Here is a 57,003-nt window from a genome sequence, read left to right on the forward strand (position 1 = left end):
TCCGGCTGCGGCGCCAGCCGCTGCACCGGCTGCAGCCCAGCCGGCCAAGGCTGAGGGCGGCGCCCGTGTCTTCTCTTCGCCGCTCGCTCGTCGTCTGGCCAAGGACGCCGGTATCGACCTTTCGGCGATCGCCGGTTCGGGTCCGCATGGCCGCGTCATCAAGAAGGACGTCGAAGCTGCCGTCTCCGGTGGCACCGCCAAGCCCGCCGCCGCACCGGCCGCCGGCGCTGCTGCTCCTGCAGCCGCTCCGCTCGCCAAGGGCCCGTCGGACGAAGCCGTTCTCAAGCTGTTCGAGCCGGGTTCCTACGAGCTCGTGCCGCATGACGGCATGCGCAAGACGATCGCCAAGCGTCTCGTCGAATCCAAGCAGACGATCCCGCACTTCTACGTGTCTGTCGATTGCGAACTCGACGCGCTGCTGGCGCTGCGTGCACAGCTCAATGCCGCTGCTCCCGAGCAGGGCGGCAAGCCGGTCTACAAGCTCTCCGTCAACGACATGGTCATCAAGGCCCTGGCGCTGGCACTGCGCGACGTTCCGAACGCGAACGTTTCCTGGACCGAAAGCAACATGGTCAAGCACAAGCACGCTGACGTCGGTGTTGCCGTGTCGATCCCCGGCGGCCTGATCACCCCGATCGTGCGCCAGGCGGACCTGAAGAGCCTGTCGGCCATCTCCAACGAGATGAAGGACCTCGGCCAGCGCGCCAAGGACCGCAAGCTGAAGCCCGAGGAATACCAGGGCGGCACCACTGCCGTCTCGAACATGGGCATGATGGGCGTCAAGAACTTCGCCGCCGTCGTCAACCCGCCGCACGCCACGATCCTCGCGATCGGCGCCGGCGAGGAGCGCGTCGTCGTCAAGAACAAGCAGATGGTCGTCGCCAATGTCATGACCGTCACGCTCTCGACCGACCATCGCGCCGTCGATGGCGCGCTCGGTGCCGAACTGCTCGGTGCCTTCAAGCGCTACATCGAAAACCCGATGGGCATGCTGGTCTGAGTTGGATAAGGACCGGCCTTCGGGCCGGTCCGTTCCTTTTCGCGCAGTCGAAGGCGGGCCCGGACGATGAAAACAGTTCTCTGCTATGGCGACAGTCTGACCTGGGGCTATGATGCTACGGATGGCGGGCGTCATGCGCTTGCCGATCGCTGGCCGAGTGTTCTGCAAAAGGCCTTGGGGCCGGACGTCCAGGTCATTGCCGAAGGGCTGAACGGCCGCACCACCGCCTATGACGATCATCTCGCCGATTGCGACCGCAACGGCGCCAAGGTGCTGCCGACGGTGTTGCACAGCCACGCCCCGCTCGATCTCGTCATTCTGCTGCTCGGCGCCAACGACATGAAGCCGATCATTCACGGGACCGCTTTCGGTGCCGTGCAAGGGATCGAGCGTCTCGTCAGCCTGGTGCGTCGGCATGATTGGCCCGTCGCTGGCGAAGAAGGCCCGGACATCCTGATCGTATCGCCGCCGCAGCTCTGCGAAACGGCCAATGCCGGGTTTGCCGCCATGTTTGCCGGCGGCATCGAACAGTCGGCGATGCTGGCGCCGCTTTACCGTGACCTCGCCGACGAACTCGATTGCGGCTTCTTCGACGCTGGCTCGGTGGCGGAGACCACGCCGCTCGATGGCGTACATCTCGATGCGGAAAATACGCGAGCGATCGGCCGCGGCCTGGAACCGGTCGTGCGGATGATGCTCGGGGTCTGAGCATGGTTGGGGGCGTCACCATACGTCCGGCGGAAAGACGTGAGGCGGCTGAACTCGCCATCCTCGTCGACATCGCGGCGCATGGCTTTGCCTCCTGGCTTTGGTACGGCGCGGTTCAGCATGGGGTGACGGATACGGCGTTCGAGCGCGGCCGTAACAAGCTGCGCGAGGAGCCTGGGCCGGGGAATTGGCGCGATGCGCTGGTTGCCGAGATCGATGACGAAGTTGCCGGACTGTCGGTCGGCTATGGGATTGGGCCGGAAGCGGCCGAGATTGTCGCCAGGCACCCGGTTCTCGAGCCCCTGCTGGCGCTGCAACGGCAGATCGTCGGGCACTGGTTCATCGAGAGCCTCGGCGTCTATCGCCATCAGCGCGGTCGCGGGATCGGCAAGGCGCTCTTGGCAGAGGAATTCGAACGCGCCGGATCGGCGCCGGTGAGCCTGATCACCGAAAGCCACAATGTGAGGGCGCAGGCACTATACAGGGCAAACGGCTTCGGCGAGGCAGCGCGCGTCGAAGCGGTTCCGCTCTTTGAGGAAAGCAAGAAACACGACTGGGTGCTCTTCACCCGCAAAGTCGCTTGAGACAAAGGCAGGAAACACATGGCTGAGAATTACGACGTCATCGTCATCGGTTCGGGTCCGGGGGGCTACATCGCCGCCATTCGTGCGGCGCAGTTGGGTCTCAAGACCGCGGTCGTCGAGCGCGAGCATCTGGCCGGCATCTGCTCCAACTGGGGCTGTATCCCGACCAAGGCACTGCTGCGCTCCGCTGAGGTTCTTCATTATGCCCAGCATCCGGGCGCCTATGGCATCAAGATCGAAGGCACGGTGACGCCGGATCTGAAGGCGATCGTCGCCCGCTCGCGTGGCATTGCCGAGCGCATGAACGGCGGTGTCGGCTTCCTTATGAAGAAGAACAAGGTCGACGTGATCTGGGGCGAGGCCAAGCTGACGAAGCCGGGCGAGATCGTCGTCGGCAAATCGACGAAGCCCGTCGTCCAGCCGCAGGCGCCGCTGCCGAAGAACACCAAGGGCGAGGGCACCTACACCGCCAAGCACATCATTATCGCGACCGGCGCTCGTCCGCGCGCGCTTCCGGGCATCGAGCCTGATGGCAAGCTGATCTGGACCTATTTCGAGGCGATGAAGCCCGAGGAAATGCCGAAGTCGCTGCTGGTCATGGGCTCGGGCGCGATCGGCATCGAATTCGCCTCGTTCTACCGCACCATGGGTGTCGACGTGACGGTCGTTGAAGTCATGCCGAACGTCATGCCGGTCGAAGACGCCGAAATCTCGAACATTGCCAAGAAGCAGTTCGAGAAGCAGGGCATGAAGATCCATCTTCAGGCCAAGGTGACGAAGGTCGAGAAGGCTGCCAACTCGATCACCGCCCATGTCGAGATGAAGGATGGCAAGGTCGAAAAGATCACCGCCGATCGCATGATTTCGGCTGTCGGCGTCCAGGGCAACATCGAGAACCTCGGTCTTGAGACGCTCGGCGTCAAGACCGACCGCGGCTGCATCGTCATCGACGGCTATGGAAAGACCAACGTTCCCGGCGTCTACGCGATCGGCGACGTTGCCGGCCCGCCGATGCTCGCCCACAAGGCCGAGCACGAAGCCGTCATCTGCGTCGAAAAGATCGCCGGCCTGCCGAACGTCCACCCGATGGACAAGCTGAAGATCCCGGGCTGCACCTATTGCCACCCGCAGGTCGCTTCGGTCGGTCTGACGGAAGCCAAGGCCAAGGAACTCGGCCGCGACATCCGCGTCGGCCGCTTCCCCTTCGTTGCCAACGGCAAGGCGATTGCGCTTGGCGAAGACCAGGGCCTGGTCAAGACGATCTTCGACAAGAAGACCGGCGAACTGCTTGGCGCCCACATGGTCGGTGCCGAAGTCACCGAACTGATCCAGGGCTTCGTCGTCGCGATGAACCTCGAGACGACCGAGGAAGACCTGATGCACACGATCTTCCCGCATCCGACGATCTCGGAGACGATGAAGGAAAGCGTGCTCGACGCCTACGGCCGCGCCCTCAACGCCTAAAGGGTGTAGCGACGGAACTTTTCACGCAGCTTCGGCATTGATTACTGCCTCGTTTTCAATGCACGGAGATAACAATGAGCGTGAACGGCGTCGGTATTCTGGCTGCGATCATCATCGGCGGTTTGGCCGGGTGGCTCGCGGAGAGGTTCATGAACAGCGACATGGGGCTGTTCATGAACATACTGCTCGGCATCATCGGCGCGGTGGTGCTGAACTTCATCCTGGCGGCCTTCGGCATGACCTTTGCCGGCTGGGTTGCCTATCTGGTCATCGGCTTCATCGGCGCCTGCCTGCTGATCGCCGTTGGTCGCGCCGTCAAACGATAGCCTGCCGGGCCATCTGCGCTTCCGTCGGGCGTGATATGAAGACGGCCTGACATTTGCCATCGGGCCGTCTATATAGAGCGAAAATGGGTCACCCGGCCTGATGCCGGCCCCGCCGCGACGAGGAAGACAGTATGGTAACGGTATTCGATGCCGTCTCTGATCGGGCGCAACGCGTCCGCCATCCGGAAAAGGCGCACAAGCCCGACACGGAAGTGATGCGCAAGCCGGAGTGGATCCGCGTCAAGGCGCCGATGTCCAAGGGCTATCAGGAGACCCGCGAGCTGGTGCGGTCGCATAAGCTCGTGACCGTGTGCGAAGAAGCCGGCTGCCCGAACATCGGCGAGTGCTGGGACAAGAAGCACGCCACCTTCATGATCATGGGCGAGATCTGTACCCGCGCCTGCGCCTTCTGCAACGTCGCGACCGGCAAGCCGAATGCGCTCGACATGGAAGAGCCGGCCAACATCGCCAAGGCCGTCAAGCAGATGGGCCTCAGCCACGTGGTCATCACCTCGGTCGATCGCGACGACCTGGAAGATGGTGGCGCCGAGCATTTCGAGAAGGTCATCTGGGCGATCCGCGAAGCGTCGCCGTCGACGACCATCGAGATCCTGACGCCGGACTTCCTGAAGAAGCCGGGCGCGCTTGAGCGTGTCGTTGCCGCCAAGCCCGACGTCTTCAACCACAACATGGAAACCGTACCGGGCAACTACCTGACGGTCCGTCCGGGTGCACGCTACTTCCACTCCGTCCGCCTGCTGCAGCGGGTGAAGGAACTGGACCCGACCATGTTCACCAAATCCGGCATCATGGTTGGCCTCGGTGAAGAGCGCAACGAAGTGCTGCAGCTGATGGATGATCTTCGAACCGCTGACGTCGACTTCCTGACGATCGGCCAGTACCTGCAGCCGACCCGCAAGCACCACAAGGTCGAAGCGTTCGTGACGCCTGAGGAGTTCAAGTCCTACGAGACCGTCGCCTACACCAAGGGCTTCCTGATGGTGTCGTCGAGCCCGCTGACGCGCTCCTCGCACCACGCCGGCGACGACTTTGCGCGGCTGCGTGCAGCCCGCGAGAAGAAGCTGGCGGCCGTGGCAGGCTGACAGCCTGGCTGATCAAAAGAAACTCCGGCCCCGCGCCGGAGTTTCACATTGGGTTTCATTCTTCCCGAATTTCGCGGGAGTTCCATGAACCAGCCGTCAAAACCGGCAATCGTCAACTATGTCGATGATGCCGTTGCCGCCGACCGTATTCGCAGTGCCAGGCGTATCCTCGTTGTCGGGTGCTCCGGCGGCGGCAAGTCGACGCTTTCACTGAAGCTCGCCCGTCAGTTCCAGCTAACTTATATTTCGATCGATCGGGATATCCGCTGGTTGCCGGGTTGGGCTGAACGTGACCGGGCGGAGCAGCGCCAGCGCATTGTCGAGAAGATCGCCGCCGATCGCTGGGTCATGGATGGCACCAGTCCGTCTTCATTCGATATCCGGGTGCCAAGAAGCGACATCGTGATCTGGGTGCGCATGCCGCGGCTTGTCTGCATACGCGGCGTCGTTACCCGCTGGCTGAAACACTTCGGCCGCACCCGTCCTGAGATGGCGCCGGGGTGCATCGAAAAGGTCGATTGGGATTTCCTTCAGTTCATCTGGACGTTCGAGCAGAAATTTACGCCGCACATCGTCGCAGGTCTGGCAAAGCACGGCCCCGACGTGCCGGTTCTGCAGTTGAAATCGCGGCGCCAGATGCGCAGGCTCCTTGATCTTCTCGGTTCTCCCGCTTAACTCCCCTTTATGCCGCATTTCGAAACCAACCACGTCGTCAAGCACACCGCAGACCAGATGTTCGATCTCGTTGCCGACGTCGAACAGTATCCGCAGTTTCTGCCGCTCTGCGAGGCGCTGAAAGTACGTTCCCGCAAGGAGCGCGACGGCAAGGTGCTGCTGCTTGCCGACATGACCGTCGGTTACAAGGCAATCCGCGAGACCTTCACGACGCAGGTGCTCTTGAACAAGGCCGAGCGCACCATCGATGTGAAGTACATCGATGGGCCGTTCAAATATCTCGACAACCGCTGGCGCTTCGAGCCTTCGGGCGAGGGGCAGTCGGTCGTGCACTTCGATATCGACTACGAGTTCAAGAGCCGCATTCTCGGCGCCCTGATGGGCACTATGTTCGATCGCGCTTTCCGCATGTTCTCCGACGCCTTCGAAAAGCGCGCCGACAGCATCTATTCGGCCTGAGCGATTTCCGTCAGCATGTCGAGCGCGGTGCGCACGGTTGCGAGCCGGATCTTGCTGCGGCCGATATCGCCGTAACGCATTTCCCGATGCAGCAACGCGCCGTTTCGTCCGGATGCCGCGAGGTGCACCAGGCCGACGGGCTTGTCGGCAGAGCCGCCGCCCGGGCCGGCAATGCCGGTGACGGCGACGGCGAAATCGGCTGCCGAATGCGCGACGGCACCCTGCGCCATCTCGATTGCCGTCTGCCGCGAAACCGCGCCGTGGGCGATAAGTATCGCCGCCTCGACGCCGAGCATCGCCACTTTCGCCTCGTTGGAATAGGTGACGAAACCGCGATCGACGACCACCGACGAGCCGGGAATCTCGGTCAAGGCGCCGGCGATCAGGCCGCCGGTGCAGGATTCGGCGGTCGCGACCTTGAGGCCGCGCGCCGTAAACGCGGCGATGATTTCACCGGCCTTCACTTCGATATCGGCGGGCCACATCACGAAAGGCTCCCATAGACGACGGTCGCCGTGGCGATGGCGGCGATACCTTCGTCGCGACCGACGAAACCGAGGCGTTCGTTGGTCGTTGCCTTGACCGAGCAGCGCTCGAGCGAAATGCCGAGCATGTCTGCGAGGTTCTCGCGCATCGTCAGCCGATGCGGCCCGACTTTTGGCGCTTCGGCGATCAGCGAAACGTCCGCGTTGGTGATGATGCCGCCGCGCTCGCGCACGATCTTGGCCGCATGCTCCAGGAAAATGCGCGACGCCGCGCCCTTCCATTGCGGGTCGGACGGCGGGAAATGATCGCCGATGTCGCCGGCGCCACAGGTGGCGAGCAGCGCATCGGTGAGCGCGTGCAGCGCCACGTCGGCATCGGAATGGCCGGAGAGTTTCTTGGTGTGCGCAATGAAGACGCCGCAGAGCGTGACGCCGTCGCCCTCGACCAGCTGGTGCACGTCGTAGCCGTTGCCCGTGCGCACATCGGGCAGGGCAATGCGCTTGAGTTTCTCGTCGGCCATGGCGATATCCCTTTTCAGCGTAAGCTTGACATTGTCGACAGCGCCTTCGACGAGCACGACCTTGAGGCCGGCCCATTCGGCGATCGACGCGTCGTCGGTGAAATCCGTACGGCCGCTTCTTGCCGCATCCCGGTGGGCGGCAAGAATGGCCTGGAGATCGAAGGTCTGCGGCGTCTGCGCACCATAAAGGCCGTCGCGGGGCACGGTTTCCGTGACCATGCCATCCTTGCCGGCGCGCTTCAGCGTGTCTGCAACGGCGACTGCCGGCAGCACGGCCTTGACGTCTTCACCCAATGCCGCAGCGCAGCGCGACAGCAGTGCGTGATCGGCAAAGGGGCGCACCGCGTCGTGGATCATCACGCGGCGCGCGCCGATGTCGGCCAGGGCCTCAAGGCCGGCGAGCACCGATATCTGCCGGGTGGCGCCGCCATGGACGATGATCACATCGCTGGCCGCAGAGCGCTTGCGTGCGGCGTCGAACAGCGCTTCGTCATCCGGATGAATGACGACGACGATCGGGCCGGCGTCCGGCCATGTCGCGAAAGTGTCAAGCGTATGGGCGATAACGGGGCGGTCGCCGATGGTTCGGTACTGCTTCGGACCCTCGGCCGATTGTCCGGCGCGTTCGCCGCGTCCTGCCGCAACGATAACGACGCCGCACTTGAGCTGTTCTTGAGGCTGCATTTTCTGTATGAGGTCCCGCATTCGCCGATCTTCGCCGTGATGTACCGCGAAGGGTCGTGCTTTGCCAGCCGAGCTGGGAATTTTGCGCGCCGCGCCGAAATCGCTTGGCAAGTCCGAGAACAATGTCTAAAAATAGTGCAGGAACAACATGTGCCTGAAAGATATGCATTTGCCAATTCCGGCTCTTTCGTCTTCGCTCCGCATCGGATCCATCGAATTCCGCAACCGGGTTGCGCTCGCGCCGATGTCCGGCGTCACCGACCTTCCATTCCGGCGGCTTGCCTGGCGCTTCGGCGCGGGTTTCGTCGTGACCGAAATGGTGGCGAGCCGTGAACTGGTCGGTAATGCCCAGGAATCCTGGGCGCGGCTGAAGAACTCCGGGATCAAGCCGCATATCGTCCAGCTCGCGGGCCGCGAGGCCCATTGGATGGCGGAGGCAGCGAAGATCGCCGCCGACAACGGCGCCGACATCATCGACATCAACATGGGCTGCCCGGCAAAGAAAGTGACGGGCGGCTATTCCGGATCGGCGCTGATGCGCGACCCCGATCACGCTTTGTCGCTGGTCGAGGCGACCGTCAACGCCGTCGATGTGCCGGTGACGTTGAAGATGCGGCTCGGCTGGGACGAAAACTCGATCAACGCGCCGCTGATTGCCAGGCGGGCGCAAGAGGCGGGCGTGAAGGCGATCACCGTGCACGGTCGCACGCGCATGCAGTTCTACAACGGCAAGGCGGATTGGGATGCGATCCGGCTGGTTCGCGAGGTCGTCACCGTGCCACTGGTCGCCAATGGTGACGTGGAGACGGTCGCCGACGCCGAGGAGATCCTTCGCCGATCGGGCGCGGACGCCGTCATGGCCGGCCGTTCCTCCCAGGGGCGCCCGTGGCACGTCGGCCTCCTTGCCGGCGCCGTGAAGCATCCATCGCCGGCGGAGGTCGCCGATATCTTTGCGGAGCACTACGAAATGATGCTCGAATTCTATGGCGTCGAGGTTGGTTTGCGGCACGCCCGCAAGCATGTCGCCTGGTACCTCGATCGCGCCGCCCCCGACATGGCGGGAGCAGAGAAGGCGGCAATCCTGACATCGACCGATGCCCGTTTCGTCCGCGACAGGGCCTGCGCGGCGATGCTCGACGCCGCCCCGGGCAAGCCGGAAGGCGAGGCGGTCGCAGAAGGAATTGCCGCATGACCGAGAAACCGAGCATGCCGGATGCCGTCGCCAACGGTCTGTCGATGGCGGTTCTGAACGCCATCCAGAACCCGGTGATCATGGTCGATGCCAAGGGCCTCGTCGCCTTTGCCAACTGGGAGGCCGAATCGTTTTTCGGCGCCAGCGCCAACCACCTGGCGCGCCATGACATCAGCGCCTTCATTCCCTTTGGTAGCCCGCTGCTGACGCTGATCGAGCAGGTGCGCGAGCGCAAGGCGCCGGTCAACGAGTATCGCGTCGACCTGAGTTCGCCGCGCCTTGGCGCCGACAAGCTGGTCGACCTCTATGTCGCCCCTGTACTGTCTGAGCCGGGTGCGGTCGTCGTCGTCTTCCAGGAGCGCTCGATGGCCGACAAGATCGACCGGCAGCTGACGCATCGCGGCGCTGCCCGTTCGGTGACCGGTCTTGCCTCGATGCTGGCGCATGAGATCAAGAACCCGCTTTCGGGCATCCGCGGTGCGGCGCAACTGCTGGAGACTTCGGCGAACGACGAGGATCGCGCGCTGACGCGGTTGATCTGCGACGAGACCGACCGCATCGTTTCGCTGGTCGATCGCATGGAGGTGTTTTCCGACGAGCGCCCCGTCGATCGCGTGCCGCTCAACATCCATTCAGTACTCGACCATGTGAAGGCGATCGCAAAGGCGGGGTTTGCCCGTCACATCAAGTTCGCCGAGCACTACGATCCGTCGCTGCCGCCGGTCTATGCCAACCGCGACCAGCTGGTTCAGGTGTTCCTGAACCTGATCAAGAACGCGGCCGAAGCGATCGGCGAACGCCACGACGGCGAAATCCTGCTGACGACGGCCTACCGGCCGGGCATTCGCCTATCGGTTGCCGGAACGCGCGAGAAGATCTCGCTGCCGCTGGAATTCTGTGTGCACGACAACGGGCCGGGCGTCCCTCAGGACCTGCTGCCGCTCTTGTTTGATCCCTTCATCACCACCAAGACCAACGGTTCCGGCCTGGGTCTCGCTCTGGTTGCCAAGATCATCGGCGGCCACGGCGGGATCGTCGAATGCGACAGCCAGCAGAACCGTACCACCTTCCGCGTGCTGATGCCGGCCTCCAAGGGCCAGGCCGCGGATGACGACGACATGCCGATGACAAAAGGAAACCTTGCATGACCGGTGCCACGATCCTCGTCGCGGATGACGACGCCGCCATTCGCACCGTCCTGAACCAGGCGCTGAGCCGCGCCGGCTACGATGTCCGCATCACCTCCAACGCGGCGACGCTGTGGCGCTGGATTGCGGCGGGCGATGGCGATCTGGTCGTGACCGACGTGGTGATGCCGGACGAAAACGCCTTCGATCTTCTCCCGCGGATCAAGAAGGCGCGCCCCGACCTGCCGGTGCTGGTCATGAGCGCTCAAAACACGTTCATGACGGCGATCAAGGCGTCGGAGAAGGGGGCCTACGACTATCTGCCGAAGCCTTTCGACCTGACCGAACTGATCGGCATCATCGGCCGGGCACTGTCGGAGCCGAAGCGCCGGCCGGCAAAGCTCGACGATGACACTCAGGACGGCATGCCGCTGGTCGGCCGCTCGGCTGCGATGCAGGAAATCTACCGCGTGCTTGCGCGCCTGATGCAGACCGACCTGACGCTGATGATCACCGGCGAGTCCGGTACCGGCAAGGAGCTGGTCGCCCGCGCGCTGCATGATTATGGCAAGCGCCGCAACGGCCCGTTCGTCGCGATCAACATGGCGGCGATCCCGCGCGACCTGATCGAATCGGAGCTCTTCGGCCACGAGAAGGGTGCCTTCACCGGCGCGCAGATGCGCTCGACCGGTCGCTTCGAACAGGCCGAGGGCGGCACGCTCTTCCTCGACGAGATCGGCGACATGCCGATGGATGCGCAGACGCGTCTCCTGCGCGTGTTGCAGCAGGGGGAGTATACGACCGTTGGTGGCCGCACGCCGATCCGCTCCGATGTGCGCATCGTTGCTGCGACCAACAAGGACCTGAAGCAGTCGATCAATCAGGGCCTGTTCCGCGAAGACCTCTATTACCGCCTGAACGTCGTGCCGCTGCGGCTGCCGCCGCTGCGCGACCGGGCAGAAGACATTCCAGACCTCGTGCGCCACTTCGTCCAGCAGGCGGAGAAGGAAGGGCTTGACGTCAAGCGCTTCGACCATGAGGCGTTGGAACTGATGAAGGCACATCCCTGGCCGGGCAATGTGCGCGAACTGGAAAACCTCGTTCGACGCCTGACCGCACTTTATCCACAGGATGTGATCAGCCGCGAAATCATCGAAAACGAGCTTCGCTCCGAGATTCCGGACAGCCCGATCGAGAAGGCGGCGGCGCGCCCCGGCTCGCTGACGATTTCGCAGGCGGTCGAAGAAAACATGCGCCAGTATTTCGCAAGCTTTGGCGAGGCCTTGCCTCCGGCGGGCCTTTACGACCGGGTGCTTGCGGAAATGGAGTATCCGCTGATCCTCGCGGCGCTGACCGCCACCCGCGGCAACCAGATCAAGGCGGCCGATCTGCTCGGCCTCAACCGCAACACGCTGCGCAAGAAGATCCGCGAGCTCGGCGTTTCGGTCTATCGCAGCTCACGCAGCGCTTGACTTGGTCACAGCCACCGTTGCATTTTCGCCACAATGCGTTGCTTGAACGGATAACGGCCGCCGAATCGCGCGTCGTTGCCGTCCTGTTCAATCGATTTGACCCAATCGATCGACGGGGGTGCAGCGCGGCAGCCCAGCTGGGCGGTGAGGTCAACCTTTGACCCGAGAATGCAAGCAAGAGATGCCGCCGCCGGCCGGCGACGGTTGGGGGAACGCTTTTCATGGTGGACGCAATGGCCTTGCCGCTGGGCACAGATGAGGGACTGGCGGCGCAGGATCGCCGTGGGTCCTTTGCCCTGCCGGGCCTGATGTTGGCAACCGGCGCGCTGATCTGCGCGACCGTCTCCCTGCTCGTGCTTCTCGGTCTGACGCCCATCAAGCTCGAACGAAATGTCGTCATCGCCTGCGCGGCGATCAACAGCCTCTTCGTCGTCGGCCTCATCTATCTGATTGCCCGTGAAATCCTGCGTCTCCTGCGCGCCCGCCACAAGGGGCGCGCGGCTGCACGCCTGCACGTGCGCATCGTCGCGCTGTTTTCGATCGTCGCGATCACGCCGGCGGTGCTCGTCGCGATCTTTGCCAGCATCACGCTCGATGTCGGCCTCGACCGCTGGTTCTCGCTCCGAACCCAGGCGATCGTCCGCTCCTCGATCAACGTCGCGCAGGCCTATGTGCTCGAAAATGCGAGCTATCTGCAGGGCCAGACCGTGTCGATGGCCAACGACCTCGAACGCAATCGCCAGCTCTACAGCCTCGACCGTACGGGCTTTGCCGAGCTGATGACCCGACAGGCGCGGGGACGCGGCATGCTGGGCGCCTTTCTTGTGCGCGCCGACGGCAGCCCCATCGTGCAGGCCAGCATCTCGACCGACCGCCCGCTACCGGCCATCCCCCCGGATGCATTGAAGAGCTCCGTCTCCGGCCAGCCGACCCTGATCCCGCCGGGCATCACCAACCTTGTCGGTGCGGTCATCCCGCTTGACGACATTCCCGGCACCTTCCTCTACACGGTTCGCAACGTCGACCCGGAGGTGATGCGCTCGCTCCGGCTGATGGAGGAGAACACCGCCGAGTACAAGATGCTCGAAGCCGGGCGGACCTTCACCCAGATCGCCTTCGGCGTACTCTATATCGGCTTTGCCCTCATCGTTTTGCTGGCCGCGATCTGGACCGCGATCGCGGTCGCCGACCGGATTGTCCGGCCCATCCGCCAGCTCATCGGTGCCGCCGACAGCGTTGCCTCCGGTAATCTCGACGTCGTCGTGCCGGTGCGCGCCGTCGATGGCGACGTCGGTAATCTGTCGCGAACCTTCAACAAGATGGTTTCGGAGATCCGCAGCCAGCAGGAGCAGATCCTGGAGGCCAAGGACGAAGTCGACCACCGCCGCCGCTTCATCGAGGCGGTTCTTTCGGGCGTGACTGCGGCTGTCATCGGTGTCGGCCGTGATCGCCAGATCACCATCGCCAATCCGTCGTCCGAGGATTTCCTGAAGAAGGCGGCGCCGGATCTTCTCGGTGCTGACCTGCGGGAGGTTGCGCCGGAGATTGAGGAGGTCCTGGTCGAGGCCGAAGGGCGCCACCGCAACGATTACCGCAAGCAGATCAACGTCATGCGCGGCGGAACCGAGCGCACGCTGAACGTTCAGGTGACGCGGGAAGAGGGCGGCGAGGCGAACGAATCCTACGTCATCACCATCGACGACATCACCGATCTCGTCATCGCCCAGCGATCGACCGCCTGGGCGGACGTGGCGCGCCGCATCGCGCACGAGATCAAGAACCCGCTGACGCCGATCCAGCTTTCGGCCGAGCGCCTGAAGCGGCGCTACGGCAAGCAGATCAATCAGGACGACAAGGCGGTCTTCGATCAGTGCACCGATACGATCGTGCGCCAGGTGGAAGACATCGGCCGCATGGTGGACGAATTCTCGGCCTTCGCGCGCATGCCGAAGCCGACAAAGGAACGGGCGGATCTTCGCGCGATCCTGAAGGATGCAGTGTTCCTGCGCGAAATGGGCAACAACCACATCAACTTCGTGCGCGACTTTGGCGAGGAGCCGCTTGAGGGCCTGTTCGACGAGCGCATGCTCGGCCAGGCCTTCGGCAACATCGTCAAGAACGCCGTCGAATCGATCGAGGCGGTGCCGTCGGACGCGGTCCGCGGGCAGCCTGTTATCGTGGCGCGTGCGCGAAGCGATGCGGCGACAGGCCGGTTCGTCGTCGATATCATCGACAACGGCAAGGGCCTGCCCACGGAAAACCGGCACCGTATTCTGGAGCCATACATGACGATGCGCGAGAAGGGCACGGGCCTGGGTCTCGCCATCGTCAAGAAGATCATCGAGGACCATGGCGGACAATTGGAATTGCACGACGCGCCTGCCGAATACGACGGCGGTGTCGGGGCGATGATCCGCGTGATCCTGCCGCCTGCCGGAGAAACCGGCGGCGAAGACAGTTTGAAGGATAAGGGTGCGAGCGATGGCCGCTGATATTCTGGTTGTGGACGATGAGGAAGATATCCGCGAGATCGTGTCGGGTATCCTGTCCGACGAGGGGCACGAAACGCGCACCGCCTTCGACAGCGACAGCGCGCTGGCGGCGATCAGCGATCGTGTGCCGCGGCTCGTCTTCCTCGACATCTGGATGCAGGGAAGCCGCCTCGACGGCCTGGCTCTGCTCGACGAGATCAAGGGACGCCACCCGGATCTGCCGGTCGTCATGATTTCCGGCCACGGCAACATCGAAACCGCCGTCAACGCCATCAAGCGTGGCGCCTATGATTTCATCGAGAAGCCGTTCAAGGCGGACCGCCTGATCCTGATCGCCGAGCGGGCTCTGGAGAACTCCAAGCTCAAGCGCGAAGTCTCGGAACTGAAGAAGAAGTCCGGCGACCCGGTCGAACTGATCGGCACGTCCGTTGCCGTCTCCCAGCTTCGCCAGACGGTCGAAAAGGTTGCGCCGACCAACAGCCGTATCATGATCCAGGGTCCTTCGGGTTCCGGCAAGGAACTGGTCGCGCGCATGATCCACCGCAAGTCGACGCGGTCCGCTGGGCCGTTCGTGGCGCTGAACGCAGCGGCGATCACGCCGGACCGGATGGAAATCGCGCTGTTCGGGACCGAAGGCACGCCGGGCCAGCCGCGCCGCACGGGCGCGCTTGAGGAAGCCCATGGCGGCATTCTCTATCTCGACGAGATCGGCGAGATGCCGCGCGAGACGCAGAACAAGATCCTGCGTGTGCTCGTCGACCAGCAGTTCGAGCGTGTCGGCGGCACCAAGCGCGTGAAGGTTGACGTCCGCATCATCTCGTCGACCGCCTACAACCTCGAAAACATGATCTCCGAGGGCCTGTTCCGCGAAGACCTCTTCCACCGGCTGGCGGTCATTCCGGTTCGCGTGCCGGCGTTGGCCGAGCGGCGCGAGGATATTCCGTTCCTCGTCGACATGTTCATGCGCCAGGTCAGCGAGCAAGCTGGTATCCGTCCGCGCAAGATCGGCGACGATGCGCTGGCCGTGCTTCAGGCGCATGACTGGCCGGGCAACATCCGTCAGCTTCGCAACAACATCGAGCGGCTGATGATCCTTGCGCGCAGCGACGGTCCGGATACGCCGATCTCGGCCGATATGCTGCCGACGGAAGTGGGCGACACGCTGCCGAAGATCTCGGCGCAGGGCGACCAGCACATCATGACGCTGCCGTTGCGCGAGGCTCGCGAAATGTTCGAACGTGATTATCTGATCGCGCAGATCAACCGATTCGGCGGCAATATTTCGCGCACGGCGGAATTTGTCGGCATGGAGCGGTCGGCACTGCATCGGAAGCTGAAGTCGCTGGGTGTGTGAACCGGAATTCCCGGCCAACCCGCCCGCGCTCGCATGTGAAAGAACGACATGAAGGTAGTCATTTGTGGCGCGGGGCAGGTCGGCTACGGCATTGCCGAGCGGCTGGCGCAGGAAGACAACGACGTTTCGGTGATCGATACGTCGGCAGCGCTGATCGCCAACATCACCGAGAGCCTCGACGTGCGCGGCTATGTCGGCCACGGTGCGCACCCGGACGTTCTGGCCAAGGCGGGTGCAGACCAGGCCGACATGCTGATTGCGGTGACGCTGTCCGACGAAGTCAACATCGTTGCCTGTGAAGTCGCGCACGCGATCTTCAACGTGCCGACGAAAGTCGCGCGCATTCGGGCACAGAGCTATCTGGCGCCCGAATACGCGAACCTGTTTTCGCGCGAGAACGTGCCGATCGACGTCACCATCTCGCCCGAAGTCGAAGTCGGGCGGCTGGTGCTGCGGCGCATTTCCTTTCCCGGCGCGATCGACGTCGTGCGTTTCGCCGACGACCGCATCGCCATGGTCGCCTTCGAATGCCTGGAGGATTGCCCCGTCGTCGGCACGCCGCTTCAGCAGTTGAGCGAACTGTTTCCCGATCTGCTTGCGACGGTCACCGGTATTTTCCGCAACGGCAAGGTGATCGTGCCGCATTCCGACGACCAGTTGCAGGCGGGCGATATCGCCTATGTCGTCTGCGATCGCGATCATGCGCGGCGCACGCTGGCGCTGTTCGGGCATGAAGAGCAGGAGGCGCGGCGCATCATCATTTTCGGCGGCGGCAATGTCGGATATTTCGTTGCCAAGGCGATCGAGGACCACCAGTCGCGCACGCGGGTGAAGCTGATCGAGAGCGACCGTGACCGCGCCGTGATGATGGCCGACAAGCTGAGCAGCACGGTCGTGCTCAACGGCTCGGCCATGGACCAGCGGATCCTCGCGCAGGCCGATGTCCAGGATGCCGATCTCGTGGTGGCGCTGACCAACAACGACCAGATCAACATCCTCGGCAGCATGATGGCGAAGCACCTGGGTGCAAAGTCCACGCTCGTCCTCATCAACGAGCCGTCCTACCAGGATTTTGCCGCGACCGCCGGCGTCGACGCCTATGTGAACCCGCGCGCGGTGACCATTTCGCGCGTGCTGCAGCATGTCCGCAAGGGCCGCATCCGCTCGGTCTATGCGGTGCAGAAGGGCATGGCCGAGGTGATCGAGGCCGAGGCTCTCGAAACGTCGCCGCTCGTCGGCAAGGCCTTGCGCGATCTCGAACTGCCCGACGGTATCCGCATCGGCGCGCTCTATCGCGACAAGACGTTCATCCGTCCTGACGGTGCCACCCGGATCAAGGCGAAGGATCGCGTCGTGCTCTTCGCCACCGCCGATGCGGTGCGCCACGTCGAGCAGCTGTTCCGCGTCAGCATCCAGTATTTCTAAAGGCGAGACGATGTCCCGAATTGCCTATGTCAACGGCGCCTACGTGCCGCACGCAGACGCCGGCGTCCATGTCGAGGACCGCGGCTACCAGTTTGCCGACGGCGTCTACGAGGTCTGCGAGGTACGACACGGCTATATCGTCGATCTCACCCGTCATCTCGACCGCCTTGGCCGGTCGCTCAGCGAGCTGCGCATCGATTGGCCGATGAACAGGGCGGCGCTCGTCCACGTGATCCGCGAAGTCGTCCGGCGCAACCGGGTAAGGAACGGCCTGTTCTACATACAGGTCACGCGCGGCGTGGCGCGTCGCGACCACGTCTTTCCGGCGGCGGAAACCCGCCCGTCCATCGTCGTGACGGCGAAACGCACCGATGCCGCGGCCATTGCCAGGAAGGCGACCCACGGAATTGCGGCGATCACGGTGCCGGAAAACCGCTGGGACCGGGTGGACATCAAGTCGGTCGGGCTTCTGCCCAACGTGCTGGCGCGCCAGAAGGCCAGGGAAGAAGGCGCGCAGGAGGCGATCTTCGTCGATGCCGACGGCACGGTGAAGGAGGGGGCGGCGACCAATGTCTGGATCGTCGATCGTGACGGAAACTTGCGCACGCGGCCGGCGGAACACGGCATCCTCAAGGGAATCACCCGCACCACCTTGATGGATGTGGCGGTGCCGCTCGGGCTCAAAATCGAGGAGAGGGCGTTCTCGGTGGATGAGATGCTCGCGGCGCGCGAAGTCTTCATCACGGCCGCCACCAGCATCTGTTTTCCGGTCATTTCCGTCGACGGCAAGCCGATCGGCAATGGTCATCCGGGAAGCATAGCACAGAATATTCGCGAAGCCTTTTTCGGCGTTGCGGAAAAGACATTGATTTGATACCAACTCTGAAGAGGTGTCGGGGAAGGTACTTGTGGCGCCTCTGATTGCTGAATTTGACAAAAATGCACCGGCGCGAAACGCCGGCAAATAAGAAAGAAGCGGCGCGATGGCGGAACGTTCTCAAAACTTGCAGGATCTCTTTCTCAACACGGTCCGCAAGCAAAAGATTTCATTGACAATTTTTCTCATCAACGGCGTCAAGCTTACCGGCGTTGTGACCTCGTTCGACAACTTCTGCGTCCTGCTGCGTCGCGATGGCCACTCGCAATTGGTCTACAAGCACGCGATCTCGACCATCATGCCCGGCCAGCCGCTGCAGATGTTCGAGAACGAAGAAGCCGCATCCTGACGGGACGTTAGGCACATTACCAAACGTGATTCAAAGTTGTCGTCGATCATTCCGGAGCTCGAGAAGCTCCGCGACGATATGCGCGCGGTCGTCATCGTTCCGGTCTTGAAAAAGACCGGACGGCAGTCCGCAGATATCCTCTCGACCACCACGACGCGCTCGGACGAAAGTCGCCTCGAAGAGGCGACCGGTCTGGCCATGGCGATCGACCTTGAGGTCGTGCATGGCGCCATCGTTCCGGTGGCGCAGCCGAAGCCTGGCACCTTGCTTGGTACCGGCAAGATCGAAGAGATCGGCCATATCCTCGTCGAGCTCGACGCTGGCCTTGTCATCGTCGACCATCCGTTGACGCCGGTGCAACAGCGCAATCTCGAGAAGGAATGGAACGCCAAGGTCATCGACCGTACCGGCCTCATTCTCGAAATCTTCGGCCGCCGCGCCTCCACCAAGGAAGGCACGCTGCAGGTCGACCTCGCGCACCTCAATTATCAAAAGGGCCGCCTGGTCCGAAGCTGGACCCACCTTGAGCGCCAGCGCGGCGGTGGCGGCTTCATGGGCGGTCCGGGTGAAACCCAGATCGAAGCGGACCGGCGCTTGCTGCAGGATCGCATCGTCAAGCTTGAGCGCGAGCTGGAGCAGGTGCGCCGCACACGGCAGCTGCATCGCTCCAAGCGCAAGAAGGTGCCGCACCCGATCGTCGCTCTCGTCGGCTACACCAATGCCGGCAAATCGACGCTGTTCAACCGCATGACCGGGGCAGGCGTTCTGGCCGAGGACATGCTGTTTGCGACGCTCGACCCGACTCTTCGGCGGCTGAAGCTGCCGCATGGCCGCATGGTCATCCTCTCCGACACTGTCGGCTTCATTTCCGACCTGCCGACCCATCTCGTCGCCGCGTTTCGCGCGACGCTCGAAGAGGTGCTGGAGGCGGATCTCATCCTGCATGTCCGCGATCTCTCGGACCCGGACAACCAGGCGCAAGCAAGCGACGTTCTCAGAATCCTTTCCGATCTCGGCATCGACGAGAAGGAAGCCTCCGAGCGCCTGATCGAGGTCTGGAACAAGATCGATCGGCTCGACGACGAATCGCGCGAGGCACTGCGCGGCAAGGCGGCGACGTCCAACAACACGGTGGCCGTTTCCGCGATCACCGGCGACGGCGTCGACGAACTGCTCGCCGAAATCGGCCGTCGTCTTTCCGGTGTTCTGACGGAATGCACTGTCGTTCTCGGCATCGATCAGCTGCAGCTTCTGCCCTGGGTCTACCAGCACGCGATCGTCGATGGTCGTGAAGACCTGGAAGATGGCCGGGTAAGCCTTGATCTCAGGCTGACCGAGAACGAGGCCTCCGAGCTGGAGCGTCGCCTCGGAAACGGACCGAAGCCGGTCGCGGAAGACTGGTAAGCCATAGCTTTCCCGGGGTCGGCGACTGTCGGTCTCGGTTTTGGCTAACGGGACGCGTGGCGGGCGCGCGTCCCGCTCGTTCTAACCCAGCTGCCGCTCGATTGCCTTGGCTGCCTGCCAGAGTTCTTCCATCCGCTCCAGCGTTGCCTCATCCAGCGTCTCGCCGGCAGCACCGAGCTCACGCTCGATATGGGCGAAGCGGCGGCGGAACTTGGTGTTGGTGCCGCGAAGCGCCATCTCCGGATCGGTGCCGACATGGCGGCCGATATTGACGACGGCGAAGATCAGGTCGCCCAGTTCGTCACTGACCTTGGCGCGGTCTCTTTCGCGCAGCGCCTGGCGCAACTCGCCGATTTCCTCCTCGATTTTGTCAAGGATCGGTTCCGGCTCGGACCAGTCGAAGCCGACCTTTGCAGCGCGCTCCTGCAGCTTCAGGGCTTCTACGAGCGCCGGAAATGAGCGCTGCACCGAGCCCAGATGGTTTGCGGCTGCGTCCGGTGCGAGGCCGCGCTTGGCGCGCCTTTCCTGGCGCTCGGCCTTCTCGGCCTGCTTGATTTCATCCCATTGCAGCTTCACCGCCTCGGGCGTATCGGCGTCGGAGCGGGCAAAGACATGCGGATGGCGGCGGATCATCTTGGCGGTGACCGCTTCGACGACGTCGCCAAAGGCGAAGTCGCCGGCTTCCTCCGCCATGCGGGCATGGAAGACCACCTGCAGCAGCAGGTCGCCGAGCTCGTCGCAGAGGTCATGCATATCGCCGCGCTCGATGGCGTCGGCGACCTCGTAGGCCTCTTCGATCGTATAGGGCTTGATGGTCTCGAAGGTCTGGACGATGTCCCAGGGGCAGCCGGTCTCGGGCTGGCGGAGCGCCGCCATGATGTCGAGCAGGCCCTTTATGTCGCGTGAAGGTTCCATGGATCTCAGTTCAGCGGAATGGCGTTGTCGTCCTTGCCCGACTGGTAGCTGTCGGAAAGGCTCTGGTATCGGGCGCGGATGCGGGCATCCTGGGCGGCGAGCCGATCGCGGGTTTCAGCGTCGGCATCGCCCGAAAGGGCAGCGATCGAGGCGGAATGCCAGAAGGCGTTGTCCTGAGCGTAACCACCTGGTTCCAGCCGGAAGACTTCCTTCAGGATCTTCAGGTCGTGCGGGATCGCAAAGGCGTCGCGCGAATCCTCGTGGCTGAAGAAATAGTAGAAATTGTCGAAGCCGGCCCAGGTAATCGCTGAAAGGCACATGGAGCAGGGCTCGTGCGTCGACAGGAAGATGAGATCACGCGTATCCGGCTTTTCCGCCATCTCGTAGAAGCGCTTCAACGTATGGACTTCGCCATGCCAAAGCGGATTTTCCGTCTCGTTGTTGGTTTCGGCCAGCACCAGAGACAGATCGGACTTGCGCAGGATCGCCGCGCCGAAGACCTTGTTGCCGGCGGCGACACCCTTTTCGGTGAGCGGCAGGATATCCTCTTCGATGACGGTCAAAAGCCGTTCGGCGAGTTCTGGTTTTGTCATGTCACAGGTCTCCGGCAGGTCGTTGACCGCATTTAACGGACGTTGCCCATGCGGCGCAATGGCCGCGCCAAGGTCGGCGATTGAACAGGCTCGGAGATATTTGCTCAAAATGGTGCAGCGCCGAGCAAAACAATACGTGCCTGGAAAGGCATTGAAATTTCTGTTCCTTCAATTGTCGTGCGCCATAAGGGATATTCGCCGCAGCCTGTAGAAGGAACGACCGTCTAACCATGCCGCAGCAGCTCGCCGTTTTCCCCGCATTCTTTCGCGTCGCGCAAAAGCGCGTGGCGGTTTTCGGCAATGGCGACGAAGCCTTTGCCAAGGTGCGGCTGCTGCTGAACACGGAAGCGTCGATCGTGGTCTTCGCCGACGCGCCGGAAGCGGAGTTCGCGCAATACCTTCGTGAACGCGCCATCGAACATATCGCCGCCGCCTTCGTTCCCGAGCAGTTGGACGGCGCCATCCTCGTTTTTGCCGCGACCGGCAATGCCGCCGATGACCAGCGCATCGTCATCGCAGCGCGCGAACGCAAGATCCCGGCCAATGCCGTTGACCAACCCGATTTCTGCGATTTCTTCACGCCGGCGCTCGTCAATCGTGCTCCGGTTGCCGTTGCCATCGGTACCGAAGGGGCGGGGCCGGTTCTGGCGCAGATGATCCGCGCCCAGATTGATCAGCTGCTTTCCCCCTCGCTCGGCGTCGTCGCGTCGCTTGCCGCAAGCTATCGCGAGACGGTCGATCGCCTGGTGCCGCGTGGCGTTGCCCGCCGCCTGTTCTGGCGCCGGTTTTTCCAGGGCCCGGTCGCCGACAAGATCGCCGGCGGCGATCTGGCTGCCGCCCGCCGTGAGGCGTCGCGTCTTCTCGATGCGCCTGAGAAGGCGAAAGGCCACGTCTGGCTCGTCGGCGCCGGTCCGGGCGCTGAAGACCTGCTGACGCTCCGCGCCCAGCGCGTGATGATGGAAGCCGACGCGATCGTTTACGATGCCCTGGTGCCGCAGGCGATCGTCGACATGGGCCGTCGCGATGCCGAGCGACTGTCCGTCGGCAAGCGCAAGGGCTGCCACTCCAAGTCCCAAGACGAGATCAACCAGCTGCTGGTGACGCTGGCTGCCGAAGGCAAGCGCGTCGTCCGGCTGAAGTCCGGCGATCCGCTGGTTTACGGCCGCGCCGGCGAAGAGATGGCGGCATTGCGCGAAGCCGGCATCAGCTACGAGATCGTTCCGGGTATCACCTCGGCCTTCGCCGCGGCTGCCGATTTCGAATTGCCGCTGACGCTGCGCGGTGTTGCCTCCTCGCTGGTCTTCACGACCGGCCATGACCTGACTGGCGAAGTCCTGCCCGATTGGGCGCGGCTTGCGGTCTCCGGAGCGACGATCGCCGTGTACATGGGCCGTACCGTCGCCGCGTCGGTCGCCGGTCGTCTGATGCAGGCAGGCCTTCCGCCGGAAACGACGGTTGCCGTCATCGAGAACGCCAGCCGCGCCGATCGCCGTCTGCTGCACGGCACGCTGAAGGACCTTCCGGATCTTGAAAACCGCAGCGAGCTTGCGGGTCCGGTCATGGTCATCATCGGCGATGCGGTCGCCGGCGCCAACTTCGAGCGGTCCGAACCGCTGGTCGCAGGCAAGGTGCGCGGCGAGACGAAAAACGTTGAAGCCGCCTTCGGGCGCGACGAACAGATTTTGAACTGAGGAAGAGGTCATGGTGAGCAAGGTTTTGACGGCAAATCGACTTTCTGACGGCATCTCCGTCTGGCTGGATGCCGCGGGCAACTGGGTCGAGCAGCTTCAGGATGCCTTCATCGCCCGCCATGCCGAGGCCGTCACGGCGCTCGAAGCCACCGGCAAGCAGGCGTTCGACGACAACAAGGTCGTTGATGCGAACGTCGTCGATGTCGAAGAGATCAACGGCGTGCTTCGTCCGCTGCGCATGCGCGAGCGCATCCGCGCCGAGGGCCCGTCGATCCCGTATGCTGCCGGCTACAATGGCCTTTCCGGCCCGAAACACGCTGCCTGAGGAACCGATACCCGATGTACCGCTACGATGAATTCGACCACGCCTTCGTTTCCTCCCGCGTCGAACAGTTCCGCGATCAGGTCGAGCGCCGCCTGAGCGGTGAGCTCGCCGAGGACGCCTTCAAGCCGTTGCGGCTGATGAACGGTGTCTACCTGCAGCTTCACGCCTACATGCTGCGCGTCGCGATTCCCTATGGCACGCTGTCGAGCCGCCAGATGCGTATGCTCGCCCATATCGCGCGCAAGTATGACCGCGGCTACGGGCACTTCACCACGCGCCAGAACATCCAGTACAACTGGCCGCGCCTTTCCGATACGCCGGATATCCTTCAGGAACTCGCAAGCGTCGAGATGCACGCGCTGCAGACCTCGGGCAACTGCATTCGCAACGTCACCGCCGATCACTTCGCCGGCGCGGCCGCCGATGAGGTCGCAGACCCAAGGCCTTACGCCGAGATCTTGAGACAGTGGTCGAGCGTGCATCCGGAATTCTCGTTCCTGCCGCGCAAGTTCAAGATCGCCGTCACGGGCGCCGAGCGCGACCGCGCTGCGATCCAGGTTCACGACATCGGCCTGCACCTGAAGAAGGACGAGAACGGCCGCATCGGCTTTGCCGTCTATGTCGGCGGTGGCCAGGGCCGCACGCCGATGATCGCCAAGAAGATCCGCGACTTCCTGCCGGAAGAGGATCTGCTCTCCTACACGACAGCGATCATGCGCGTGTACAACCTGCACGGCCGTCGCGACAACAAGTACAAGGCCCGCATCAAGATCCTCGTGCATGAAACTGGCGCCGAAGAACTGTCGCGTCAGGTCGAGGTCGAATTCGCGGCGCTGAAGGACACTGAGCTGAAGCTGCCGGAGACGGATATCCAGTCGATCTCCACCTACTTCGCGCCGCCGGCTCTCGAAAACCGCGCCGAAGGCTGGGAAAGCCTCGCACGCTGGAAGAAGACCGATCCGGAATTTTCCCGCTGGGTGCAGCAGAACGTGCAGCCGCACAAGCACCCGGACTACGGCATGGTGACGATCTCGCTGAAGCCGATCGGCGGCATTCCGGGCGATGCCAGTGACGCGCAGATGGATGCCGTTGCCGATATCGCCGAGGAATATGCCTTCGACGAAATCCGCGTCAGCCACGAGCAGAACCTGATCCTGCCGCATGTGGCGCTGGCCGATCTCGAGCCGGTCTACCGCGCGCTGGTCGCATCCGGTCTTGCCACCGCCAATGCCGGCCTCATTACGGATATCATTGCCTGTCCTGGGCTGGACTACTGCGCGCTTGCCAATGCGCGCTCCATCCCGGTCGCGCAGGAGATTTCCACCCGCTTCGGCGCGCCCGAGCGTCAGGCCGAGATCGGCGAGCTGAAGATCAAGATCTCCGGCTGCATCAATGCCTGCGGTCATCACCATGTCGGCCATATCGGCCTGCTTGGCGTTGAAAAGAAGGGTGCGGAACTCTATCAGATCACGCTTGGCGGCTCCGGCGACGAGAACACCTCGATCGGCGAGATCATCGGCCGCGGCTTCGAGCCCGAAAAGGTGACGGACGCCGTGGAGACGATCGTCGACACCTATCTGGGACTGCGCCGCGACAGGGACGAGACCTTCCTCGAAGCCTATCGCCGCGTTGGTCCGCAACCCTTCAAGGATGCGCTCTACGGCAGCGCGCAGGAAGCTGCCTGAGGCTCCGAGGAACAGACATGACGAAAATCTGGAAGGAAACCGGTTTCGTGGGCGATGATCCCTGGATCATCGAGACGGAGGAAACCAAGGCAGGCTCGAACGAGAAGGCGATCGTCGGTCTCGACGCCTTCCTCGCCAAGGTCGCAGACAGCGACGAAACCGGTCTCGGTGTGGTCATCGCGCCCGCCGACGACGTGACGAAGCTTGCACCACACCTCGATCGCCTGGCGTTGGTGGCGGTCGCGTTCCCGGCGTTCAATGATGGCCGCGCCTTCAGCCATGCGTCGCTGCTGCGCGCGCGTCTCGGCTTTAGCGGCGAGGTGAGGGCGGTCGGCGACGTGCTGATCGACCAGATCCCGCTGATGCTGCGTTGTGGCGTCGAAAGCTTCGCTGTCAGCAATGCTACGGCTCTGAAGCGCTTGTCCGAAGGACGCCTGCCGGGCATTGCCGTGCACTACCAGCCGACCGCCAAACCCTCCGCCGACGCTAAATCCTATAGCTGGCGGCGGGTATCATAGGGTAGGGTTGGCCGCGACAGTGTGAAGCACGCCGAAATTCCCAAAAACGACTATATTTGGAAGAGATTTCCTTTCAACAAGGCGTAGCTTGGAATATCGGCTTATTGTTGATAGACAGGGTCATCATTTACAGGACTTGTAGCTAAGATGAATGCTCCGGCAAAAACGGAAGATTTCGCGATCCAGGCACCGGCGGGCGTCTACGTCGAGACGGTGACCAGCGTTGAACACTACACGGATCGGCTCTTCCGCTTCCGCATGACCCGCCCTGCCGAATTCCGCTTCCGCTCGGGCGAATTCGCGATGATCGGCCTGATGGTCGGCGACAAGCCGGTCTATCGCGCCTATTCGATCGCCAGCCCCGCCTGGGACGAAGAACTCGAATTCTTCTCGATCAAGGTGCCGGACGGCCCGCTGACCTCGCACCTGCAGGGGATCAAGCCGGGCGACAAGGTGCTGATGCGCAAGAAGCCGACTGGTACGCTGGTGCTTGATGCGCTGGTTCCCGGCCGCCGTCTCTACATGTTCTCGACCGGCACCGGCATTGCACCCTTCGCAAGCCTGATCCGTGATCCCGAGACCTATGAGAAGTTCGAGGAAGTCATCCTCACCCATACCTGCCGCGACGTCGCCGAGTTGAAATACGGCTTCGATCTGGTCGAGGAAATCCGCAACCACGAATTCCTGAACGAGATCGTCGGCGACAAGCTGCGCCACTATGCGACCGTGACCCGCGAGGAGTTCCCGTTCAAGGGCCGCATCACCGACCTGATGGTCAACGGCAAGTTCTTCTCCGACCTCGGCCTGCCGCCGCTCGATCCGGCTGTCGATCGCGGCATGATCTGCGGCTCGACCGCGATGCTGAAGGACACGAAGGAAATCCTCGAGGCCGCAGGTCTCACGGAAGGTGCCAACAACAAGCCGGCCGAATTCGTGATCGAACGCGCCTTCGTCGGCTGACCCTTTTTTGTGCAATTTATCGTTCGAGGGGCGCGCCAAGGGTGCGCCCCTCGTCGTTTGAGGCGAAATGCCATCGAGCTATGCGTCGGCGGTAGTTCCGCCTTTCCCATTCTGCGTACCGCCCTGCGGTCCCAACGGCTATCGTGCTCCTGCAAATCTTCATAGCGTGCGCACGCAGACATGCGAAAATAGGCGCACGACGAACCAAGCCCGCGCCGTCCTGATATGAGCCTCGTGGGCCATTTCTGGGAGTGCCCGATGAGCCATGTTCCACCAACCGACCTGGAAGCCAGGATCCGCTGCAAACCGCTGCGTGATCGCATCGCCACGCCGGAAGAAGCGGCCGCGCTGATCAAGGACGGCATGACCATCGGCATGAGCGGCTTCACCAAGGCCGGCGACGCGAAGGCCGTGCCGCTTGCCATGGCCGAGCGGGCCGCACGGGAGAAGTTTCGCATCACGCTGATGACCGGCGCCTCGCTCGGTCATGACATCGACAAGACGCTGACGGAGGCGGGAGTTCTTGCCCGGCGTCTGCCGTTCCAGTCGGATCCAGTTCTGCGCGCTGCGATCAACCGCGGCGAGGTGATGTTCATCGACCAGCATCTGTCGGAGACCGTGGAGCAGTTGCGCTCCGGCCAGATCAGCCCGATCGACTATGCGGTGGTCGAGGCGGTGGCGATCACCGACGACGGCGGCATCGTTCCGTCGACCTCGGTCGGCAATTCCGCAAGCTTCGCGATCCTGGCGAAGAAAGTGATCGTTGAGCTCAACCTGAGCCATAGTCCCGAACTCGAAGGCCTGCACGATATCTTCATTCCGGCGAAGCGCCCGAGCCGCACGCCGATCCCGGTCGTCGCCTGCGACAGCCGCGCCGGTTCGCCCTACATCCCCGTCGATCCCGAGAAGATCGTTGCCATCGTCGTCACCGAGAAGGAGGACAGCGCCGCGCGGATTTCGCCGCCGGATGCCGAGACGACGGCGATCGCCGGCCATCTGATCGGCTTCCTGGAGGAGGAGGTGCGCAAGGGGCGGCTCGACATGACGCTCAATCCGCTGCAGGCCGGCATCGGCGTCATCGCCAATTCGGTGCTGAGCGGCCTCGTCGACAGCCCGTTCCATGACCTGCGCATGTATAGCGAGGTGCTGCAGGACAGCACCTTCGAGCTTTTCGAAGCGGGCAAGCTGAGCTTTGCCTCGGCCTCGTCGATGACGCTCTCCAGCGCCTGGGCCGATCGGGTGTTCCGCAACATCGGCGCCTACAAGGACAAATTGGTGCTCCGCCCGCAGGAGGTGAGCAACCACCCGGAGATTATCCGTCGCCTGGGCGTCATCGGCATCAACACGGCGCTCGAATTCGATATCTACGGCAACGTCAACTCGACCCATGTCGGCGGCACCGACATGATGAACGGTATTGGCGGCTCCGGCGATTTCGCCCGCAACGCCTTCCTGTCGATCTTCGTCGCCAAGTCGGTTGCCAAGGGCGGGGCGATTTCATCTGTCGTGCCGATGGTCTCTCATGTCGACCACACGGAGCACGACGTCGATATTCTGGTGACCGAACATGGCCTTGCGGATCTGCGCGGCCTGGCCCCGCGCGAGCGCGCACCGGTCATCATCGAGAACTGCTGCCACCCGGCCTATCGGGCGCTCTTGTCGGATTATTTCGGCCGTGCCGTTTCTACCCGTGGCGGACAAACGCCGCACATTCTGGAAGAGTCTTTCGACTGGCATGTACGTCGGCTGAAGACCGGCAGCATGATGCCGGTGGCCTGACGCGTTTTGACGAAACCAATGCGCAAGCAATCGCTTGCCGTGGTTTCTTTTGGTGGAATGCTTGTTCAGGCGTCTGACAGGTAGCTCATCAGTTCAGCCATCGCGGCCGACGCACTTTCCGCGTCGGCCCGCTCGATCGCATCGATCACCGTGACGTGACGGCGGACCGAGCCGGCCATCTTTTCAGGCGAGGACGAAGCAAACCAGATGCGGCGGGCATGTGTCTGCAGCGGCGCAAGCGCTGCAGTCAGGAACCGGTTCGGGCAGGCTTCTTCCATCAGTTCGTCGAACACTTTGTCGGCGACGAGAAAGCCCTCCATATCGCCTGCCTCGAGGCAGGCGGCCATCTCCGCACCGCAGGCTTTCATCGCGCTTCTGTCTTCGGCGCTTGCGTGTGCTGCGACCAGAGCGGCCGCAAGCGGCTCCAGCTTCTGGCGCGTCTGCATGACATGCACCTGGTCGTCCGGCCGGATCGTGGTGATTTGCAAGCCGACGCGGGGACGGATATCCATGAGACCCTGCCAGGCCAGCTTCTGGATCGCCTCGCGAACCGGTGTTCGCCCAAGTCCGGCAAGTTCGATCAGCTGTCTCTCGGTGACCAGGGCGCCGGGCTCGAGCTTCAACGTGACGATCAGGCGTTCGAGCGCGAGGTAGGCGAGGTGAGCCTGGGATTGCGGTGACATGCCGTTCCTTTGGTTCTGATATATCAGTAGCTTGCACGATTTCCTGCAGCCAGGCAAGCGCGCAGATTGTCCTAATTTACGCCGGTCACGAGCCGTGGTTTTCCGGGGTGCGCAATAAAATAAGCGAATGCTTAAAAAATACGAATTTCAAAGGCATGAATAAACGAACCTCATAGAACGTTTCCAATCGGAATCGTGTTGACGAACCGAAATGTGCTTGCCACTCTCCCAACAAGGCCCGCACACGAAAGAGGTGTGAGGGCCGTTGCGGCAAGAACCTGGTTGCATGTTTCCTTGGTCGTTGGCGATCGAAGCCAACAGGAACAAGGTTGGGCAACAACCGTCAGCCATCGGCGTTGAGGGGCGCAAGATGCAAGTGGGCGCGTTTCTGGTCTGGTCCTTGATGGCATTTGCGGCGCTGCTGGCCGTACCCGCAGTCAGTCACACCAATGCATTGACGACGTTTTCGTTGATGGCCTCCTCTGCCGCCTTCGTCGGCATGGCGGTCGCCCAGTTCATGGCCGCGCGCCCGCCGTTCGTCGAAGCGCTCTTTGGTGGCCTCGACCGCGTCTATCATTTTCACCGCAGGATCGGCATTTCGGTGCTCTGCCTCATCCTCGTGCACTATTTCCTGAAACCCGACTTCAAGGGCTTGGCGCTGACGAGCGGGCTGAACCAGCTTGCCGCATCCGCCGGAGAATACGCGTTCTACGGTTTCGTCGTTCTGCTCGTTCTCAGCATCGTCAAGATCATCCCGCGGACGAAGATCGAGATTCCGTACCATCTCTGGCGCTACACGCACCGCTTCATCGGCCTGCTCTTCGTGATGGTCGCTTTCCACCAGATGTTCATCAAGCGTCCCTATGACGGCACCGCGCTTCTGGCTGTTTATCTCAACATGTTCGCAGCACTTGGCATCCTCAGCTACGCCTATACCCAGTTGCTGCCGTGGCTGCGAACCCGTGGCTACGAAGTCTTCGATGTCGCCCGCGAGGACGGGGCGACGGTGATTGCGGCGCGGCCGCTGCGGCGTGCCCTGCGCGCCAAGCCCGGGCAATTCGGTTTTCTGCGGGTGCTGAAGCCGGGGCTGCGTGAGCCGCATCCGTTCACGATTGCCGGTATCGAACCTGACGGCATCGTGCGCTTCGCGATCAAGCCGCTTGGCGATTATACCCAGGCCCTGCGCGACGGCATCGCTGTCGGTGACCGGCTGAAGCTCGAGGGTGGCTATGGCCGCTTCAACCACCGCCGTGGCGGCAAGAAGCAGATCTGGCTCGCCGGCGGCATCGGCGTCACGCCGTTCCTGGCGATGGCGCGGCATCTCACGGGCGACGAGGGGCAGGACATCCACATGGTCTATTGCGTGCGCGACCGGCGCGAGGCGATCGGACTTGAAACCTTCGAAGGGCAGGCCGGAAAGCTCGGCAACTTCACGTTTGTCCTGCACGACAGCTCCGTGGACGGGCGTCTGGACGCGGCCAAGCTTGCGAGCAGCAGCGCGATCGATCCGGCGGACGCCGATCTCTGGTTTTGCGGTCCGCCACCTCTCAGGGAGGCGATCGTCAAGGGCCTGAAAGATCTCGGCAAGCGGCCGAAGCGGGTTGAATTCGAGCAGTTTCAGTTTCGATAGTGCCGCAGATTTCAGTAGCGATTCTATTGTTTTAGGGAGTGGGTTTCATGCGCGGTCTGCAGAGAAAGCGAGAAGGCACCTCGTTCTTGTCCGGTTTTGGCCGCGGATCTTTGGCCGCTTCGTTCGCGGCGCTGGTCGCCGTCTCGCTCTGTCCCCCTGGCGCCTCGGCGCGCGATGCCTTCGCGGAAGATGCCTTCTCCACCTACAAGGCCAATGTCGACAACGGCAAGTACATGTTCAACGCTGCAGGCTGCGGCGCTTGCCACGGCTCCGGCGACAACACCGAACTGCTCTCCGGTGGTATGGAGATGAAGACGGCGATCGGCACCTTCTATGCGCCGAACATATCGCCGCACGCCAATGGCATCGGCGGTTGGAGCAATGCGCAGTTTTTGAACGCCGTGCTGGTCGGTCTCGACCGGGAGGGCAACAACCTCTATCCGGTCATGCCCTACACCTCCTATGGCGGTATGAAGCCGGAGGATGCGCTCGACATCAAGGCCTATGTCGAGACGTTGCCCCAGGCGGATGCGGCGTCCAAAGAGCATGAGATCGCCTTCCCATTCAGTCGCCAGACGACGATCACGCTCTGGAAGCGCAGTCACTTCACGGTGCCGGCCTACCAGCCGCGCGAGGAGACGCAAGCCGAGCGCGGCCGCTATCTGGTCGAGAATGTCGGCGGCTGCGGCGATTGCCACACACCGCGCACCACGACCTACGGGCTCGACCTGGAGCGCGCCTATGAGGGGGAAAAGGATTTGAGCGGCGCGGTCGCGCCCGACATCAGCAAGGCGAAGATGGCCGGTCTTGCCTCGCCCGACGTTTTCACCAAGGGCTTGATCGAGGAAGGCAAGAAGCTCTCGGGCGCGCCGATCAGCGATCCGGTGATGCGGCGTGTCGCCAAGGGGCTGAGCGTTCTTTCGGACGACGATCGCCGTGCGATCTATGCCTTCCTTGCCGATCGCGAGGTAAAGGCGCCGGCGCCGGTGGCCCAATCGGTCACGGCCGTCTGCAAGGAGAGCACGGCGACCGAAGCGCTCGGCGGCGGCAATGCGGCGCTGGCGCAGCAGGCCGATGCCTTCATCGGCAGATATTGCCGCAATTGCCACGGACCGGGCGAGAGTTCGCAAGGGAGCTACCCGGCAGGCGACCTCGCTTCCATTGCCGCCGACGCAAACTTCGTGACCCCCGGTGACGCCTCGAAGTCACGGCTCTATGCGACTGTCGTCAGCGGCCGCATGCCGCTCGGCAAGCGGCCCTCTGCCGAGGAGATCAAGGTCCTGGAGGACTGGATCAACGCCTTGAACGAAAAGAGCCTGCCGCAGACGGTCGCCGCGAAACCGGCGCGCGCCCGCCCGATGTTGGGTTATGGCCAGTTCGTCGACGCAGCGCTGAAGGACATCGAGACGGTCAGCGCCCTCGACCGCCCTTACATGCGCTACTTCTCCTATCGCGACCAGTACAACGGCATGATGGGCTGCGAGGACGACCAGACCTTCATGAAACGGATGGACGTGCTTGCCGGCGGCTTCAAGAAGCTTCTGAATTCGCTTTCCTACGGGCCCAAACTGGTGCTGCCGACAGAGGTCGATGGCACCAACGGCTTGCTGGTGCGCGTCGATCTGCGCGAACTGCGATGGGATACGGCGGACTATGACTTCCTGATCAAGCGCTACTTCTATGGGGTCGATCCCGACAGCGACGCGTCGCTTTCGGCGCTCTCGAAGGAAACGGCGACGCAACTGCCGATCATGCGGGTCGACTGGTTCATGAGCAACGGCGCGCGGCCGGAGATCTACAACCGTCTGATGAAGTTGCCGACCCAGATCGCCGAACTCGAGAAGCGCTTCAAGATCGACGTTGCCGGCAACATTCGCAGGCGCGACGTGCTGCGGGCCGGGTTCGCCGACGGATCGTCGGGGGTCTCCGACCACAACCGCATGCTCGAGCGGCACGACATGCCGTTCGGCGGCTACTACTGGAAGTCCTATGATTTTGGCGGCGACGTCGGCAAGCAGGTGCTGAAGCGCTTCCCGCACGGGCCGCGAGAACTGGCGCCGCTCGACGCGGGCCTCGTGCCGTTCGAGCATGACGGTGGCGAGATGATCTTCTCGTTGCCGAATGGGCTGCAGGGCTACTACCTCTCGACATCAGCCGGCAAACAGCTCGACGTCGGGCCGACGACGATCGTGTCGTTCCGTAAGCGACCGATCGGCAAGGGTGTCGAGATCATCAATGCGCGGTCCTGCGTCGATTGCCACGCCGACGGTATCCTTTCGAAGCGTGATCAGTTGCGCGAGCAGATCGAGACATCGACGCTCTTCAGCAAGGACCAGCAGGACGTGCTGCTGGCGATGTATGTGAAGCAGGAGGAACTGGACGAAACCTATCGCAAGGACCGCGAGCGCTTCGTCAACGCGCTGAAGGTGCTCGGCGTCACCGAGCCGACGCCCGACGGCGGCCTCCAGAGCAAGCACGCGCCGGGCGAGGCCGAGATCATCACCTACTTCGCCGACAAGTACGAGGACGAGCTCGATTTCGATGCCCTGGCGGCCGAGTTCGACATGACGCCCAAGCAATTCTCCGAGGCGATCAAGCGGGTGACGAACACCGATGTCCTGCGCCTCGGGCTTGACTGGGTGACGACGCTGGAAGCCGGCGGCACCATTCCGCGCAACGAGGTCGAGCAGCAATATGCGTTGCTGATGGCGCCGCTCACCCAGCGCCGTCCGCTCGACACGACGGCGATCGTCGTTGCCGGTTCCGAGCCGATGGCGGACGCCAGGCCGCAGTCGATCGCCGCCGCCGTGCCGGACTATCGCAAGGAAGATGCGGGGGCTGACCACAAGCTCGAACTGGCGCTGAACGTGAAGTCGACGACGGCGAAGGTCGGCGACGAGCTTTCTTTCGAACTCACCGCAAACCAGGCCTGCGAGCTGCAGATCCTCTATGTCGAGGAGAACGGCAATGTCGAGGTCATCCCCGACGTCATGATCGGCAACACCACGCTTAAGCCCGGCGAGCGACGCCTGATCCCGCAGCCGGGCACAGGCACGCTCACCTTCGACACGCCGGCGCCGGCCGAAACGATGCTGGCTTTCTGTCGCGCCGGCGGGCTCGGAGACCAGAGGCTGACGGTGGAAAAGGCACGGCAGTATGTCGCGACGTCGCGGTTGCCGCCGACGCGGGGGCTGGCGATCAACCTGGCCAAGCGGGCGCAGGGCGATGCTGGTGCCAGCAGTGTTCAGATGGTGACGTTCGAAATCAAGGATTGATGGGCGAGCCATGGTTCTGCTACGGGCATTTCTCCTCGCTTCGGCCGCTTTGGCGGTCTTCACCGCGCCAGCCGTGGCCTGCGACGGCCTTCGCCTGGCTTCGGAGGCGCTGAACCGCGCCGACGAGGCCGGCACCAAGGTGGCGGCCGATCCCTTAAACGTGAAAGGCTGCTCGGCGACCGAGATCGCGCTGACCCGGCGCGTCGTGGCGCTCGCAACCTTCAACCGCATTGCGGCGGCCGTGGGGCAGGGCGCCAAGCTTGAGACCTTCGAAACGGAGCTGACGGCCGCAAGCCGCGACGCCGGCGGCCCCTGGCAGATCCTCGACGCGCTCGGCGACATCAAGCGCGAGCGCAAGGATTACGACGCCGCGGCGACCGCCTATCAGCAGGCACTGGAAGATGCGGCAAACGAGGAACTGACGCCTGATTGGATGGCGCCGGACACGGCCTATATCGAGCGGCTGGACCGCCTGGCCTCGGAAATGCGGCTCGCCGCAACCAAGCCGGTCAAGCTCGCCGCGCGCGGCGCCTGCAAGTTCTCCTATCGCGGTGTCTCGATCCGGAAGAAGGCGACGCCAGTGCGCTATGTCTTCGGCACGGCCGAGTTCACGCCCGAAGGTCTCGAGTCGGCCAAGGACCTGTTCGAGTGCCTGAAGTCGGCAAAGCCGCCCGCAATCACCCTGATCGGTCACACCGATCCGGTCGGCACGCCAGAGGCGAACATGGTCTTGTCGATCGCCCGTGCCGAGGCCCTGGCGCATTACCTTGTCGATGCCGGCTATCCCGGCACCTGGACCGTTGTCGGCAAAGGCGAGGAGGAGCCGTTCAAGCCGGACGATCCAAGCGCCTATGACGAGATGATGCTGAACCAGCTCGACCGGCGGGTGGAAGTGGATGTGGGCAAGTGAAGGGGCTGCGCGAAATCCTGTTGGCGACAGGCTTGATCGCCTTGCCTGCATACGCCAACGCGGCGACCTCGGCGCTTGTTGTCGGCGTCGATGTCTATCCGCACGAAGTGAGCCTCGACGGCGCGGTCAAGGATGCGCTCGACGTGGCGCAGGCGCTGAAGGCGGCTGACGTCGGTCCGATCCGCCAGTTCGTCAACGAGCAGGCAACGAAGGCGGCCATACGCTCCGCCTGGATCGATTTGGTCGCGGGTGCGACGCGCGGCGATACGATCGTCTTCACCTATGCCGGGCACGGTGCGCAGATGCCGGAGCTGGTCGCCGGCACCGAGGAGGACGGGCTCGACGAGTTTCTGGAATTGCCGGGCTTCGACCGGGCGCGTGCCGAGGAGACGGCGAGCGAAATCATCGTCGACAACGAACTCAGCGCCTGGTTCGCGGAGGCGGAAGCCAAGGGCATTCACGTGCTCTTCGTTTCCGACAGCTGTTATTCCGGCGGCATGAACCGCTCGATCTCCGGCAAGACGCGGCTGGCGCCGATGGTGCGCGCCAAGGTGCCGCCGCCGTCGAAGGAGGCGCTGACCGGCGCCAAGGTGAGGGATGTGGAGCTGTCGCAGGTGACGATCCTCGCCGCATCGCTGGAAAGCCAGCCGACGCCGGAGGTGGTGATCGGCGGCGAGCCGCGCGGCGCCCTGAGCTGGAGCTTTGCCCGTGCATTGGAAGGCGCTGCCGATCGCGATGGCGACGGGCGGATTTCGCGGGTCGAACTCGAAGACTACGTTTTTTCCAACGTCAAGCTGCAATCGGAAGCCCTGCAGGTGCCGAACTTCACGCCGCAGCTGGCGCGCTCCGACAAGGAGATCGTGCTGTCCCTGCCGCGCAGCGCCAAGGTCGGCGTGGCGCCAACAGCGAGCGGCGCGAGGCAGACGCTGAAGTCGCCGCGCGAAACCGGATGGACGGGTACGCTGCCATTGCGCGTCGTCGGTGAGATGCCTGATCTTGCCAATATCGGCGGCAATGGCATGCCCTATCGGTGGGAGGCGGCATCCGGGGTCTTCTATACGCCGAACGGGGACGTCGCTGCCGAACATGTCGCGCCCGAAAGGCTCCAGGGCGTGGTCGACAAATTCATCCTGGTGGATTTTCTGAAGGCGCTTGCGGCGCAGAGCCCGGGGGCCGTTTCGCTAAAACCCGTCAAGGACATCTATTTTGCCGGCGACCGCCTGAATGTGGAGGCGCCGCAGGGCGGCTATGCCAACATGCTGGTCTTCAACCTCGCCAACACAGGTGAAGCGCAGCTGCTCGACGTGCAGATTGCCGGAAGCGAAAGCCACGCCTTCAAGCTGCGTGACCTGGAAGTGGTCAAACCCTTCGGCGCGGACCATCTGGTCGCCATCGCGACCAATGCGCCTGTCGATGCGATCGCGGCCGCCTTCGCCAATTCGAACCTCGATGCCGCGGCGTTGCTGCGCTTGCTCGAAACGCGCCTGGAGGGGAGCGAAAGTACGATTGCCGTTCAACCGCTTTACACGAGAGGTCAGGGCCAATGAGCGCGAGCCTCAGATCGCGGGCGTCGTTCTTCCATATCCTTGCGTGTTTCACGCTGCTCGCCGCTCCTGCGGTCGCCGGCGATCGGGCTTTGCTGATCGGGGTCGGCAACTATCAGAACCTGCCGGCGGAGTTTTCGCTACCGGGACCGGCGAACGATCTCATCGCGATGCAAAAGCTGCTTACGGAACGGCTCGGCTTCGACAGTACGTCGATCCGCGTGCTGAAGGACGGGCAGGCGACCAGGGCGGAAATCCTGTCATCCATGAACGGCTGGCTCGTCGACGCGACCAAGCCCGGTGATCGCGTCTATCTCTATTTTTCAGGCCACGGTCTGCAGGTGAACGATGCGGATGGCGATGAGGCGGATGGGCTGGATGAAGCGATTGCGCCTGCCGACATCGCTGCCGGCGAGACGGATTGGCAAGGCGCTGTCCTCGACGACGAGATAGATGTGGTGCTGGAGCGCCTGAAGGGGCGCGCGGTGACGGTTGTGATCGATGCCTGTCACTCCGGCACGATCTCCCGGTCGCTGTCCGAGGACATCGCGAAGCCTATCGAAGGCGCCCGCTTTCTCCCGCGTCCCGATGCCAAGCCGGTCGAGCAAGCTCTGACCCGCGGCCTTCGGATCGATCTTGCCCTTGTCGACAAGCCGAAGCTCGTGGAAGCCGGGGTGACCGCCTGGAGCGCGGCGGCGCCCTATCAGGTCGCATGGGACGATGTCCGGCTTCCGACCGCGGATCGGCACGGTGTCTTCACCGCAGCCTTCGTCGCCGGCCAGGCCGGCGACGCTGCCGATGCCAATGGCAACGGATTGACGAGCAACGCCGAGCTTCTGGAGTATGTAAAGGCGCAATCTGCGTCCTACTGCGCCTCGCAGGAACAATGCGGCAATCTCGACCCGCAACTGGAAGGCAAGCCCGAGGCGCTCGGCGACAGTGCGATGGTGCCGGAAAAGCGCGATGCGGATGGCAACGGGCAGGGCGCGTATGCCATTGCTCCGAACGCAGCGGTGCCGACCTATCAGGCGGCCAGTGCCATCGATGCCGTCGGCGATATCATCGGAAAGAGCGAAGCCGACGATGTCATGCTCTCTATCGATAGGCCGACCACCATGAAGGCCGGCGAAGTCTTCAAGCTGACGGTCAACAGCCGCACGGCCGGCAATCTCCTGCTTTTCGACGTCAACGCTCAGGGCAAGGCAACGCAGATCTTCCCGAACGAGTTTGCGCAAAAGATCACGACGCTGGCGCCGGGCGTGCCGCTGACCTTGCCGGATGAATATTACGGCTTCGATTTCGAGGCATCGGGCGAGGGGGACGGCATTTTCGTCGCGCTTGTCGTCAGCGATGCGGTCGACCTGAGCGATCTTGCGCCGATAGCGCGAGGCCTCAAGGTGGAGGTCGATGCGCGCGAGACCTTGAGCGAGATCGTCGCGCGGTTGCAGAAGAACTGGACCGAGGATCTAGACACGCGCGGCATCCACTGGTCGGTTGGCACCCTGCGCTATCGCGTCGAGTAGGATCGAGAACGGTAGAACGAAAAAACCCGCCTCGATGAGGCGGGCTTTTTTCGTGTCGTCTCGGCCGATCCTAGTGCAGGATCTGGCTGAGGAAAAGCTTGGTGCGCTCGTGCTGCGGATTGTCGAAGAACTCGGCCGGCGAGTTCTGCTCGACGATCTGGCCCTGGTCCATGAAGATCACGCGGTTGGCCACCTGGCGCGCGAAGCCCATTTCGTGGGTCACGCACAGCATGGTCATGCCTTCTTCGGCGAGCGACACCATGGTGTCGAGCACTTCCTTGACCATTTCCGGGTCGAGCGCCGAGGTCGGCTCATCGAACAGCAGGATCTTCGGCTTCATGCACAGCGAGCGGGCGATCGCCACGCGCTGCTGTTGGCCGCCGGAGAGCTGGCCCGGATACTTGTGTGCCTGTTCCGGGATCTTGACGCGCTTCAGGAAGTGCATCGCGATTTCTTCGGCCTGCTTCTTCGGCATCTTGCGGACCCAGATCGGAGCAAGCGTGCAGTTTTCGAGGATCGTCAGGTGCGGGAAGAGGTTGAAGTGCTGGAATACCATGCCGACTTCGCGGCGCACTTCGTCGATCTTCTTCAGATCGTTGGTGAGCTCGATGCCATCGACGACGATCTTGCCCTTCTGGTGCTCTTCCAGCCGGTTGATGCAGCGGATCATCGTCGACTTGCCCGAACCCGACGGGCCGGCAATGACGATGCGCTCGCCGCGCATGACCTTCAGGTTGATGTCACGAAGGACGTGAAAGTCCCCGTACCACTTGTTCATTCCGGTGATTTCGATCGCAACATCCGTTGCAGATACGGTCATTTTGGAAGCAGTGGCTGCGTTTGCCATGCGATCCTCCCCTCATTTTATCGTTTATGGGCCGTGTCGAGCACGCGTTCCATGAAACCTGAATAGCGCGACATACCGAAGCAGAAAAGCCAGAATATGAAGCCAGCGAAAATTAGCCCTGAGATCGGCGTGACCGAAGAAGCCCAGTTGGCGTCCGTGAAGTTGAAGCGAACGATGCCGAGCAGATCGAACATGCCGATGATCGACACCAGCGACGTGTCCTTGAAAAGGCCGATGAAGGTGTTGACGATGCCGGGGATCACCAGCTTCAGCGCCTGCGGCAGGACGATCAGGTTCGTCTTCTGCCAGTAGCTGAGGCCGAGCGAATCCGCGCCCTCGTACTGCCCCTTCGGGATCGCCTGCAGGCCGCCGCGCACCACTTCCGCCATATAGGCCGAAGCGAAGAGCGACACGCCGATCAACGCGCGCAGGAGCTTGTCGAAGGTCACGCCCTGCGGCAGGAACAAGGGCAGCATGACGCTGGCCATGAACAGCACTGCGATCAGCGGAATGCCGCGCACAAGCTCGATGAAGGCGGTGCAGAGCATCTTGATCACGGGCATATGCGACCGCCGCCCGAGCGCCAGCAGAATGCCGAGCGGCAGAGACACGGTGATGCCGACGTAAGACAGGATCAACGTCACCATCAGGCCGCCCCAGAGCGGTGTCTCGACATAGGTCAGGCCGAACCAGCCGCCCGGAAGCATGATGAACGCGATGATCGGCAGGACGGCGAAGAGCAGGATGGCGTTGATGCCCTTGTACGGGACCTTCGGCATCGCCATCGGCACAAGGAAGAGCACGAAGAGAACGCCGACCAAGGTCGGCCGCCAGCGCTCGTCGAGCGGATAACGTCCATAGGCGAACTGATCGATCTTGGCGTTGACGAACGCCCAGCAGGCGCCGCTCCAACCTTCCGGCTGGCTGCCGCCTTGCGCAACCGTTGCGCAGACGCCGCGGCCACCGCCTGTCCATGCCGCATCGACGAAGAGCCATTGGATGGCCGGTGGCACCAGCCATGCGAGCAACAGCAAGCTGATGATGGTCAGCACCGTATCCTTCGGCGTGGCGAAGAGGTTCTCGCGCAACCAACGGACGACGCCCCCCTCCGCTGCCGGCGGGGCGGAACCCTCGATCATCGAGGCGCGGACAAAAGTTCCCTGGTGTGTGTTCATGATCTTATCTCTCCACCAGGGCCATGCGGGCATTGAACCAGTTCATGAACAGCGATGTCGTGAGGCTCAGCGACAGGTAGACGATGATCCAGATCGTCACGACTTCGATCGACTGTCCCGTCTGGTTGAGGATCGTTCCGCCCACGGCCACGAGATCGGCATAGCCGATGGCGACGGCGAGCGACGAGTTCTTGGTCAGGTTCAGATACTGGCTGGTGAGCGGCGGGATGATGATGCGCAGCGCCTGCGGAACGACGACGAGGCGCGTGGTCAGGCCTGGCCGGATGCCGAGTGCGTGGGCAGCTTCCGTCTGTCCCTTGGACACGCCGCGAATGCCGGCGCGCACGATTTCGGCGATGAAGGCCGCGGTGTAGAACGACAACGCCAGGAACAGGGAGAGGAACTCCGGCCCGATGACCGAGCCGCCCGTCAGGTTGAACTTGCCGGCGACCGGAATGTCGAAGGTGATCGGCGATCCCGTGGCGAAGAACGTCAGGAGCGGCAGGCCGATGATGAGCCCGAGAACCGTCCAGAGCAGCGGGAAACGTTGTCCCGTGGCCTCCTGCTTCTTGCGGGCGTAATGCGCCACGGCGAAGCTTAGGATGATCGCGATGACGAAGGCGAAGAACGTGTACTGCCAGCCGTCACCGAGCACCGGCTTCGGAAAGGCAAGGCCGCGGTTGTTGAGGAACATGTTCAGCGGTAGCGCTGCCGATTCACGCGGCTGCGGCAGGATCGCCAGAACGCCGCTGTACCAGAAGAAGATCACGAGCAGCGGCGGAATGTTGCGGAACACCTCGACATAGGCGAGCGACAGTTTTGCGATCAGCCAGTTGTGCGACAGACGGCCGATGCCGACTGCAAAACCGATGATGGTCGCCGTGAAAATACCGCAGACCGCGACCAGCAGCGTGTTGAGCAGGCCGACGACCAGTGCGCGCTGATAGGTCGAATCACTGGTATAGGCGATCAGTGACTGCCCGACGTCGAAGCCGGCGCGCCCCCTGAGGAAGTCATAGCCGGAAGCAATATTCGCCCGTTTGAGGTTTTCGATCGTGTTGTCGGCCACCCAATAGACGAAGGCCCCGACTAGGACGACAGTGATGACCTGATAGAAGATGCCGCGGACCTGAGGGTCGTTGATGAACGACCCCGACGCTTTCGATTTCTCAGGCGTAGTTGTGACGCCAATCGCCATGCAATGCCTCTTTTCCCCTTTTCACCCTTTTGGGTGTTTTTATCGTTGGGATGGGGAAGCGGTTGTCCGCTTCCCCCTTATTATCGGTTCGCCTTAGCGGACCGGCGGAGCGTACTGGATGCCGCCCTTGTTCCACAGCGCGTTGAGGCCGCGCTCGATCTTGAGCGGGCTGCCGGCGCCGATGTTGCGGTCGAAGACTTCGCCGTAATTGCCGACGGCCTTGATGATGTTCACGGCCCATTCGTTGGTGAGACCGAGGTCGGTACCGATCTTGGTGTCAGCCTCGACGCCGAGGAAGCGCTGAACGTCCGGGTTGGTGGACTTCTTCATTTCTTCGACGTTGGCCTGGGTGATGCCGAACTCTTCAGCCTGGATCAATGCGTAATGGGTCCAGCTGACGATATCGAACCACTGGTCGTCACCCTGGCGCACGGCCGGGCCGAGCGGCTCCTTCGAGATGATTTCCGGCAGGATCATGTGATCGTCCGGCTTCGACAGCGTCAGACGCAGCGAATAGAGGCCGGACTGGTCGGTCGTGTAAACGTCGCAACGGCCGGCGTCATAGGCGGCGTTGACCTCTTCAAGCTTTTCGAAGACGACCGGGTTGTACTGCAGGTTGTTCGCCTTGAAGTAGTCGGCAAGGTTGAGTTCGGTGGTGGTGCCCGTCTGCACGCAGACGGCAGCGCCCGAGAGTTCCAGCGCCGACTTGACGTTCAGGCTCTTGCGAACCATGAAGCCCTGGCCGTCATAGTAGTTGACCGGGCGGAAGTTGAAGCCGAGCGCGGTGTCGCGGTTGATCGTCCAGGTGGTGTTACGGGCAAGGACGTCCACTTCGCCCGACTGCAGCGCCGGGAAGCGTTCCTTGGCGGACGTCGGGGTGTACTTGACCTTGCTGCCATCCGCGAAGATCGCGGCGGCGATTGCCTTGCAGTAGTCTACGTCGAAGCCGCTCCAGTTGCCCGAAGCGTCCGGCGCTGCGAAGCCGGCGAGGCCGGTGTTCACGCCGCACTGGACAAAGCCCTTGGCCTTGACGTCATCAAGAGTAGCGCCCGAAGCCGCCTGTATGCCAATCCCCATGACAGCAGCGCCAACGAGAGCTGTCAGAATTCTTTTTGCCATTTTTAGAACCTTTTTCTGTTGTCGTTAGTTCCAGTCTGCACCGTCGCGTCTCCTAGCGCGGTGAGCCTCCGCCACCCTCCTGGCGCGAGTGTCGGCTATCTCATGCTCAAATTCCATGAGGGTCAAGAGAGGCCGCCGATTTTCTGGTTTTGCATGTGAAAAACTCGAAACAAGCCAGAAAGTTAGGCAGATCTTGGGGGTGCGAAGCACGCTCTGGCGGAAAAATCGCCAAAAGTGGCCATGCAACGGTCAAAACGACACTCCGTGATTTTTGACACTTGACCGCGATTGTGGCTCGTTCGAAGAGTTTTGCATTCGAAATCAAGAAGCGGAATGAGCAATGGCAGACAGTGGCAATGTGAACGGCAAGGCAGGCATCAACACGCGTCTCGCCCACAGCGGCAACAACCCCTCCGATTACTTCGGCTTCGTCAATCCGCCGGTGGTGCACGCCTCCACGGTGCTGTTCCCGAACGCCAAGACCATGGAGACGCGGGCGCAGAAGTACACCTACGGCACCCGCGGAACGCCGACCACCGACGCGCTCTGCGACGCGATCAACGAACTCGAAGGTTCCGCCGGAACGATCCTCGTGCCCTCGGGGCTGGCGGCGGTCACGGTGCCGTTCCTCGCCTATCTCTCGGCCGGAGACCATGCCCTGATCGTCGACTCGGTCTACTTCCCGACGCGCCACTTCTGCGACACGATGCTGAAGCGCCTCGGCGTCACGGTCGAATACTACGATCCGATGATCGGGGCGGCGATCGAAAGCCTGATTCGCCCGAACACGCGCCTGGTGCACACCGAAGCGCCGGGCTCGAACACCTTTGAAATGCAGGACATCCGCGCCATCGCCGATGCCGCCCATCGCCATGGCTGCATCGTCACCATGGACAACACCTGGGCGACGCCGGTCTACTTCAAGCCGCTCGACCATGGCGTCGACGTGTCGATCCATGCGGCGACCAAGTATCCGTCCGGCCATTCGGACGTGCTCTTCGGCACAGTCTCGGCCAATGCCGAGCACTGGCCGGCCCTGACGGAGGCGATGGTGACACTCGGCGTCTGCGTATCGCCCGATGACAGCTACCAGATCCTGCGTGGCCTGCGCACCATGGGCATCCGCCTGGAGCGGCACCAGGAAAGCGCCCTGACGCTGGCGAAGTGGCTGGAAACACGCGACGAAGTGGCTCGCGTGCTGCATCCGGCGCTGCCGAGCTTCCCCGGTCATGAGCTCTGGAAGCGCGACTTCACCGGCGCAAGCGGCATCTTCTCCTTCGTCCTGAAGGCGGAGAGCCCGGATCGTTTCAAGGCCAAGGCGCACGCCTTCCTCGATGCGCTCAGGCTCTTCGGGCTTGGCTATTCCTGGGGCGGCTTCGAAAGCCTCGCAGTCCACGTCGGTCTCGGCGATCGCAAGGTGGCGTTGGCGCCGACGGAAGGACCGGTTCTCCGCCTGCAGATCGGCCTTGAGGACGTGCCGGATATCCGCCGCGACATCGAAGCGGGCCTGGCTGCGGCAAACGCAGTCTGACAAGGAAGGAACGGGCGCCGCGGTTATCCGCGGCGTTCTGCTTTTCTGGGTGAGGTTCGCCGGGTGAGCCGGGCCAAATTGCAGCGAGCTGCGGCTTTCTAGCGTTCTGGCGCGCCGTAGCCGTAGAGCCAGTCGAGGTCGGCTGCGAGCGCGTCGGCGCCCTTGAGCTTCAGCACCATGTCGCGGCCGATGCGCACCGGGCCGCGGGCGTGATAGGCGAAATGATTGAAGGCCGCGCGGCGGCGGACACGCGCGATGCGCGGCCGGCGAAGGGCTTCGAATTTCCGCAAGGAATCCGAGACGCTGAGGTCTTCAGACAGGCAGGCCGCAAGCGCGAATGCGTCCTCGATGGCCATGGCCGCACCTTGGGCCGCAAAGGGCGTCATTGCATGGGCCGCATCGCCGATCAGCACAGTCCTTTGCCCATCCTGCCAGGCGCCGTCGTCGACGGTGCAGAGTGGCCAGTAGGTGGGCGCAACCGCCTTCTCGAGAAGAGAGCGGATGCCTGGGTTCCAGCCGGAAAAGGCGTTCAGGCAATCCTGGCGCCGCTCGTCCGAATCCTTGCCGACCCAGACCGCGTCGGTCTCCTTGCCCTCGATGATGGCGACGAGGTTGAAGCCGCCGACTTCCCGCAGGGGGTAGGCGACGAGATGGGCGTGCGGGCCGAGGAAGGCGGTGACGTCGTCGCGCTTCAGCACGCCCGCGGCGATGTCGGCTGCAAGCGTCATTCGCCAGGCGACATTGCCGGAAAACCGGACGCGGCCGGCGCCGGGCACGCTCTCGCGCAGCCGCGACCAGATGCCGTCGGCGCCGATGACGACGTCCGGCTTGCGCCCGGTCACGTCCGCGATCGCCTGTTCCCCGGGCTTGTCGATCTGGCACCCGAGGTGGAGCCGGCAGCGCGGTTCGGATTGAACGGCCTGCAGCAGGATTTTCTGAAGGCTGGCGCGGTGAAGAACGCCATAGGGCGCATGCCAGCGGCGGCGCGCGAAGGTTCCGGCCGATACGTTGGCAAGCGCGCGCAAGGAGCGGCCATCAACGAGCCCGATGCGTTCGGGCTCCGTCCATACGCTCTCAAGCTGCGCAAGCAGGCCGAGTTCGATGAGGATACGGGAGGCGTTCGGCGAGAGCTGCAGGCCGGCGCCGACTTCGGTCAGCGCCGTTGCCCGCTCGATGATGTCGACTTCGAAGCCGCGCCGGGCGAGGCACAGGGCAGCCGTGAGGCCGCCGATGCCGGCGCCGATGATCGCGACGGGGCGCGACATCGCCGCTTATCAGGCGGCTTTATGGGCGAAGAGGCAGCCGGGGGGATTGGTTTCGGTCGCCTTCAGTTTCGGATTGTAGCGGTAGAGCGTGGAGCAGTAGGAGCAGACCTTCTCGCTGTCGTCACCCATGTCGATGAAGATGTGCGGGTGATCGTAGGGAACGGATGCGCCGGTGCACATGAATTCCTTGACGCCGATTTCGATTGCCTGATGTCCGCCGTCATTCTGGAAATGCGGGATGCTGTGGCCGGCCATGTCATGCTCCGATGAATGCAAGTCTGAAGGTCAAATTTGGCGGCACCATAGTCAGCTTTGCCGGAAATGTGTAGCGGCAAAGCTGCCGCAGTTGTGGTTTTTGCCGGTGCGGGGTTTCGCCCGCCAAAGCGACGAACTAGGTTGCGCCGGATCGATATGCCCGAGGATGAATAGATGGATCTCACCCCGCCGCCGTTTTCCCGTTTCAATCATGACGGTCTGGAGATCGCCTTCTTCGATGAAGGCGACCCGTCCGGCGCGCCCATTCTGCTCATCCATGGCTTTGCCTCAAGCGCCAACGTCAACTGGGTGTTTCCGGGCTGGTTGAAGACGCTGGGCGATGCCGGATACCGCGTCATCGCGCTCGACAATCGCGGCCACGGCAAGAGCAGCAAGCCCTATGACCCGGAACTCTATCGCCCGCAGCAGATGGCGGGTGACGCCGCTGCATTGCTCGGGCATCTCGGGATCGCCGAGGCCCATGTCATGGGCTATTCGATGGGCGCGCGCATTTCGGCCTTCCTGGCGCTCGCGCATCCCGACCGCGTGCGCTCGCTGGTCTTCGGCGGCCTCGGCATCGGCATGGTGTCGGGGGTAGGGGATTGGGATCCGATTGCCGACGCTTTGGTGGCGCCGTCGCTCGACGACGTGACCCATGCGCGCGGGCGCATGTTCCGCGCCTTTGCCGACCAGACCAAGAGCGACCGGCAGGCGCTTGCGGCATGTATCTCGACCTCGCGGGATCTGCTGACGCCGCAGGACATGGCGCGCATCGAGCAGCCGACGCTGATCGGCGTCGGGACGACCGATGATATCGCCGGATCGGCCGAAGAACTTGCCGCGTTGATGCCGCATGCGCGGGCGCTCGACATTCCCGGCCGCGACCATATGCTCGCCGTCGGCGACCGGGTTTTCAAGAAAGCGGTGCTCGAATTTCTGGCGGAGATCGATCGCGCCTAGCGTATCGTTGTCGCCGCCAGACGCCATTTAAGTCACGCCTGATTTCCCCTATAGTGATGGCAGGCACGGACAAGGAAGGAGAGCGACGATGGTCGCCAAGACCGAACTTCGCCAGGCAGAAGCGCTGAAAGTTATGGACCCGATCTGGAATAGCCTGCGCGAAGAAGCCCGGGTCGCCGCCGAGCACGACCCCATGCTCGCGGCCTTCCTCTATTCCACCGTGGTCAACCAGCATTCCCTCGAAGAAAGCGTGATCTACCGCATCTGCGAAAGGCTGGATCACCCGGATCTGCAAGCGAACCTTTTGCGCCAGACCTTTTCTGAAATGCTCGAGGACTGGCCGGAATGGGGCACCATCCTGCGTGTCGATATCCAGGCCGTCTACGACCGCGACCCCGCCTGCACCCGATTCCTCGAGCCGGTGCTCTATTTCAAAGGCTTCCACGCGATACAGACGCATCGCCTGGCCCATTGGCTGTTGAAGCGCGGCCGCAAGGATTTCGCCTTCTACCTGCAGAGCCGCGCGTCCAGCGTCTTTCAGACGGACATCAACCCCGCCGCCCGCATCGGCCGCGGCATCTTCCTTGATCATGCGACGGGCCTCGTTGTCGGCGAGACGGCCGTCATCGGCGACAATGTCTCGATCCTGCACGGCGTGACGCTTGGCGGCACGGGCAAGGAGGGCAGCGATCGCCATCCGAAGATCGCAGATGGCGTCCTGATCGGCGCCGGAGCGAAAATCCTCGGCAATATCCATATCGGGCACTGCTCGCGCGTTGCTGCCGGTTCGGTCGTGCTGAAACCGGTGCCGCCGAAATCGACCGTGGCCGGCGTGCCGGCAAAGGTCGTGGGCGAGGCCGGTTGTTCCGAACCGTCGCGCCAAATGGACCAGATCCTTGCCAGCTTCGATATCTGACATGCGGGAACCGGTGCGTAGCCTCTTTCGAGGGGTTTACACCCGCCGATGCAGCGTGCGAGAAGCGCCGCACAGTTTAAACGGCTACGGAGACGTGTTTTGAAGCCCGAAGAAATCCGCAAGCTTGAAGCCTATTTCAAGCGCACCTTCAATCAGCAGATGGTCGTCAAGGCTCGCCCGAAGAAGGACGAGTCCGCTGAAGTCTATCTCGGTGACGAGTTCCTCGGTGTGGTCTTCCGCGACGAGGAAGACGGCGAGCTTTCCTACAACTTCTCCATGGCGATCCTCGACATCGACCTCTAAGGTCCAACGTCGGACGCTTTCAGTATAAACCCCGAAAATCCCTGGGATTTTTGGGGTTTATTGTTTTGTGCGGGAGGTTGATGTCTCGCTGGGCAATTGCTCGCCATTGCTCACCTTGGGGCTTTAGTGAATGCGGCAAGAAATTTCATGCCGGACCGCGATATTTCATCAAGTTGTTGCATCTGTTGTATTTTATTGCATCGCACACTCGTCTTGACTTTTTGTGCAGTGCACATAAACTGAAGCCTCCAGATCAGGCCGTCACCAAGGAGACACCGGATGTTCAACTTCGACGATGCAAACAAGAAGAGCAAGGAAGCCATTGACGTGGCTGTGAAGAGCTATTCCGCCTGGACCAAGGGTCTTCAGGCTATCGCGACCGAAGCCGCTGACTTTTCGAAGAAGTCGTTCGAGGACAGCGTCGCGCATGTCGAAAAGCTGACCAGCGTCAAGAGCGTCGAGGCTGCGTTCGAACTGCAGACCAACTTCGTGAAGTCGAGCTACGAAGGCTTCGTCGCCGAAGCAACGAAGATCGGTGAAATGTATGCCGACCTCGCCAAGGACGCCTACAAGCCCTACGAAGCGCCGGTTGCCAAGGCTACGGCAGCAGTCAAGGCAGCCGCTGCAGCAGCCTGATCACCGGCTAGAACAATTTCCCAATAAAAAGGCCGGTCGCAGCGCTGCGACCGGCCTTTTTGTTTTTCGCATAAGCTGTGCGCAGCCCAAAGAAAGTTGATCAATCTTGCCGGTCAACGTGCGATTATGATTGCAGTGTGTTGGTTCGGTCTTAAAATCTGAAAACGAACCATTAGATAAAGGGCAAGCAGGCTGCGGCCGAGTTCGATGGGTCGCTGCTGGACAAGGAACTGACAAGAATGATCGCCATGCCGGTCCGGATGCAGCAAGGTAGCGATGATGAGGGGAACGGCAACAACCGCAGCACGTCCGTCATCACGCGTACCAAGCCGAAGACCAAAAAGCCGAGTTTGTATCGTGTTCTGCTTTTGAATGACGATTACACGCCGATGGAATTTGTCATCCATATTCTGGAGCGCTTCTTTCAAAAGAACCCGGAAGAGGCGACCCGCATCATGCTTCACGTCCACAATCACGGCGTGGGAGAGTGCGGCGTCTTCACCTATGAGGTCGCCGAAACCAAGGTGACGCAAGTGATGGATTTCGCCCGGCAGCATCAGCATCCGTTGCAATGCGTCATGGAAAAGAAATGAGGAACTAACGTGCCAACATTTTCGCCCAGCCTCGAAAAGGCGCTGCACCAGGCACTGACTTTTGCCAACGAGCGCCACCACGAATACGCTACGCTCGAGCATCTGCTTCTGGCATTGATCGACGATGCCGACGCGGCGGCCGTGATGGGCGCCTGCAATGTCAATCTTGAGACGCTGCGCAAGACCGTAACCGATTACGTCGATAACGAACTTTCGAACCTGGTGACCGGCTACGACGAAGATTCCAAGCCGACGGCCGGGTTCCAGCGCGTGATCCAGCGGGCGGTCATTCACGTCCAATCGTCCGGCCGCGAGGAAGTGACCGGCGCCAACGTGCTGGTCGCGATCTTCGCCGAGCGCGAAAGCCACGCTGCCTATTTCCTGCAGGAGCAGGAGATGACCCGTTACGACGCGGTCAACTTCATCTCGCACGGCATCGGCAAGCGGCCCGGCAGCTCCGAAGCCCGCCCGGTGCGCGGCTCCGACGATCACGAGAGCGAGCAGAAGCCCGCGCGCGACAACGAAGAGGCAAGCGCCAAGAAGCAGCAGGACGCGCTGACCGCCTATTGCGTCAACCTCAATGAGAAGGCGAAGTCCGGCAAGATCGATCCGCTGATCGGCCGTCACGCCGAGGTGAACCGCACCATCCAGGTGCTGTGCCGCCGATCGAAGAACAATCCGCTCTATGTCGGTGACCCCGGCGTCGGCAAGACGGCGATCGCCGAAGGCCTTGCCAAGCGCATCATTGAAAAGAAGGTGCCGGAAGCGTTGCAGGATGCGACGATCTTCTCGCTCGACATGGGCACGCTGCTTGCCGGTACGCGCTATCGTGGTGATTTCGAAGAGCGCCTGAAGCAGGTGGTCAAGGAACTCGAGGATTATCCGGGCGCCGTGCTGTTCATCGACGAGATCCATACGGTCATCGGCGCCGGTGCCACCTCCGGCGGCGCCATGGATGCGTCGAACCTGTTGAAGCCGGCACTGTCTTCCGGTGCGATCCGCTGCATCGGTTCGACGACCTACAAGGAATATCGTCAGTTCTTCGAGAAGGACCGGGCGCTTGTCCGCCGCTTCCAGAAGATCGATGTGAACGAGCCGACGATTGCCGACGCGATCGAGATTATGAAGGGCCTGAAGCCTTACTTCGAAGAGTATCACCACCTGAAATACTCGAACGAGGCGATCAAGGCGGCCGTCGAACTGTCGGCTCGCTACATCAACGACCGTAAGCTGCCGGACAAGGCGATCGACGTGATCGACGAATCCGGCGCCGCACAGATGCTGCTTCCCGCCAGCAAGCGCCGCAAGCTGATCACCGAGAAGGAGATCGAGGCGACGATCGCGACGATGGCGCGCATTCCGCCGAAGACGGTCTCCAAGGACGACGAAGCTGTGCTTGCCAACCTCGAGCGCGAACTGCGCTCGGTCGTCTACGGCCAGGACCTGGCGATCGAGGCGCTCGCCTCGTCGATCAAGCTGGCCCGTGCCGGCCTGCGCGAACCGAACAAGCCGATCGGCTGCTACGTCTTTTCCGGCCCGACCGGCGTCGGCAAGACGGAAGTCGCCAAGCAGCTTGCGACCTCGCTTGGGGTCGAGCTCCTGCGCTTCGACATGTCGGAGTACATGGAGCGGCACACGGTTTCGCGTCTGCTCGGTGCACCTCCCGGCTATGTCGGCTTCGACCAGGGCGGCCTCCTGACCGATGGCGTCGACCAGCATCCGCATTGTGTGCTTCTGCTCGACGAGATCGAGAAGGCGCATCCGGACCTGTTCAACATCCTGTTGCAGGTCATGGACCATGGTTCGCTGACGGATCACAACGGCAAGAAGATCGACTTCCGGAACGTCATCCTGATCATGACGACCAATGCCGGCGCATCGGAAATGGCCCGGGCCGCCATCGGCTTCGGTTCTTCCAAGCGTACGGGCGAAGATGAAGAGGCGCTGAACCGCCTGTTCACGCCGGAATTCCGCAACCGTCTGGACGCGGTCATTCCGTTTGCTTCGCTGCCGACCCCGGTCATCCACCAGGTGGTGCAGAAGTTCGTCATGCAACTCGAAACCCAGCTCGCCGAGCGCAACGTCACCTTCGACCTCGCGCCGGAGGCGATCGCCTGGCTGGCCGAGAAGGGCTACGACGAGAAGATGGGCGCGCGGCCGCTCGCCCGCGTCATCCAGGAAAACATCAAGAAGCCGCTCGCCGATGAAATCCTCTTCGGCAAGCTGAAGAAGGGCGGCGTCGTCAAGGTGACGATCGGCACCAAGGCCGATGGCACCAAGGGCCTGCTGCTCGATGCAGTTCCGGAGACAACGCCGATCAAGCCGAAGGCGGAAGTATCCCGCCCGGCAATGAAGGCGACAAAGCCGAAGAAGGCCGAGGACAAGGAAGAGGTGGGCGCCGAGCCCGCGCCGAAGTCCAAGCCGAAGAAGGCTGCCGCCAAGGCGTCGACGGATGACGAAGCCGGGGCAGGCGACGTGGCTCCCAGAAAGGGCCGCACGGTGCCGAAGGTGCCGCGCAAGAAGTAACCCCGCAAGACACGTTCGACGGCGCCGGATGCAAACCATCCGGCGCCGTTTTTCTTTGAGGACGAAATAGAAACCCCAGCGCGGTTTTTCGCCCGCGGGCCGGTCCGATAGCCTATATTCGGCCTTGCTGATCCCGGACGATTCGATCCGGGGTCGTCGTGGTCGAGTTGGAAACAATCCGGAATCGCCGATGAAGAGAGAAGAAGACGAGCAATCTTCGCTCGCCTGGTTCGGGAAAGGCATGCGCGGCATCTTCAGCCTGCCGGCCTTCATTCTGATGCTGTCCTTTGTCGGCTTCTGTTCGCTGACGGCCCAGGCCGGCATCCCCGTCGAGCAAGTGGTCTTCATGGTCGGCATGGTCTGGGCGCTCCCGGCCAAGGTCATTCTCGTGAGCTCGATGATGAGTGGCGCGGGACTTGCGACCGCCTTCCTCGCGGTCTCGCTGTCGTCCGTCCGGCTGATGCCGATGGTCGCCGCGCTGATACCGGAATTGCGCGGGTCGCGCACGCCGACTTGGCTTCTGCTCTTCCTCTCGCATTTCGTCGCGATCACCGCCTGGGTGTTCGCAATGGAGAAGGTGCCGCAGGTGCCGCGAGAGCGGCGCGTCGCCTTTTTCGCGGGCTTCGGTATCACTCTGGTGGCGGCAAACATGTTGCTTGTCGCCGTCGTCTACCACTTCGTCGCCGATTTCCCACCAATCGTCGCCGGCTGCCTCTTCTTCCTGACGCCGGTCTACTTCCTCGCCTCGATCTGGCATTCGGCGCGCCACCCCGTCGTCTACGTGGCGTTGCTCTTCGGTCTTGCCGGCGGGCCGCTGTTCTACTGGCTGTTTCCGGAATTCGACATTCTGCTGGCCGGCCTTGTCGGCGGCACGCTTGCCTGGCTGGTCGAACGCCTCTGGCGCCAACGCAAGGAGGTGGGAGCATGACCTGGCAGGATGGGTGGTGGGCCTATGTCTTCATCGCGATTGCCGGCTGGCTGGCGACCGACATCTGGCGCTGGCTTGGTGTCATCACCGGCAACAAGCTGCGCGATGATTCCGAGGCACTGAACTGGGTGAGGGCAGTGGCTACCGCGCTGGTCGCAGCGGTCATCGCAAAGCTCATTCTCTATCCCACGGGCGTACTCGAACAATCCCCGCTATGGCTGCGCGCCGGCGCCGTCGCATTTGGGGCTGCCGCCTTCTTCCTGTTTGGACGAAAGCCGGCAACCGGGATCGCCTCAGCGATTGCCGCATTGGCGCTGGGCCTGTGGTGGTTGGGCTTTTAGGCCGAGGCGAGGTCTTTCAACTGACCGTCTGTTAAAGAGCCGGCTTCGCCGGCTCCTGGTTCCCCGAGTGGATGATATGAGCGCGATTAGAGCGCCTGCCTTACCTTTTCGGCATTGGCCGCGAGGATGGCGCCGTCTTCCATCGTGCCGGAATGCGGCTTCAGCGGCACGCCTGCTTGCCGCGGAATGACGTGGAAATGCAGATGGAAGACCGACTGTCCGGCCGGCGCTTCGTTGAACTGCATGATCGTCACGCCATCGGCGTCGAAAGCTTCCTTGGCGGCAACGGCCAGTTTCTGCACGGTAGCAATCAGCGCCGGCAGCGTTGCGGCATCGGCGTCGAGCAGGTTGCGCGAGGGGGATTTCGGCACCACGAGGAGATGGCCTTCGGCCTGCGGCATGACATCCATGAAGGCGATCGTCGCGTCGTCTTCATAGACGCGATGCGAGGGAATTTCGCCGCGCAGGATCTTGGCGAAGATGTTGTTGTCGTCGTAGCTCATTGTTCTTCCTCGTCTAATGAAACCGGCTTCACGAAAAGCGGCTTAGTCGTCCTGCCGGTCACCTTTGCGGAAAGGTCCATGCTCTGCAAGGATTTCGCCCGTTTCCTCCACATCCCTGCGCTCGCGCTGAAGATAGTCGCCGACGGCGCGGGCGAGCCCCGGATGGGTGATGAAATGGGCGGAATGGGTGGTGACGGGCATGTAGCCGCGCGCAAGCTTGTGCTCACCCTGGGCGCCGGCCTCAACGCGCTTCAGCTCCTTGGCGATCGCGAAATCGATCGCCTGGTGATAGCAGACCTCGAAATGCAGGAACGGGTGATCCTCGATGCAGCCCCAGTGGCGACCGTAGAGCGCATCGCCGCCGATGAAGTTGATCGCGCCTGCGATGTAGCGGCCGTTGCGGCGCGCCATCACCAGCAGGATGTCGTCGGCCATGCGTTCGCCGATCAGCGAATAGAACGCGCGCGTCAGATAGGGGCGGCCCCACTTGCGCCCGCCGGTGTCCATGTAGAAGGTGAAGAACTCGTCCCAGATCGCTTCCGTCAGGTCGCTGCCGGTCAGCCAGTCGATCGAAATGCCGTTTTCGAGCGCAGCCCTGCGCTCCTTCTTCAGCGCCTTGCGCTTGCGTGAGGCAAGGGTCTCCAGAAAATCGGCGTGGGAGCCATAGCCTTCGTTGGTGAAGTGGAATTGCTGGTCCGTGCGGTGCAGGAACCCGGCGCGTTCAAGCGCAGGGATCTCGGCTTCGGGCACGAAAGTCACATGGGCCGATGAGACATCGTGTCTGCGGGCGAGCTCCTTCAAGCCCGCCGCAAGCGCATCCTGAACGGCGCTCGTGTTTTCATCCGGTGCCGTAAGCAGCCGTGGTCCGGTCGCAGGCGTAAAGGGGATGGAGCTTTGCAGTTTCGGGTAGTAGCGGCCGCCGGCGCGCTCGAAGGCGTCGGCCCAACCGTGGTCGAAAACGTATTCACCCTGGCTGTGGCTCTTCAGATAGCAGACGAGGCCGCCGCGCAATTGGCCATCGCCACCTTCGAGCAACAGATGCTGGCCGAGCCAACCGGTCTTGGCCGTCGCCGACCCGGACTCCTCGAGCGCCGAAAGATAGGCATGCGAGAGGAAGGGATTGTAGACACCGCCGGGAAACGCCTTCGATGCACCGGACAGCACGTTCCAGCGTGCCGCCGGTATATCGGTGAAGGATTGCGCAATGCGGAGGGTGACGGCGTCTGACATTACGTTAGGAAACCAGGGCCTCCCGCGGGTCGAAACCCTCGAAGGTCATCTGATCCGCATGGGCGAACGTGTAGGCTTCGGCCTGCCGGTCGCGCACGGTCCAGGTGATGATCGTCTTGCCGAGCGTCCGTTCCTTGGTGATGAACGAGTTTGGCAGGTGGCCGTAGTGGTAGGAGATAAAATCGAGCCCCAGCTGCATGGCTTCCTCGTGCACGAAGAAAGTCTCCGGATTGGCGCCTTCCGCGGTGAGGCCCAGCGGGTAGGGCGCGTCGAGCGCCTTCAGGTCTTTGAGCAGCCAGTGGTCGAAGCTCATCAGCGCAACGTGACCCTTGTAGCCTTCGAGCGTTTCGAGCACGGCGGCGGCAAAGCCCTCGTCATCGCCCTTGCGGCCCTTGAGCTCGATGACGAGCGGTACTTTGCCGGCAACCAGGCGCAGCATCTGCGTCAGCGTCGGCACCTTGTCCTTCGTGCCGCCGATCGCCATCAGACCGAGTTCGCCGGCGGTGCGGGCGCGCACGTCGCCCTTGATGCCGCAAAGGCGCTGGGTGTCGTCATCGTGGAAGACGACCGGAATGCTGTCTGCGGTATATTGCAGGTCGCATTCGATCGCGAAGCCGGCGTCGATGGCGCGGGAGAAGGCCGAAAGCGTGTTTTCCCACACCTGCTTGTTCATGTCGTGATAGCCGCGATGGGCAATCGGTTGGGCCTTCAGCCAGGAAATGTCAGCCATGTCGGGCACTCTGTCAGGCGATTTCGATGACGGCGTCGATCTCGACGGCGGCGTTGAACGGCAGGGAAGCCATGCCGACGGCGGCGCGCGCATGCTTGCCGGCCTCACCGAGCACGGTGGCGAGCAGGTTGGACGCGCCGTTGATGACGAGGTGCTGCTCGACGAATTCCGGGGTCGAGGCGACGAAGCCATTGATCTTCACCAGGCGGCGGATGCGCCCGAGATCGCCGCCGAGTGCTGCCTTGGCCTGAGCGAGGATGTTGATCGAGCAGAGTTCGGCGGCGCGCTGTGCGCGGGCAACGTCCACATCCTTGCCGACGATGCCGGTCACGGCGACCTTGCCGTCTTCCATCGGAAGCTGTCCGGAGATGTAGAGCATCGAGCCGCTGATGACGTAGGGCACGTAGTTTGCAACCGGGGTCGCAGCCTGGGGAAGGGTCACTCCGAGGTCCTTGAGGCGCGCTTCGATCTCTGCCGACATGGAAAGCTCCATTGTTGTCTTTTGTGTTAAAATCCTGCATTCAGGCCGGATCGCGGCGGGCGCCGGCTTTTTCCTGCGAACGCCGCCTCGCTTCTGCCGAACGCTTGTTTATAGCATTGCCGGCGAGTCCAACAGGAGGAAACGGATGTTTCATAAAGGCTTCGGTCTCGCCACTTTGGGCAGCGCCTGTTTCGCCGTCATGACACTATCGGGCGCCACGGCGGCGTACGCAAACGCCCTTGTGCCGCACCGTGCCGTCTATGATCTCGAACTCAAGGATGCGTCGGATCGTTCCGGTATCGCCGGCATGTATGGTCGCATGGTCTACGAGTTCAATGGCTCGGCCTGCGCGGGCTATACCGTCAGCTTCCGTTTCGTCACCCAGGTCGATACCGGCGAGGAAGTGCGCCTGACCGATCAGCAGACGACCACCTACGAGGACCTGAAGAACGGTAACTTCCGCTTCCTGACCCGCTCCTTCACCGACGAGAAGTTGGACAAGGAAGTGCGCGGGACGGCGCATGAGGATAAGGCGGGTGTCAAGGTCGAACTGACCGCGCCCGACAAGCGCGAAATAGAACTCGCGGCGAGCCGGTTTCCGACCGCGCACATGATGGAAGTGATCTCGCGGGCGAAGAAGGGCGAGAGCCTCTTTGAGGCACGCATCTTCGACGGCTCCGATTCGGGCGACAAGACCCTGATCACCTCAACCTTCGTCGGCAAGTCGCGCAAGCCCTCGGCGGACGAACCGGATGCCGGCAAGGCGGGTAAGCTCAGCGGCGACAATTATTGGCCGGTGACCATCTCCTACTTCAACGACGACAAGAGCGGCGACGCGCTGCCGATCTACCGCATGTCGTTCAAGCTCTACGAGAATGGGATTACCCGCGATCTGACGATGGACTACGGCGATTTCGTCCTGAGCGGCAAGCTTGCGGATCTCGAAGTGTTCAAATCCGAGGACTGCAAATAGCCGATTGCGGTAAAAAGCGGCGTTTGCGGCTTGATTTATCGGGCGGTTGCCGTTAAGGGGCTGCCCATTCCACACGTGAAGCTTGGGATGTTCCGGGAGAAATCCGGATCGTTCCGCCGGTGGGCCGGTCGAAAGACATGCTCGACGCTTCGCGGAGGTTAAACCGGAAAAGGAGAAAAGGCATGGCATTGCCTGATTTTAGCATGCGTCAGCTTCTGGAAGCTGGCGTTCACTTCGGCCACCAGACGCACCGCTGGAACCCGAAGATGAAGCCGTACATTTTCGGCGATCGCAACAACGTTCACATCATCGACCTCGCACAGACCGTGCCGATGCTGTCGCGCGCCCTGCAGATCGTCAGCGACACCGTTGCCAACGGCGGCCGCGTTCTGTTCGTCGGCACCAAGCGCCAGGCGTCCGAAATCATCGCTGACGCTGCCAAGCGTTCGGCCCAGTACTACGTCAACGCTCGCTGGCTCGGCGGCATGATGACCAACTGGAAGACGATTTCGAACTCGATCCAGCGCCTGCGCAAGCTCGATGAAATCCTCGCTTCGGAAGCTTCGGGCTTCACCAAGAAGGAACGCCTGAACCTCGAGCGCGAACGCGAAAAGCTGAACCGCGCTCTCGGCGGTATCCGCGACATGGGCGGCACGCCGGACCTGATGTTCATCATCGACACCAACAAGGAATCGATCGCGATCGACGAAGCCAAGCGCCTCGGCATCCCGGTTGTCGCAGTCATCGACTCGAACTGCGAT

The 57,003-nt window shown here is 62.6% G+C and carries 54 protein-coding genes (1 of these 54 only partly in view); 39 read left to right on the plus strand and 15 right to left on the minus strand.

Going from position 1 to position 57,003, the window contains the following annotated elements; genetic code table 11:
* From L981_RS23735 to L981_RS23770, 8 genes are all read left to right on the plus strand, one after another.
* The coding region (locus L981_RS23735; protein ID WP_043622035.1) for a pyruvate dehydrogenase complex dihydrolipoamide acetyltransferase at positions 1-1,000 on the plus strand (1,000 nt) is incomplete at its 5' end.
* A gap of 66 nt (positions 1,001-1,066) precedes the next feature.
* On the plus strand, positions 1,067-1,708 hold the full coding sequence (locus L981_RS23740; RefSeq protein ID WP_043622038.1) for an SGNH/GDSL hydrolase family protein: 642 nt from the start codon (positions 1,067-1,069) through the stop codon (positions 1,706-1,708).
* Positions 1,709-1,710: 2 nt separating this feature from the next.
* Complete coding sequence (locus L981_RS23745; RefSeq protein ID WP_043622042.1) at positions 1,711-2,292, plus strand: GNAT family N-acetyltransferase; 582 nt, start codon at positions 1,711-1,713, stop codon at positions 2,290-2,292.
* A gap of 18 nt (positions 2,293-2,310) precedes the next feature.
* Positions 2,311-3,756 carry a dihydrolipoyl dehydrogenase gene (gene lpdA, locus L981_RS23750; protein WP_043622043.1) on the plus strand — a complete coding sequence of 482 codons (1,446 nt, stop codon included), beginning with the start codon at positions 2,311-2,313 and terminating at the stop codon, positions 3,754-3,756.
* Between the two features lie 74 nt (positions 3,757-3,830).
* Positions 3,831-4,082, plus strand: a complete 252-nt coding sequence (locus L981_RS23755) for a GlsB/YeaQ/YmgE family stress response membrane protein (protein WP_043622045.1) — start codon at positions 3,831-3,833, stop codon at positions 4,080-4,082.
* A gap of 131 nt (positions 4,083-4,213) precedes the next feature.
* Positions 4,214-5,185: a lipoyl synthase gene (gene lipA / locus L981_RS23760; RefSeq protein WP_043622048.1), complete on the plus strand. Its 972-nt coding sequence runs from the start codon at positions 4,214-4,216 to the stop codon at positions 5,183-5,185.
* A gap of 84 nt (positions 5,186-5,269) precedes the next feature.
* Positions 5,270-5,860, plus strand: a complete 591-nt coding sequence (locus L981_RS23765) for an ATPase AAA (RefSeq protein ID WP_043622050.1) — start codon at positions 5,270-5,272, stop codon at positions 5,858-5,860.
* A gap of 9 nt (positions 5,861-5,869) precedes the next feature.
* A complete protein-coding gene (locus L981_RS23770; RefSeq protein WP_043622054.1) occupies positions 5,870-6,319 on the plus strand; it encodes a type II toxin-antitoxin system RatA family toxin in 450 nt (149 codons plus the stop codon).
* Here the strand turns inward: L981_RS23770 and L981_RS23775 are convergent.
* Both L981_RS23775 and L981_RS23780 read right to left on the minus strand, forming a co-directional pair.
* Complete coding sequence (locus tag L981_RS23775; RefSeq protein WP_043622057.1) at positions 6,307-6,804, minus strand: CinA family protein; 498 nt, start codon at positions 6,802-6,804, stop codon at positions 6,307-6,309. The two genes, L981_RS23770 and L981_RS23775, sit on opposite strands and share 13 nt — an antisense overlap.
* On the minus strand, positions 6,804-8,009 hold the full coding sequence (locus L981_RS23780; RefSeq protein ID WP_371258907.1) for a bifunctional 2-C-methyl-D-erythritol 4-phosphate cytidylyltransferase/2-C-methyl-D-erythritol 2,4-cyclodiphosphate synthase: 1,206 nt from the start codon (positions 8,007-8,009) through the stop codon (positions 6,804-6,806). The genes L981_RS23775 and L981_RS23780 overlap by 1 nt, the downstream gene beginning before the upstream one ends.
* Positions 8,010-8,157: 148 nt before the next feature.
* On the opposite strand from L981_RS23780, the gene dusB reads away from it, so the two are divergent.
* The 9 genes from dusB to hflX all read left to right on the plus strand — a co-directional run bounded on the left by dusB (position 8,158) and on the right by hflX (position 19,701).
* Positions 8,158-9,201 carry a tRNA dihydrouridine synthase DusB gene (gene dusB / locus L981_RS23785; RefSeq protein ID WP_043622061.1) on the plus strand — a complete coding sequence of 348 codons (1,044 nt, stop codon included), beginning with the start codon at positions 8,158-8,160 and terminating at the stop codon, positions 9,199-9,201.
* On the plus strand, positions 9,198-10,349 hold the full coding sequence (locus L981_RS23790; protein WP_034795779.1) for a nitrogen regulation protein NR(II): 1,152 nt from the start codon (positions 9,198-9,200) through the stop codon (positions 10,347-10,349). The genes dusB and L981_RS23790 overlap by 4 nt, the downstream gene beginning before the upstream one ends.
* Entirely contained in the window at positions 10,346-11,800 is a 1,455-nt protein-coding gene (ntrC, locus tag L981_RS23795) for a nitrogen regulation protein NR(I) (RefSeq protein WP_034795776.1), read from the plus strand. Before L981_RS23790 ends, ntrC begins: the two co-directional genes overlap by 4 nt.
* Before the next feature lie 221 nt (positions 11,801-12,021).
* The gene (locus L981_RS23800; RefSeq protein ID WP_043622065.1) at positions 12,022-14,292 is read left to right on the plus strand and encodes a PAS domain-containing sensor histidine kinase; all 2,271 of its coding nucleotides are present in this window, start codon (positions 12,022-12,024) and stop codon (positions 14,290-14,292) included.
* Positions 14,282-15,646, plus strand: a complete 1,365-nt coding sequence (gene ntrX, locus L981_RS23805) for a two-component system response regulator NtrX (protein ID WP_043622069.1) — start codon at positions 14,282-14,284, stop codon at positions 15,644-15,646. Before L981_RS23800 ends, ntrX begins: the two co-directional genes overlap by 11 nt.
* A gap of 48 nt (positions 15,647-15,694) precedes the next feature.
* Positions 15,695-17,071, plus strand: a complete 1,377-nt coding sequence (gene trkA / locus L981_RS23810; protein WP_043622072.1) for a Trk system potassium transporter TrkA — start codon at positions 15,695-15,697, stop codon at positions 17,069-17,071.
* Positions 17,072-17,081: 10 nt separating this feature from the next.
* Positions 17,082-17,945: a D-amino-acid transaminase gene (locus tag L981_RS23815; RefSeq protein ID WP_043622075.1), complete on the plus strand. Its 864-nt coding sequence runs from the start codon at positions 17,082-17,084 to the stop codon at positions 17,943-17,945.
* A gap of 109 nt (positions 17,946-18,054) precedes the next feature.
* Entirely contained in the window at positions 18,055-18,297 is a 243-nt protein-coding gene (gene hfq / locus L981_RS23820; RefSeq protein ID WP_003535434.1) for an RNA chaperone Hfq, read from the plus strand.
* A gap of 78 nt (positions 18,298-18,375) precedes the next feature.
* On the plus strand, positions 18,376-19,701 hold the full coding sequence (gene hflX, locus L981_RS23825; RefSeq protein ID WP_043622194.1) for a GTPase HflX: 1,326 nt from the start codon (positions 18,376-18,378) through the stop codon (positions 19,699-19,701).
* Positions 19,702-19,782: 81 nt separating this feature from the next.
* On the opposite strand, the gene mazG is transcribed toward hflX, so the two are convergent.
* Together mazG and L981_RS23835 are read right to left on the minus strand one after the other, a co-directional pair.
* A complete protein-coding gene (gene mazG, locus L981_RS23830) occupies positions 19,783-20,616 on the minus strand; it encodes a nucleoside triphosphate pyrophosphohydrolase (RefSeq protein WP_043622086.1) in 834 nt (277 codons plus the stop codon).
* 5 nt (positions 20,617-20,621) lie between these two features.
* The gene (locus L981_RS23835) at positions 20,622-21,209 is read right to left on the minus strand and encodes a deaminase (protein WP_043622088.1); all 588 of its coding nucleotides are present in this window, start codon (positions 21,207-21,209) and stop codon (positions 20,622-20,624) included.
* 230 nt (positions 21,210-21,439) lie between these two features.
* Here L981_RS23835 and cysG point away from each other — a divergent pair, with 230 nt between their 5' ends.
* From cysG to L981_RS23865, 6 genes are all read left to right on the plus strand, one after another.
* Positions 21,440-22,900, plus strand: coding sequence for a siroheme synthase CysG (gene cysG / locus L981_RS23840; RefSeq protein WP_043622090.1), 1,461 nt, complete (start codon positions 21,440-21,442; stop codon positions 22,898-22,900).
* Positions 22,901-22,910: 10 nt separating this feature from the next.
* Positions 22,911-23,225, plus strand: coding sequence for a DUF2849 domain-containing protein (locus L981_RS23845; protein ID WP_043622092.1), 315 nt, complete (start codon positions 22,911-22,913; stop codon positions 23,223-23,225).
* A 14-nt stretch (positions 23,226-23,239) separates the two neighbouring features.
* Positions 23,240-24,910, plus strand: a complete 1,671-nt coding sequence (locus tag L981_RS23850; RefSeq protein ID WP_043622095.1) for a nitrite/sulfite reductase — start codon at positions 23,240-23,242, stop codon at positions 24,908-24,910.
* A gap of 17 nt (positions 24,911-24,927) precedes the next feature.
* On the plus strand, positions 24,928-25,428 hold the full coding sequence (locus L981_RS23855) for a DUF934 domain-containing protein (RefSeq protein ID WP_043622098.1): 501 nt from the start codon (positions 24,928-24,930) through the stop codon (positions 25,426-25,428).
* Positions 25,429-25,575: 147 nt separating this feature from the next.
* A complete protein-coding gene (locus L981_RS23860; protein ID WP_043622101.1) occupies positions 25,576-26,388 on the plus strand; it encodes a ferredoxin--NADP reductase in 813 nt (270 codons plus the stop codon).
* 258 nt (positions 26,389-26,646) lie between these two features.
* Positions 26,647-28,167, plus strand: a complete 1,521-nt coding sequence (locus L981_RS23865; RefSeq protein ID WP_043622104.1) for an acetyl-CoA hydrolase/transferase family protein — start codon at positions 26,647-26,649, stop codon at positions 28,165-28,167.
* A 65-nt stretch (positions 28,168-28,232) separates the two neighbouring features.
* Here the strand turns inward: L981_RS23865 and L981_RS23870 are convergent, their stop codons facing one another.
* Positions 28,233-28,850 (minus strand): GntR family transcriptional regulator, encoded by a 618-nt coding sequence (locus tag L981_RS23870; RefSeq protein WP_043622107.1) that lies wholly within the window; start codon positions 28,848-28,850, stop codon positions 28,233-28,235.
* 370 nt (positions 28,851-29,220) lie between these two features.
* On the opposite strand from L981_RS23870, the gene L981_RS23875 reads away from it, so the two are divergent.
* From L981_RS23875 to L981_RS23895, 5 genes are read left to right on the plus strand one after another with little or no spacing between them, the layout of a single operon-like run.
* On the plus strand, positions 29,221-30,480 hold the full coding sequence (locus L981_RS23875) for a ferric reductase-like transmembrane domain-containing protein (RefSeq protein WP_043622197.1): 1,260 nt from the start codon (positions 29,221-29,223) through the stop codon (positions 30,478-30,480).
* 47 nt (positions 30,481-30,527) lie between these two features.
* A complete protein-coding gene (locus L981_RS33430) occupies positions 30,528-33,755 on the plus strand; it encodes a c-type cytochrome (RefSeq protein WP_052201994.1) in 3,228 nt (1,075 codons plus the stop codon).
* Between the two features lie 10 nt (positions 33,756-33,765).
* Positions 33,766-34,665, plus strand: a complete 900-nt coding sequence (locus tag L981_RS23885; RefSeq protein ID WP_043622110.1) for an OmpA family protein — start codon at positions 33,766-33,768, stop codon at positions 34,663-34,665.
* Entirely contained in the window at positions 34,662-36,212 is a 1,551-nt protein-coding gene (locus L981_RS23890; RefSeq protein WP_043622112.1) for a caspase family protein, read from the plus strand. The genes L981_RS23885 and L981_RS23890 overlap by 4 nt, the downstream gene beginning before the upstream one ends.
* A complete protein-coding gene (locus L981_RS23895) occupies positions 36,209-37,732 on the plus strand; it encodes a caspase family protein (RefSeq protein ID WP_043622115.1) in 1,524 nt (507 codons plus the stop codon). Before L981_RS23890 ends, L981_RS23895 begins: the two co-directional genes overlap by 4 nt.
* A 70-nt stretch (positions 37,733-37,802) precedes the next feature.
* Here the strand turns inward: L981_RS23895 and L981_RS23900 are convergent, their stop codons facing one another.
* The 4 genes from L981_RS23900 to L981_RS23915 all read right to left on the minus strand — a co-directional run bounded on the left by L981_RS23900 (position 37,803) and on the right by L981_RS23915 (position 42,071).
* Entirely contained in the window at positions 37,803-38,579 is a 777-nt protein-coding gene (locus L981_RS23900) for an amino acid ABC transporter ATP-binding protein (RefSeq protein WP_043622118.1), read from the minus strand.
* Between the two features lie 17 nt (positions 38,580-38,596).
* Positions 38,597-39,754, minus strand: coding sequence for an amino acid ABC transporter permease (locus L981_RS23905; RefSeq protein WP_043622120.1), 1,158 nt, complete (start codon positions 39,752-39,754; stop codon positions 38,597-38,599).
* Positions 39,755-39,758: 4 nt separating this feature from the next.
* Entirely contained in the window at positions 39,759-40,952 is a 1,194-nt protein-coding gene (locus L981_RS23910; RefSeq protein WP_043622123.1) for an amino acid ABC transporter permease, read from the minus strand.
* 93 nt (positions 40,953-41,045) lie between these two features.
* Entirely contained in the window at positions 41,046-42,071 is a 1,026-nt protein-coding gene (locus tag L981_RS23915) for an amino acid ABC transporter substrate-binding protein (RefSeq protein WP_043622127.1), read from the minus strand.
* Positions 42,072-42,411: 340 nt separating this feature from the next.
* On the opposite strand from L981_RS23915, the gene L981_RS23920 reads away from it, so the two are divergent.
* Positions 42,412-43,602: a cystathionine beta-lyase gene (locus L981_RS23920; RefSeq protein ID WP_043622129.1), complete on the plus strand. Its 1,191-nt coding sequence runs from the start codon at positions 42,412-42,414 to the stop codon at positions 43,600-43,602.
* A gap of 98 nt (positions 43,603-43,700) precedes the next feature.
* Here L981_RS23920 and L981_RS23925 read toward each other — a convergent pair whose 3' ends face one another.
* Both L981_RS23925 and L981_RS23930 read right to left on the minus strand, forming a co-directional pair.
* Positions 43,701-44,867 carry an FAD-dependent monooxygenase gene (locus L981_RS23925; RefSeq protein WP_043622132.1) on the minus strand — a complete coding sequence of 389 codons (1,167 nt, stop codon included), beginning with the start codon at positions 44,865-44,867 and terminating at the stop codon, positions 43,701-43,703.
* Positions 44,868-44,876: 9 nt separating this feature from the next.
* Complete coding sequence (locus L981_RS23930) at positions 44,877-45,122, minus strand: zinc-finger domain-containing protein (protein WP_043622135.1); 246 nt, start codon at positions 45,120-45,122, stop codon at positions 44,877-44,879.
* Between the two features lie 174 nt (positions 45,123-45,296).
* On the opposite strand from L981_RS23930, the gene L981_RS23935 reads away from it, so the two are divergent.
* The 8 genes from L981_RS23935 to L981_RS23970 all read left to right on the plus strand — a co-directional run bounded on the left by L981_RS23935 (position 45,297) and on the right by L981_RS23970 (position 52,325).
* Entirely contained in the window at positions 45,297-46,082 is a 786-nt protein-coding gene (locus tag L981_RS23935) for an alpha/beta fold hydrolase (protein ID WP_043622138.1), read from the plus strand.
* A gap of 88 nt (positions 46,083-46,170) precedes the next feature.
* Positions 46,171-46,998, plus strand: a complete 828-nt coding sequence (gene cysE, locus L981_RS23940; protein WP_043622142.1) for a serine O-acetyltransferase — start codon at positions 46,171-46,173, stop codon at positions 46,996-46,998.
* A 99-nt stretch (positions 46,999-47,097) separates the two neighbouring features.
* Positions 47,098-47,301 (plus strand): DUF3126 family protein, encoded by a 204-nt coding sequence (locus L981_RS23945; protein ID WP_034796738.1) that lies wholly within the window; start codon positions 47,098-47,100, stop codon positions 47,299-47,301.
* Positions 47,302-47,580: 279 nt separating this feature from the next.
* A complete protein-coding gene (locus tag L981_RS23950; protein ID WP_034796735.1) occupies positions 47,581-47,937 on the plus strand; it encodes a phasin family protein in 357 nt (118 codons plus the stop codon).
* 239 nt (positions 47,938-48,176) lie between these two features.
* Complete coding sequence (gene clpS / locus L981_RS23955) at positions 48,177-48,530, plus strand: ATP-dependent Clp protease adapter ClpS (protein ID WP_043622145.1); 354 nt, start codon at positions 48,177-48,179, stop codon at positions 48,528-48,530.
* A 9-nt stretch (positions 48,531-48,539) separates the two neighbouring features.
* Positions 48,540-51,056 (plus strand): ATP-dependent Clp protease ATP-binding subunit ClpA, encoded by a 2,517-nt coding sequence (gene clpA / locus L981_RS23960; protein ID WP_043622148.1) that lies wholly within the window; start codon positions 48,540-48,542, stop codon positions 51,054-51,056.
* A 190-nt stretch (positions 51,057-51,246) separates the two neighbouring features.
* A complete protein-coding gene (locus L981_RS23965) occupies positions 51,247-51,984 on the plus strand; it encodes an AzlC family ABC transporter permease (RefSeq protein WP_043622151.1) in 738 nt (245 codons plus the stop codon).
* Complete coding sequence (locus tag L981_RS23970; protein WP_043622154.1) at positions 51,981-52,325, plus strand: AzlD domain-containing protein; 345 nt, start codon at positions 51,981-51,983, stop codon at positions 52,323-52,325. The genes L981_RS23965 and L981_RS23970 overlap by 4 nt, the downstream gene beginning before the upstream one ends.
* An 86-nt stretch (positions 52,326-52,411) precedes the next feature.
* Here L981_RS23970 and L981_RS23975 read toward each other — a convergent pair whose 3' ends face one another.
* From L981_RS23975 to L981_RS23990, 4 genes are read right to left on the minus strand one after another with little or no spacing between them, the layout of a single operon-like run.
* The gene (locus L981_RS23975) at positions 52,412-52,828 is read right to left on the minus strand and encodes an HIT family protein (RefSeq protein ID WP_043622157.1); all 417 of its coding nucleotides are present in this window, start codon (positions 52,826-52,828) and stop codon (positions 52,412-52,414) included.
* 42 nt (positions 52,829-52,870) lie between these two features.
* Positions 52,871-54,058, minus strand: coding sequence for a GNAT family N-acetyltransferase (locus tag L981_RS23980; protein ID WP_043622159.1), 1,188 nt, complete (start codon positions 54,056-54,058; stop codon positions 52,871-52,873).
* A gap of 4 nt (positions 54,059-54,062) precedes the next feature.
* The gene (locus tag L981_RS23985) at positions 54,063-54,788 is read right to left on the minus strand and encodes a glycerophosphodiester phosphodiesterase (protein WP_043622162.1); all 726 of its coding nucleotides are present in this window, start codon (positions 54,786-54,788) and stop codon (positions 54,063-54,065) included.
* A gap of 13 nt (positions 54,789-54,801) precedes the next feature.
* Complete coding sequence (locus L981_RS23990) at positions 54,802-55,269, minus strand: RidA family protein (RefSeq protein ID WP_043622203.1); 468 nt, start codon at positions 55,267-55,269, stop codon at positions 54,802-54,804.
* Positions 55,270-55,414: 145 nt separating this feature from the next.
* Here L981_RS23990 and L981_RS23995 point away from each other — a divergent pair, with 145 nt between their 5' ends.
* Positions 55,415-56,242 carry a cell envelope integrity EipB family protein gene (locus tag L981_RS23995; protein ID WP_043622165.1) on the plus strand — a complete coding sequence of 276 codons (828 nt, stop codon included), beginning with the start codon at positions 55,415-55,417 and terminating at the stop codon, positions 56,240-56,242.
* A 182-nt stretch (positions 56,243-56,424) separates the two neighbouring features.
* Positions 56,425-57,003: the 5' portion of a 30S ribosomal protein S2 gene (gene rpsB, locus L981_RS24000; RefSeq protein WP_043622167.1), read on the plus strand. Its footprint extends 189 nt past the window's final position; only the first 579 of its 768 coding nucleotides appear in the window; it begins with the start codon at positions 56,425-56,427; its stop codon lies off the right edge, out of view.

Origin of the sequence: Ensifer sp. ZNC0028, from assembly GCF_000799055.1 — a bacterium.
Classification (GTDB): Bacteria; Pseudomonadota; Alphaproteobacteria; order Rhizobiales; family Rhizobiaceae; genus Ensifer.

Coding starts and splice junctions, on each gene's coding strand:
- cysG (WP_043622090.1), top strand. CDS start 21,440: ATGCCGCAGCAGCTCGCCGTTTTCCCCGCATTCTTTCGCGTCGCGCAA.
- L981_RS23790 (WP_034795779.1), top strand. CDS start 9,198: ATGACCGAGAAACCGAGCATGCCGGATGCCGTCGCCAACGGTCTGTCG.
- L981_RS23855 (WP_043622098.1), top strand. CDS start 24,928: ATGACGAAAATCTGGAAGGAAACCGGTTTCGTGGGCGATGATCCCTGG.
- hflX (WP_043622194.1), top strand. CDS start 18,376: ATGCGCGCGGTCGTCATCGTTCCGGTCTTGAAAAAGACCGGACGGCAG.
- L981_RS23990 (WP_043622203.1), bottom strand. CDS start 55,269: ATGTCGGCAGAGATCGAAGCGCGCCTCAAGGACCTCGGAGTGACCCTT.
- lipA (WP_043622048.1), top strand. CDS start 4,214: ATGGTAACGGTATTCGATGCCGTCTCTGATCGGGCGCAACGCGTCCGC.
- L981_RS23930 (WP_043622135.1), bottom strand. CDS start 45,122: ATGGCCGGCCACAGCATCCCGCATTTCCAGAATGACGGCGGACATCAG.
- mazG (WP_043622086.1), bottom strand. CDS start 20,616: ATGGAACCTTCACGCGACATAAAGGGCCTGCTCGACATCATGGCGGCG.
- L981_RS23765 (WP_043622050.1), top strand. CDS start 5,270: ATGAACCAGCCGTCAAAACCGGCAATCGTCAACTATGTCGATGATGCC.
- L981_RS23970 (WP_043622154.1), top strand. CDS start 51,981: ATGACCTGGCAGGATGGGTGGTGGGCCTATGTCTTCATCGCGATTGCC.
- L981_RS23745 (WP_043622042.1), top strand. CDS start 1,711: ATGGTTGGGGGCGTCACCATACGTCCGGCGGAAAGACGTGAGGCGGCT.
- L981_RS23950 (WP_034796735.1), top strand. CDS start 47,581: ATGTTCAACTTCGACGATGCAAACAAGAAGAGCAAGGAAGCCATTGAC.
- ntrC (WP_034795776.1), top strand. CDS start 10,346: ATGACCGGTGCCACGATCCTCGTCGCGGATGACGACGCCGCCATTCGC.
- L981_RS23885 (WP_043622110.1), top strand. CDS start 33,766: ATGGTTCTGCTACGGGCATTTCTCCTCGCTTCGGCCGCTTTGGCGGTC.
- dusB (WP_043622061.1), top strand. CDS start 8,158: ATGTGCCTGAAAGATATGCATTTGCCAATTCCGGCTCTTTCGTCTTCG.
- L981_RS23755 (WP_043622045.1), top strand. CDS start 3,831: ATGAGCGTGAACGGCGTCGGTATTCTGGCTGCGATCATCATCGGCGGT.
- L981_RS23835 (WP_043622088.1), bottom strand. CDS start 21,209: ATGACAAAACCAGAACTCGCCGAACGGCTTTTGACCGTCATCGAAGAG.
- L981_RS23860 (WP_043622101.1), top strand. CDS start 25,576: ATGAATGCTCCGGCAAAAACGGAAGATTTCGCGATCCAGGCACCGGCG.
- L981_RS23780 (WP_371258907.1), bottom strand. CDS start 8,009: ATGCAGCCTCAAGAACAGCTCAAGTGCGGCGTCGTTATCGTTGCGGCA.
- L981_RS23995 (WP_043622165.1), top strand. CDS start 55,415: ATGTTTCATAAAGGCTTCGGTCTCGCCACTTTGGGCAGCGCCTGTTTC.
- L981_RS23775 (WP_043622057.1), bottom strand. CDS start 6,804: ATGTGGCCCGCCGATATCGAAGTGAAGGCCGGTGAAATCATCGCCGCG.
- L981_RS23740 (WP_043622038.1), top strand. CDS start 1,067: ATGAAAACAGTTCTCTGCTATGGCGACAGTCTGACCTGGGGCTATGAT.
- L981_RS23910 (WP_043622123.1), bottom strand. CDS start 40,952: ATGGCGATTGGCGTCACAACTACGCCTGAGAAATCGAAAGCGTCGGGG.
- L981_RS33430 (WP_052201994.1), top strand. CDS start 30,528: ATGCGCGGTCTGCAGAGAAAGCGAGAAGGCACCTCGTTCTTGTCCGGT.
- L981_RS23975 (WP_043622157.1), bottom strand. CDS start 52,828: ATGAGCTACGACGACAACAACATCTTCGCCAAGATCCTGCGCGGCGAA.
- L981_RS23965 (WP_043622151.1), top strand. CDS start 51,247: ATGAAGAGAGAAGAAGACGAGCAATCTTCGCTCGCCTGGTTCGGGAAA.
- ntrX (WP_043622069.1), top strand. CDS start 14,282: ATGGCCGCTGATATTCTGGTTGTGGACGATGAGGAAGATATCCGCGAG.
- L981_RS23850 (WP_043622095.1), top strand. CDS start 23,240: ATGTACCGCTACGATGAATTCGACCACGCCTTCGTTTCCTCCCGCGTC.
- cysE (WP_043622142.1), top strand. CDS start 46,171: ATGGTCGCCAAGACCGAACTTCGCCAGGCAGAAGCGCTGAAAGTTATG.
- L981_RS23980 (WP_043622159.1), bottom strand. CDS start 54,058: ATGTCAGACGCCGTCACCCTCCGCATTGCGCAATCCTTCACCGATATA.
- L981_RS23875 (WP_043622197.1), top strand. CDS start 29,221: ATGCAAGTGGGCGCGTTTCTGGTCTGGTCCTTGATGGCATTTGCGGCG.
- L981_RS23770 (WP_043622054.1), top strand. CDS start 5,870: ATGCCGCATTTCGAAACCAACCACGTCGTCAAGCACACCGCAGACCAG.
- L981_RS23845 (WP_043622092.1), top strand. CDS start 22,911: ATGGTGAGCAAGGTTTTGACGGCAAATCGACTTTCTGACGGCATCTCC.
- L981_RS23925 (WP_043622132.1), bottom strand. CDS start 44,867: ATGTCGCGCCCCGTCGCGATCATCGGCGCCGGCATCGGCGGCCTCACG.
- L981_RS23935 (WP_043622138.1), top strand. CDS start 45,297: ATGGATCTCACCCCGCCGCCGTTTTCCCGTTTCAATCATGACGGTCTG.
- L981_RS23905 (WP_043622120.1), bottom strand. CDS start 39,754: ATGAACACACACCAGGGAACTTTTGTCCGCGCCTCGATGATCGAGGGT.
- L981_RS23870 (WP_043622107.1), bottom strand. CDS start 28,850: ATGTCACCGCAATCCCAGGCTCACCTCGCCTACCTCGCGCTCGAACGC.
- hfq (WP_003535434.1), top strand. CDS start 18,055: ATGGCGGAACGTTCTCAAAACTTGCAGGATCTCTTTCTCAACACGGTC.
- L981_RS23920 (WP_043622129.1), top strand. CDS start 42,412: ATGGCAGACAGTGGCAATGTGAACGGCAAGGCAGGCATCAACACGCGT.
- L981_RS23865 (WP_043622104.1), top strand. CDS start 26,647: ATGAGCCATGTTCCACCAACCGACCTGGAAGCCAGGATCCGCTGCAAA.
- L981_RS23900 (WP_043622118.1), bottom strand. CDS start 38,579: ATGGCAAACGCAGCCACTGCTTCCAAAATGACCGTATCTGCAACGGAT.
- lpdA (WP_043622043.1), top strand. CDS start 2,311: ATGGCTGAGAATTACGACGTCATCGTCATCGGTTCGGGTCCGGGGGGC.
- L981_RS23815 (WP_043622075.1), top strand. CDS start 17,082: ATGTCCCGAATTGCCTATGTCAACGGCGCCTACGTGCCGCACGCAGAC.
- L981_RS23800 (WP_043622065.1), top strand. CDS start 12,022: ATGGTGGACGCAATGGCCTTGCCGCTGGGCACAGATGAGGGACTGGCG.
- L981_RS23895 (WP_043622115.1), top strand. CDS start 36,209: ATGAGCGCGAGCCTCAGATCGCGGGCGTCGTTCTTCCATATCCTTGCG.
- L981_RS23985 (WP_043622162.1), bottom strand. CDS start 54,788: ATGGCTGACATTTCCTGGCTGAAGGCCCAACCGATTGCCCATCGCGGC.
- trkA (WP_043622072.1), top strand. CDS start 15,695: ATGAAGGTAGTCATTTGTGGCGCGGGGCAGGTCGGCTACGGCATTGCC.
- clpS (WP_043622145.1), top strand. CDS start 48,177: ATGATCGCCATGCCGGTCCGGATGCAGCAAGGTAGCGATGATGAGGGG.
- L981_RS23915 (WP_043622127.1), bottom strand. CDS start 42,071: ATGGCAAAAAGAATTCTGACAGCTCTCGTTGGCGCTGCTGTCATGGGG.